This window comes from Nonomuraea sp. NPDC047529, assembly GCF_040642995.1.
Taxonomy (GTDB): domain Bacteria; phylum Actinomycetota; class Actinomycetes; order Streptosporangiales; family Streptosporangiaceae; genus Nonomuraea.
On sequence record NZ_JBEYTJ010000005.1, the window covers coordinates 107,233 to 164,903 of the forward strand.

Here is a 57,671-nt window from a genome sequence, read left to right on the forward strand (position 1 = left end):
GCCGCAGTGACAACGACAACTGGGCCCTTCCCGGCGGCGCCATCGACCTCGGCGAGTCCATCCCCTCCGCAGGCATACGCGAGACGATGGAAGAAACCGGGATCACCTGCCAGATCATCAGGATCGTCGGCATACAGCGATCCCAAACACGTCGTCTTCTACACCAGCAACGGGGAAGCGCGGCAAGAGTTCTCCATCGTGCTCACAGCACGCCCCACCGAGGGTGAACCGACCCCGAGCTCAGAGTCCCGCGAGGTCCGATGGGTAGGACAGGAGGACGTCGAGAGCTACCTGATGGACCGGTCAATGCGAATGCGCATCCACCACTACCTCCAAGGAGCCGGCCCGCACGTCGGTTGAGACCCGAGACGCCCTGACATGGAGCTAGACCCGAGCATGAACGACGCTCCGGCAAAGCCGCAGGCCAAAGCCGTGATCATCGACTGGATGAGGACTTTCTCCACGGTTTCAAGGGCAGCCCGCCTGCGGCGGCCTGCCGCGCCTGCGGCGGCCGCTGGCCGCGCTGCGGCTCTTCGGCCGGTCGCGACCAGCGCCGCCCACGCGCCTGCCGCACAGCCGGGACCCTGGGCTGGACCAGTAGAAGGTCATCACGGCCATCGATAGTGGCAGGAGCTTTACAGCCGCTGGCGCGAACCAGGAAGACGTCCGCCCCTCAAGCCCCGGCCGGAGCGATGAGCGCAGGGAGAGGGGCTGGCTTCACATGAACGCAGTGGTATGCATTGCGCCTGAAGGTCTTAGGCAATCGTGGATGGCTGAGGTGGGACGATCGCCGACTTCGGCACTCGCCGTACGTGGTCGGGGCGATCGGCTGCCGCAGCCCTCCTTTGTCGGGCCTTGCCACCGGATACCGGGGATGCTGTGGTCCGCAGCAAAGGTGGGAAGCACAGCAACACCGCTTAGTCATAGCCTGATCGTCCCGAGGCGAGCAAGAGAGAAAGACCAGGTAGGGGCCGTACTTCTCGGCGACACCAAGGCTGCTCTGCATCGGACAGCTCTGCGAGATGACAAGGAACCGTTAGAAATACCAATTATGGCGCGCCCATAAATCGCATCTTGAGAGCGGCATAATGGTGCAGGAGGCCCGGGACCATGGTATATTGCGGGCTTTCTGGCCGTCGGGAGCCGTGCGAGGGAGCCCTGAATGCAGGACAGTTCTTGGGGAATGTCCATTTTGGGTTTGCCTTACGGTTGGCCATTTACGCCGACCTTCTCACCCGATCCCAGAGGACCAGCGAGGGCGTCGCGGTTGGGTCGAGGGGGACGCGCGGCAGTGGGTGCCGATCAGGGGTTGAAGTGGATCCGGCAGCAGTGTGGACGGGTAAACGTCACCGCCGACACACTTTCAGATCGTCACAGGGCGTGACTGACCACAGCGGAGGGACGTCACTTGACGGATGAGGTTGTCCTGTGTCCCCTGTGCGGTTCCAGCATGGTCATGCGAGTCGCATCCCGAGGACGTAACGCAGGCAAATACTTTTGGGGTTGTTCACGCTTCCCGCAGTGCCGCGGATCACGCAGCGCCGATGATCACACGAGGGAGGTGACAACTACCCGTTTCGACGTGAAAAGTGGGAACGGTCCAGTGGCCCGTAGCCGTGGCTCCCGGAGCACGCCGTTGAACCGTGGTGACCTGCTCGTGTCTAGCGCCAACACACTGGGGCCTGGAAAGCTGGTGGGTCGAGACGGTGATGACTTGGTCCTTGAGTACTTCGACACGCCCGGACAGAATCCGGTCGAGCGTCATCGCGAAGCCGTCCCCAGAGCGAGCCTGAAGCGGTTCACTCTGGCTCCAGAACTCAGGGTTTTCTGGCTTGCTGACGATAGGTGGCGCTCGGGTCGGATCGTTGAAACCACGGTACAACGGGACATCTATGTGCGTGGACACGAATGGGAGGGCTATGTCGCCGAAAAGGATCTTTACGTCCGCGGAGACCGCCCACTGACCGACCCCGTCGGATTCGCAAGCGCAGGATTGCTGGAATCTCCCCTTCTGGCCGACATGCGTCGCCCCTTCCTGCAGAGCATTCTCACGCAGCGCTCGGCGGCGCATGGCATGCGGGGGGCCTTGTCAAGCTGCATCGAACTATACAAACATCAGATCGAAACGGCATGGCGGGTATTGCAGGACCCAGTGCAACGGTATCTGCTGGCAGATGAGGTGGGCCTCGGCAAGACAGTCGAGGCTGGTCTTGTTATCCGGCAATTACTCTTGGACGACCCACATCTTGTGGTGCAACTGGTTCTTCCGCCATTCCTCGTCGAACAATGGCGTCGGGAACTGATCAGTAAGTTTCGGGTTCACGACTTTCCGGATGCCCGAATACATCTTGCTCGTGACGACGAACCCGACACTTGGGATCGCGCCGATCTTATAGTGGTTGACGAGGCGCATAATCTTGCCCGCCTAGCGAATAGCAAGCAGAAGGAGTTGTCCGCTCGCTATGCTCGCCTCGCCGAGATCGCGACGGCGAGTCCACGTCTCCTGCTGCTCTCAGCAACGCCGGCACTGCATAACGAAGAGACATTCCTCTCGATGCTCAAGTGGCTCGATCCTGCTGTGTATCGTGACACTACGGTCGAGGGCCTGAGGGAGCGTCTAAAGGCGCGGGCTGGTCTCGGCCGACTGTTTCTCGGACTACAGCCGGGACTGCCCGGTGTCCTGCTAAGGAATCGTCTCGCCGAGATCGACACAGCGTTTCCCGAAGACGCGGAAGTGACCGCCTTGGTCGCTAGAGCGAAGACGACTATCGACGAACGAGACCGGGACGCGCTATCGATGGCGATCGACTCACTCCGCACGCACATCTCCGAGGTGTACCGGGTCCACCGCCGCATGCTACGCACTCGTCGCACTGCTGCCCTCAAAGAGTCATACCGAGTCACCGGGCGTCTCCGCCCAGAGCCGATCACGCTCGAATCGTCTATCGTCCTTGACGTAACTCGTCTTCTAGACAACTGGCGCCAGGAGGCCCTTGCCGCCCGCGAGTCCGATCAGGAAGCTCGCCGCGAGGCGGCGTCTGCCTTGGCGACCGCGGTCTCGCTGACTCTGGATTCAGATGGACTCCGCCGATGGGCGCGATCGCGAGTAGCAGCGACACAGGGTGAGCAGGATGCCCTCGACCGGATCGACAGCGACCTCCGTCTCGTTAGCCGTCAATACGGGATATCCCGCCCTTTGGTCGACGCTCTGACCTATCGATTCCGGGCGCGTGAACGAGCGGTCATCTTCTGCCCAACGACAGACATGGCCACAGAAGTGGCCGAAGAACTCGGCAAACTGCTCCCAAACAACGTCCTCCAGCACGTGGCGAGCGATCCGCCCACCGTGTCCGAAAAGGCTGTTCGAACCTTCGAACAGACCCGATCGGCGTCCATCCTCGTCGCTGACTCCTCCGCCGAAGAAGGACGCAACCTCCAGTTCGCCGACCTACTAGTCCACGTGGGCGTGCCACCAGGAGCGAATCGCCTTGAGCAGCGCATAGGCAGGTGTGATCGCTGGGATGTTCGTCGTGACGGTAGTGCCTGGCGTTCCTACTGGGTAGCGGAACCGGGGGAGACAGAGTCGTTCGCAGAGTCATGGATGAGGATCCTCACAGAAGGGTTCGGGGTTTTCGACAAATCCGTGGCCAGCCTGCAACGCGCGGTGGATCTCGCCACGGACACCGCATGGCAGATGTTGTTCGAGCAGGGCGTCGACGCAACCGATGAGGCAATCGATACGGTTCGCGCAATCCTTGATGATGAGGTTGAGCGCGTACGTGAACAGGACGCCCTGGACAGCATCGAGTCGCCCACCGACGAGCGATCTGTCTACGGTCAGATGATGGCTTTCGAGGATCAGGCATCCTCGTTCGCTGATCTCACCGATGCCCTGCTGTCCTCCCGGCGAGCCATCGGGAATCTCCGCTTCGAGCCTGTCGGTGATCCCGTGCACACGATCGGCGGCTACGAACCCATCGGAAGGCTCCCCGGCAGGCAGGCTCAGATCCCACTCGTTCCTACCTGGAGGCTGAAGCGCGATTTCGTACCGCTCAGCGGTCATCGTGGCACGTTCGTGCGCACGGTGGCGATCGAACATGAGGATGTCCGCCTTTATCGATATGGCGATCAGTTCATCGACGCAGTCTCTGATTTTCTTTGGAATGACGACCGTGGCCGTGCGTTCGGCATGTGGCGCTGGCTTCCGGATTGGCCTCGCGAGGAGTGCCCTGTCTATCGCTTTGACTACGCCGTTGAGGCGAACCCATTTGAGGCTGCCAGCGAGGCTGATGGATTCCATCTGCTGGCGGCAACACCGACTGACGGGCGCTTCGATCGGCCATCGCTGAGGCGCCGAGCCGACGGGGCATTTCCGCCTCTTATCGTTACGGTGTGGATGGGCGAGGATGGAAACCCGCTTTCCGACGAACGCCACCTTGACGCCCTACAAGCACAGTATGCGAAGCCGATTGCCGGTAGGGATGGGGGTGACTACGCCCTTAACCGGGAGCGGATCGAGCGCGCATACGAATTAGTGCCGGCTGAGAGATGGGGGCAACGCTGGCGAGCAGTCGAGAGCGCCGCTCAGCAACTGATTCGCAGCGACGACGCTGTGATCCAGGCCCAGATGCGTGCGTTGGCGATCGCGGAGGCTGACATGGCGACAAGACTTAACCAACTGAGGTTGCGCGCCGCACGTTCAGAGGGGAACGAGCGCGCCCTCCTCGAAGAGGAGATAAGAATCGAATCCATGGTCGGTCAGGCTCTGACAGCAGCCGTACGAATGCCTTCGCTCCGCCTAGACAGCACCGGTGTGGTCATTGTCTCGGGGCGCGGCTTCGAGCAGGACGGATACGCGTGACCGCTCAGTTTGACATCGTTCAGCGCATTCTTCTCGGGGCCTCTGAGCCGACAAAGTACCTCAGCGGACCGCACCGTCGACTCGTGGACGCGTGGCAGTCCAACCTGCCAGGGTCCGCGATCAGTGGTGACGTTGCGGCTTTGCTCGGTCAAGTGCTCCGCCACCAGGTAGGGGTCACCGGTCGACGCAACCACGCACTGGAGATCGACCTTCACACGCGCGGCGTCGAACTGGACGCGCTCAAGCGAGCGAGCCTGTACGCAGAACGGTTCGGAGCCACCCGGCACATCGTTCGACTCGGCAATGTTTGGGCGCCCGGTTGGCTCCACGGCGATCCCCGCTGGATCGATCTCGCCTGCGCAAGCCCTGGCCCATATGTATGGACCGACGAGACGAAGGTGCCAACCTACGCCCGCCCGGACACCCCGGTGCCGGTGGATCCGGCACTGCACTCGATCGCTCCCGACATCGACCACTACCGTTCACCCAGTCAGGCCAGCGCGATCCGAACCGCCACGCTGGCGGACCCAGCTTCCACCCTGCATGTGGTCCTGCCCACCGGCACCGGCAAGTCGATTGTCGGCCTGGCTCCCGGCCTCCTTCGTCCGCAAGGAACCACCGTCATAGTGGTGCCTACCACCGCCTTGGCCCTCGACCAAGAGCGCCAGCTACGGGGACGATTCCCAACGTCCGCGCTCCCCCGCGAGCTGGCCTATTACAGTGATCGCGCCGAAGAAGAACGCGAGGCCATCAAAGAACGCTTGCGCGAGGGGACGCAACGGATCCTCTTCACCTCACCTGAGGCACTTGTTTCCGGACTCGCCTCCTTGCTCCGGGCTCTAACGGCCTCCGGCCAACTCACGCACCTTGTTATCGATGAAGCACACCTGGTGCGCTTGTGGGGCCTTAGCTTCCGGCCCGAGTTCCAGATCGTCGCCTCCTTGGTAGGCGAACTCCGTGAAGTCGCAACTGGTGCCGGGCACGCCCCACCACGTGTCACGCTCCTGAGTGCAACCCTCTCAGCATCCAGCCTTCTGCTAAACGATCAACTGTTCGCAGGCACCACCGACTCACTGTTCGTCGGTTCGACCTTCTTGCGCACCGAGTTGCGGTATCTCCTGGGCACGATGTCGTCGCCAACTGTCCGCATCGAACGCGTGGTCGAGGCGCTGCATCATATCCCCCGGCCGGCGATCATCTACACCACCAAGAAGAAACCGGCCGAGGCCATCGCTCGGCGCCTACGGGAAGTCGGCTTCGCCCGAACCGCTGTCTTCCACGGAGACATCGGTTCCGCCGAGCGCCTCGACATCCTGCGTGGTTGGTCTGGCGACGGCGAGTCGACATCAATAGACGTCGTGGTCGGCACCAGCGCCTTTGGCCTCGGCGTCGACCAGAGCGACGTACGCACGGTGATACACGCGTGTGTCCCCGCCTCAGTCGACCGCTTCTACCAAGAGGTCGGCCGCGCCGGGCGGGACGGCCATGCCGCGCTCTCGGTATGGCTACCCGCCGACTCCGACACCAGCGAGGGACGGCAAATCGAGACCACAACCGTGATCGGAAACACGAAGGCGTGGAACCGATGGGATGCCATGCGGTCGCGCGGCACGCATTCAAATAGGGCGAGTGGAGGTCTGATCCTGGACACCGGCGTCGTACCTGAGCACAACGAATATCCCTCAGACTCCAACCAGCTATGGAACCGCAACACACTAGTTCTCATGGAGCGCGCAGGCCTCATCACTATCGAGAGGATGGACCCACCCACGATCGAACGCGCACCTGACGAGTCTGAGGAATCGTGGAAAGCGCGGGTCACCGCGAAGTGGGCCATCTTCATACGCCAAGTCCTGGTACGGCTTCGTCCTAATATCGCCAACCTAGACCGGCACACCATCGAAGCTGCCCTACAGGGGGTACGCACAGAGATCAAGGACTCCGAGGCAGCCTCAATGGCGCGAGTGGCACACCTACTGGCAAGAGACGATTGCTGGGGGCGAGTGCTCAGCGAGGAGTACTCCTACACAAATATCAGCACTATGCACGCGTCCCAGATGGTGGCACCGGCGTGCTCAGGATGCCCCGCAGACAAGCACATTCATGAATCTACTTTTCGGGCCGCGCGTCCGCTCATTGCGGAGGCATTTGTACCTGACCTCGGCAGGAGGACCAGTTCGGCGCTGGAGGCTCTGGCAATCGGCCATCGCAGCATTGTGGTCACATATGCCGATGGACGCCTTCGGAGCACACTGAGCAATCTCGTCCAGGCGTGCATTACCAACGGCATACGCGGCATCGCCGCCTCGGCGACGCTGCTAGCGCTCCCGGCACTCAGCACAGCATCACGGTTCGCCGACGAGGGCATGGTCGTCATGGACGCAATACGTACACGCGGAATACCTACTCGTCTGTCGGTGCCGAGCCTCATCTTGATCGACCACGGGGACGCGCCTCCCACATCTTGGCTCGCTCCAACAAGCGGATCGCTGCGAGTGGTGGTAGTACCCGAAAGTATGCACGACCCGGTATATCCGGACGAACTTGTCAAAAATATCCGGAGCCCGCACTGGAACATCGATGACTTCCTCAGGAGACTCTGATGGCTGTCCTGAACCCGCCGCGAAGCCTTCCTGGCCTCGGTCGTGCCGTCATCAACTTCCTCATCGAGTCCAGGCGTCTCTGGACCGAGGAAGAGTTGATCGAGGCGTTCAAGCCGCCAGGACTGAACGACAGCAGCACCGCGCCTGACGGCATCAAGAACACCCTGCTCGCCTTTCGGACAATCGGGATGCTCTCCCTCGACTCCGGCGTGATCACCTTGACCGACACCGCCACCAACAGCGGTACTACGCTGTCGCCAGCGAAGTTCCGTCGTGCACTACAGATTCATGCTCTAAATCTGGATCGAGACGGCGACCCCTGGCGTACCGTCCCAGGTGAGGGTCATACAAGCGGTGCACGCGACCTGGCTCGCGCACTCTCTTGGTTTCTCGCGCAGGACGCAATCGGACGTCCCCTGTCGTGGACAGACAACGTCCAGACGCTTCAGCAGGCCCAGTTCCCCGGCCAGAGCAACGAGACCTGGGCTATCACGAACGACACGCGATGGGGCGCATTCGGCCGTTGGGCACTGGCCCTTGGTATGGCCTCGCCGTCACCCGTACGAGCGAAACCGGGACTCGTGCCCCTACCGATCGTCGCAATCGACGACGTCCTGGATGAACTGCCGGCCGGACAGATCCCGGTCGGCGACTTCCTCAATCGCCTGGCGACCAAACTGCCCGTTCTTCACGGTGGTCTTGTCCGCACTTCTCTTGCCACCTCCTTGACCGGCGGAGACCCTGATCCAGGCATCACACAAGACTGTGTTGACAGTTCTGTGGGGCAGGCGCTGCGTGTCCTGGAGGACCGCGGCCGGCTTGTATTCGACACCCTGCCAGACGCTGATGGGGTCCGCCTCTCACGGTTCGACAGCAGTCGTCGGACACATGTCACCCTGATTGGAGAAGGAAAAGATGAGTTGGCGAGGTGACCTTACTGTCGCGTGCTGGAGGGCCGGCGAGGCGCTGACAATCATTCCCGTGGAGGCCGAGAGCACTTCAGACGGGGTATTCCTCGCCACGCATACTTCTATTCCGATCATTCGACGCGATCAAGTGGACAGCGCCATCGGTGGCACCGTCGTCGACGAGCAGTCCCTGTTGCGTGCCGTCCAGGAGTTGCCAGAGGACCAGCCCATCATTCCGATCCTTGGAAAATCTGGTACGGGGAAGTCGCACCTGGTTCGCTGGCTCCGGGCCAACTTGAAGACAACGGGCTCGACCAGGCTGATCTTTGTCCCCAAGCATCGGATGTCGCTCCGTGGGATCCTCGAGCTCATTCTTCAACATGCCACTAGTAAGCGGGCCGAGGAGTTGCGCGCCAGGGTGGCCACTGCCGTCGACGCCGCCTCGGACGAGACCGAGGCCCGACTCCGCCTGCGCAATGCTCTCGCCGTCCTCGTAGAGACTCGAGGGGCACGCAAGGACGGCACACCCGAAGAGAACGAACTCCGCGAATATCTTGCCTCGCCAACAGGCCTGCCGGCGCTACTCGGTGATCCTGTGTTCCGCAACCGTCTTCTTGCGGAGGATGGCCCCATCGCGCGTCTGGTGCGGGAGAAACTCTCCGGCAAGGGTACAGAGGACAAAGAGGACGCCTTCGGATTCAGCGCAACGGACCTGAACCTCTCAGTCGATGACGTCAGCAAGGCCGGCGCTGATGCTGCGAGTGTTGCAGGTGTGCTGACCAGCGACGTGAGCTTGCGCGATCTGGCAGCGAAGATGCTCAACGAGCAACTCGGACCTGCGGTGAGTGAGGTCTTCGGAATTGGGGGGGATGACCTCAAACAACTCCTCGTCGAACTACGCCTCGACCTACGTGAGCAGGGACTTGAACTACTCCTCCTTATCGAGGATTTTTCAATCTTCCAGGGAATCCAGGGCGGACTCATCGACGCAATCACCCTCATCCCGACCGCGGATGTCGCCCTATGCCCGATGCGTGTAGTCATGGCCGTCACAACTGGTTACTTCGTCAATCAGATGCCGGAGACGGTGTACACACGCACGTACAAGGTCTTCGATCTCGAACTCCCCGCGGACAGGAAAGCGACGTTCGACCCCACGGGATTCGCCGCCCGATACCTCAACGCGGTCCGCGTCGGCTCCGAGGTCATCGACAAAAACCACCATGGCCGGCTGCCGGTCCCGAACCACTGTAGCCAGTGCCCAGTTCAGGAGAAGTGCCACCGAGCGTTTGGCCAGGTCGACGATATTGGTCTCTTTCCGTTCAACAAAACTGCGCTCGACCTGGCTATCCGAAGTCAGTCCAGGGACGGTAGCTTCGTCGCTCGCGACGTTCTGACCCGCGTTCTGCGCCCGGTACTTCACCGTGACCAAATCGAACTGGACGAAGGTCGCTTTCCGAGCGCTGGATTCGAGAACGACTTTCGCGCCGGCGCGCTGGATATCCTCAACAACATCGAGGATCAGGTCCGGTTGGGCACGCCGGCCGACCCCGAACTCTCCCAACGTCGCGTCCGGATGGTCCGCTTCTGGGGTTCGGGCAACGGACCCCAGAACCTCGATCCGACGATCCATGACGCGTTCGGCGTCCCTCCCTTGGACGGACTCGGCACTGCGCCGGCACCCCTACGGCAGTCTCCGAGTGGACGGGAAGACCGCGGGCAGCACAACGCCGAACTGGCCGTCCCCATACCTTCCGCACAGTCGCCAGCGCCGACGCAGGAGCCGCCTCTGGTCCGGGCCGTCGACCGCTGGCATACCACTGGAGACCTTAGTCAGAGCGACCGCAACAGCCTCAGAAACATCGTGCATGCCGCTGTCACGGCTTATCTGGGATTCGAAGACGGATACGGTGGCGACGGATACTGGACCAGCGGAAAGAAGGAACTCTCGCCGTCCTTCGATGCGACGAACTCGATCGCGTTGGACGACAACAGACTGCACAAGGCACTCATCCCGATTGACCGCACCAACGACGAGGATGTCCGTGTGCTCCGAGCGCTCGCCTGGGTGGACGAGGCGGGATCCTGGGTTACCGTACCGAACGGGGAGGTACTCCAGCGCCTATGTGTGGAGAAGGTTCGGACGTGGGCAGCACGCGTCTCCGTTTCTCTCCTTCCGCAGGAGCAGCGTGATGAACACGAATTGGTCCGCCTCACGCATACCCTGCTGACCCTCAGCAAGGCCCTCGGCATTTCCGACGCTTACAAGCCTGACCCACTCAGCCGGCTTAAGGCGATCTTCGCCTCGCCCCCGAAGCTCGCAGACGCAACCATACGACCTCAACTGCGACGGTGGCAGGATCGCTTCATCGGCACCGAGCAGAAGCCAGAGCGAGAGCTGCTCCAACAGCGACTGCTCCGCATGGCGTCTTATAGTCAAGGCTCAGGCGGCAAGCCACTAGCCCTCGACCTCCCCCGTCTCCTCCGCGCCCTTCGCGCCAACATCAACACAACGTGGCCCGAGCAGGACACCAATTTCATCACCCCACTGGTGGACGGCATTCAGACCCGAATCGCAATGTTGGAGCCCTTACTCAAGGAAGCCTTGGATCTGATACCGAATGTGAGCGATCTCGGGGGGGAGATTGCTGAGGTCGCCAAAGCGCTCAACACCCTGGTCACCGAGCGGTCACACGTGGGCGATCTTCCAGCTTCAATCGACGGGCGGGCCCTCGCCAGTGCTGCCAAGGCGGTCAAACCCGGCGATCTCAAGAAGTTGGAGGGCATCAGCGAGAGACTGCGGACCTGGGACGCTCTCACTGCGGACGAGCGCCTTCACCTGCTGACATCGGATTGGGAAGGGTCAGCGGTGCGAATCCGAAACTGGCTCAACCCAGCTCTGGCTGGCGTGGCGGCGCTGGAGCAGAAGTTGAGGGCTGGATCTGCCTCTGAGGCACAGCGGGAGCACGTCGAGGCACTCAATCGTCTGATTGCCGGGCTGGAGACCTTGAGCCGTGAAATCACGAACGTGACCGGCTGCGAGGGGACAGCATGACTCTCATCGAGCAGGTCCAGCGACTACGTGCGGCAGCAGCAGCTGCGGACGACGAGAACTCAATCAAGCGCCGTACCGGCGAGTTGGTGACCCTAGCCGAGCAGGTCGAGGCATACATCGAAACAGTTCGACAGTTGGCCAACGGCGCGGCCGAACTCCGCGCCGCCAGTGTCAGCATCGACGCCGACTTGCCTCAAAGAGCAACGCAGGTGATCACCACGCTCCAGGCTCTCACCAGTGCACTGCCCGGTCAGACCGTTGACGCGCCGCTGGACGACGCGAGAACGCGACTGAAGGCCGTCCAGCCGTTCGTGAAGCTTCTTCGCCAGTCCGTCGAGGAAGCGTGGGCAACGTTGCGAAGCCGTGAAATACCGGCGATCAACGAGGATCTTGTCGCTACGCTAGCCAGGAGCGGCATTGAGGTCGAAGACATCCATATCGAGATCGAGAAGGCGCAGAGCGTGCTCGCTATCCTAAGCAACCGCGCTGTTCCCGAATTGGGGGACGTCGCAAAGTTGTCCAGCGCGTTGGAGACTCTCCGGTCCTGCGGTGAACGGATCAGCAGACTCGTCGACCCAACCCTCGCTAAAGTGATCTTGAACGCCCAGGGGACAACAGGGATCCCTTTGAGTTCCTTCACACCCGAGGTGCTAGCCGGCCTGATGAGGCTGGGGATCCTCGATCGCTTCTGGGTGCGACTCCGGTGACCCCCAAGAAGATCGAGCGCCTGATTCTCGATGCCCTAGAGGCACACGAGGATCCACTCCTGTCCTGGGGCGTCGTCGACGGCGGGTTCACAGACGATGAACTACACACACTGGTCGACCGCGTTCTGAACAAGTCCGGCGCACTCACCGCGGCCCAAGACGCGATCGACGCACTCGACCGCAAGGGTATGATCATTCGTGACGCCGCAGCCTCACCCCCACGGTGGCGTACACGAAACGGTGAGGCACTTCGCCTCCTGGCGCAACTACGCCAGATATTTCTCTCCGCCGACCCAGCGACGGCCTGGCGCCAAGGCACGCCACTCATCGCCGACTTCCGCTACGCACGACGGTCGCGTGCGTACCCCCGACGCGACCAGCCCAGAGAGGCAGTCCTCGAAGGAACAGGTGGTGTCCACAACATCTACCGTCAAGTCATCGATGCGATGACCCTCTTGGACGGCGAGCACCACGACCTTAGCGGGTTCCAGGTCCGCGCCAGCCGCCAAATAATGACTGCACTGCAGTCGAACATCACCACGGCCACGGTCGTGGGTGCCGGCACCGGAAGCGGCAAGACGCTCGCCTTCTACCTGCCGGCCTTTTCCTACCTGACAGGGCTCCAAGACCAGTCCGCGTGGACCCGCGCGCTGGCTGTATATCCTCGCAACGAACTTCTCAAGGACCAACTCAACACAGCATTTGCGCACGCCCGACGACTCGATTCAGTCTGGATTGAGACAAACGGACGGCCGATGACCATTGGAGTCCTCAATAAGGACACCCCGCACACCCTGAAAGCTCTATCCGCCTCCTACTCGACGTGGGCAAAGCATCCCCTGGGATTCAGGTGCCCCCAGTTCACGTGCCCCGGCGACGGATACGCCGTCTGCGGCGGCGCGCTTTTCTGGTTGCATCAGGACATCCAGTGGAAGACAGAGCGCCTCACCTGTGGAACCTGCGGCAGAGCATTCGACAACCGCCAACTCGTCCTGACCCGTCAACAGATGACCAAGCAGCCACCTGACGTGCTGTTCACCACGACGGAAATGCTCAACCGGGGGCTCTCCGACCTCTCGCTGCGACAACTGTTCGGCGTCGGCGTGCCCAACAAGCCACGCTTGATGCTGCTCGATGAAATCCACACATACAACGGGACAACCGGGGCTCAAGCAGCTCTGGTTCTGCGACGCTGGCACCACGCCCTGCACAGCCCAGTCACCTTCGTTGGGCTCTCCGCGACGCTCTCCAATGCTGTGCGCCATATGGGTGATCTGACCGGCGTCGATGACGAGTTAGTCATCAGCATCGAACCAGGCGCGGATGAGATGGACTACGAGGGCGCCGAGTACATGATCGCTGTGCGCAGCGACCCGACCAGCGGTGCATCAGTCCTGTCGACAACAATCCAGACGGCGATGCTCTTGCCGCGAGTCCTCGACGAACCCAGAAGCCGAGCATCGGATGGACTACTCGGGACCAAGGCGTTCGTTTTCACCGATGACCTCGATGTAGCCAATCGACTGTACTCCTATCTGCTTGACGCAGAGGGGCAAGATCTTCGTAATGACCGCCTCCGGCAGTCGAAAGCGCCGCTGGCATCCATGCGACGTACCGGACAGGGGGACCTCACCGGGCAGCGACGCGCCGGACAGGTCTGGGACCTTCCAATAAAGCTGGGGCACAAACTCGATGGCACAGGGCTCAAAGTAAGCCGGACCACCTCTCAAGATGCTGGGGTGGACGTCGAATCCCAACTGGTGGTTGCAACCGCCTCGCTAGAGGTAGGCTTCGACGATCCGAATGTCGGCGCCGTACTTCAGCACAAGGCTCCACGTGGGGTCGCTCCATTTCTCCAGCGTAAGGGGCGTGCCGGGCGAAGCCGAGCAATGCGCCCATATACCGTTGTGGTGCTTTCTGACTATGGACGGGATCGCGTCGCCTACGAAGCCTGGGACACGCTCTTCGATCCAGTGCTGCCCGAACTCGTACTCCCGATTCGCAACCGCGCCGTGCTCCGTATACAAGCAACCTTGGCGATGCTTGATTGGCTCGCGGAGCAACTCCAAACTGCCCACCCTCGCGCGAATCTCTGGCGTGATTTGAAGGGACTCACGGATCCGAAGTACCCAGACAATCGGAGGATTCAGGAAACCGCTGCCACCGTCCTGCGCAGCCTTCTCCGCAATCCCGACCGGCAGCGCAGTCTGCGCCTCTGGATCGAAGGCGCGCTCCAGGTCCCTGAAAACCTCGCCGCAGAGATCCTCTGGCACCCGCCTCGGCCCCTCATGCTCGCTGCCGTGCCAACGCTGATTCGACGACTCGAGACCGAGTGGTCGGTGGCCGGCCCTGACCAATACGTCAAGGGCCAGGACTCAATGGGAGATAATCCGCTTCCCGACTTCTTCCCCGTCAATTTGTTCAGCGAACTCGCACTCCCTGAGGGGTACGTGATTGTCCCTCCCCAGCAGCACTGGGAAAAGGAGGAGAGTCACGCGATGGGGATGGCCCAGATGCTTCGCGAATACGCTCCGGGGCGGGTGTCCCGGCGCTTCGCGACCCGCAACCTCGAGCACCGTCACTGGGTTCCGATTCCTAACGGTGCGCGCGAGACCATCATGGATCTCGGACCTGTCCTTCCCGTGTTCCACCGTCAGGACGTGGCGACCGTCGAATTTCGCGGGACCCCCACGAAGATCCCTATTATCCGGCCCGATCAGGTGCGGCTCACTATCACGCCAAAGGAAATAAAGGACACCTCTAACGCAAGCATAGTCTGGCGATCACAATTCCTCGAAAGCGGGCCGGGACTGGTTGCCCGGATCCCTCGCACAGATCCCCTCGGCGGACTCATTGATGAAGCGCGCTTCTTCCTGCATGCACAGAACGCTCACGTCGAGGTCCGTCGCGTGGCGATTGAGTCAGAGGCCAGTTTGGTCTTCGATCAGGGCCGTGAGGCAAGAGTTCGAGCACAGTTCTCACTTGAGGGTGAGCATGTAGGTCTCGGAGCGACGTACGACGTCGATGGACTCCGCCTGACGATCACTCTCCCAGAAGTGATCAGCCCTCCGACTGACGTCGAACCAGCACTGCGCAGCGCCTGGTTTAAATACCTACTGGTGAACGACCCGGAACTGCTGGAGCAGGTGAACAGGTTCCAGTTGGAATGGCTCCACCAGACAATTGAATGCATGCTGCTAATGTCAGCCGTCGCACAGAGCACGTCACTCCAGGACGCCTACCAGGCAGTGCGGGGGTCCTTCGCTGGCAGGTTGACAGACACTTTGAACGCTATGTTCCGCAGTTCCGGGGTCGAGGAGGCCGAAAGCGCCGCGGTCAACCGGATGGCTGAGCGTCTGAAAAGACTGCTCGCTGACCAGGACGTGGTCGCTCGCCTGGATCAGTTGACCGAGCAAGTCTGGAACCCTTCCCCAGGGCAGTTCCAGTCCTGGCTGCGCCAGCGTCTCCTGGCCACGCTCGGGCAGGCTGCCTTGTGGGCGGCCCGAGAGATCTGTCCTGAGCACGACCCGGAGGGAATCTTCGTCGACATCGAACCCGGCTACGAACTCGACGGCACCCTGCGTAATGGCCAGGTCTGGTTGACCGAAGCAACGATCGGCGGCGGCGGCTTCATCGAAGCGCTGGCAGCGCGGGTACGCCCGGATCCGCGGCGTTTCCTCCGGCTGATTATGAAAGCGATCCAGCCTTCTACCAACGAACTAGTCGACGCGCATATGCGGCGAATCGTGCGCTACGCCACCGAGCATAACGCCTGGCTTCCCCTCATCGCGAACTTCCGCGGATCGGTGACACAGGCGCAACGGGTGCAGAGTTTGGACCGGATCCGCACAGAGTTGCGGAACGCGGGAATCTACGGCGCCGAACAAGCCGTAATCTCGAGCTTGGCGAACCGCCTGCTCCGGCCAGGGTCAAGCGCATATACCGACCAGGCGCTACGCACCCTCGTTGACGAGTGGGAGACAGAGGAGCAGCGTCTAGGCGTGGAAATTCCTCCGCGCACCTGGGCATATCTGATGCACCATCGGCACGACTTGGATACGGGGCTAAACCTCTCGGCGAACTCAACGGAGCGGCAGCGCATCGACGCTATCCAAAGCGTGCTCTGGCCACGCGGTTGGGCCGTACGAGCCGATGCACTGCAGTCGTGGAACCCCTATGTCGAAACTCTGCCAACTGCGCCGGATCTGCTCCGGCGGCTCTTCACACCCACGGAGGAAGCGATCAGGGTAACTGCTGCCAACGCAGACGAGATGGTCCGTTCCCGTCTGGCTTCGCAGGGTTCGGCACAGTTGATCGCGACTCCCGAGGAAGCGCCCGTGCTGGCGAACGAGTTGGTCGACCTGTCGGATCGCGCCATTGAGACGGACTCTCTCCAGGTATACCCACGGATCGTGGAGATCGACCACCACCCGGACGGTAGCGTCGTGGTCTCGCTCGAACTTGCCGAGGTATCGGCATGAGAAGGATCACGACCGCTGGGGCAGGCGAAACCCGACTGCTCAAGGATCTGATCCAAAATCTGCTCGTAACCGAACTCTTGGCGCCGTCGAGCAAACTTTTGGTCCTTTCTCCCTGGGTTTCTGACATCGCCGTGATCGATAACGCGTCGGGGCAGTTCAAAACCGTGCTGCCCGGGTTGCCCGCCCGACCCATCCGGCTTACGGAGGTGCTCGTAGAGCTTGCTCGACGCGGCACTGATGTCCAAGTGGTCATACGCGACGACGCACGTAACACCATCACGAGACAGCGCCTCAGCGATCTCGCCCCGGTCGGACCACGACCCACCCTGAGGCTTCGCAACGCCTTGCACGACAAGGGCATCCTCAGCAGTCGCTTCCACATCCATGGTTCGATGAACTTCACATACTTTGGCCAGACAATGAACGAGGAAGGCGTCACCGTTGTGTCTGACCCCGATCAGATAGCCCGTGCATGGGTCGACTATCAGAACAGGTACCAACTGTCATGAGCGTCGATTTCAAGGCGTTCTTCAGCACGGGCAACAACATCAAGCCCACTGAGGTGGAGGCGGACGACCAGATAATTCTCGAGAACTTCATCGGTGCTATCGAACAACGCCAGACCGGGTTCTTGCCGCGGAGTTTTCGCGGCCGTCTATGGTGGTATGCGTTCGCGCCAACTCAGCGTCAACAGCGCGAGATATTGAATCTCCTCGACAGCTGGATAGGCCCGACCTTCAGCGACCTCGCTCGTGTTCGAGGTGCCCTCGATCCAGCCGATCCGTTTGACGCCGCACTGCTGAAGTTGCCTGTGCAACCGCTGCGCTTTGAGGTTCTACCGCGGTCGAAGCCGTATGCGAGGCGTTCACGCAAACAGGTGCGCGACACCCTGCTGATCATGAGCCGTCTCCTGAATGGCAGGCCACCGTCGGAGTTCGATGCTCCTAGAACCACCGTAGAGGTGCTCGACGACCTTGGCCACGCCATCGCTGCCCAAGACCGCGGCGTCGCCTTGGCATGTCTCCGGGAACTCGAGGCGACGGCCGACCTCGACCAAACGAACCTGGCATTTCTTCGAGTGCGCACATACGCCGGACTGCAGGACTGGAAGGCCGTCCTTGCGGACAGAGACCTCGACCAAGTACTGGCCATGCGTCGACCGCTGGGGATTACCCAGGCGATACAGCAAGCTGTCTATAACACATGGTTCGCCGCTCATGACGCAGAAGGTAAGGAGCAGGAACTACTCGACGCCGTCACCACGCTTCCCCCATTCTTCCGATCACTATTTTCGGGGGCGGCCCCTACAACTCGTGCCCAAGTCATCGTCGAGTTCCTTATTGCGATAGAGAGCAACGCCGAGGACAGACTGGACCGCCTTCTCAAAGAGGCTGGTGCGATCGAGTCTGGCCTACCCGATCATTTGCGTGCGGTACTACACCGGACACAAATGCCCGAGCAGTCGGTCGAAGTGACCAAACCAGTCACGTCGATGCAGCCCACCAATCCAACCGAATCACCGCTCGAACGGGCGACTGGGCTGATGCTTCGGGGCGAACTGCAAGCTGCGCTGGACCTTTCGTTTACGCTGAAGCCTGGGCTTGAGGCTGCCCACCTCCTCTTGACCTGCGCCCGCGATCTGCAAGCGCCGGAGAAGGCGACATTGGTGGCCGCGTACCTTTCCAGGCATGACCTGCGCAAACTGGTCGACAAGGCTGGGGCACGTCTACGTAGCGATCTTGCATGGCTGGATGAGTTCACCCAAGGCCGGCCACAGCTAGGATGGCGAGCTTGGTTTGAATCACTACACCATGACGATGACGCGACGGTCATGGTGATCGACCCAGAAACCACCGACGGGTGGGCCCCTCTCACTGCTGACGCACTAACTGAACTGCTGTTGAACGCTTCCGACCAGGTGCTCGGAAAGCTTGGTGAGTTTGGTGGTCAGTTCATGGCAGCGCACCGCGATGTCTTCGTTGCGGATGGGGCCGCAGGGCTCATCGAACGTGTCCTAGCTGGACTCGCTATGAGCGGAAAGAACTCGGCCGGCGTCCGGGTTCAGACCCTAGCACTGCTGGACTATCTGCTGGCTACCAACCCCGGCCCAAAGGTGTTCGCCGGGGCGCTGGAATGGATTGGTCTGATCGTCAAGAGCAACATCTCCGCCGTGACCACCACCTGGGCGATCGACGTGCTTCAGGCAGCGACGGTTACGCCGGCGGCGGCGACAAATGCCGCAGCAGCACCGTTCTTCTACGAGATCACGGAGAGGGTCGGGCCCTTCAAATCAGCGCTGGACCTGACCGATCTTGAGGCCATCAAGATAGTTGCCAGCGAATTGGCACTCGACGTGCCGAAGTACCTACTCGCTGGGCAAGCGGAGGACGCCGACCCCAGTGCACCGTATCGCTATCTGAAGGACTCTAAGGTGGTGCTTTACTCCCTAACCGAGACGGCCACTACTCGCGCGGCACAGGTACTCCGCACTCTAGTGCCTGGCATCGACATCGAGACGAGCGCCGAACACGACGGCAGCAGCAGGCTGGCTGCCCAGGCGGCCAATGCGGACGTATTCGTTGTGGTGACGGCATCAGCGAAGCACGCCGCTACGGACTTCATCAATGCCAAGCGAGGCGGGCGACCGGTAGTGCTTGTCAACTCTCGCGGTTCGTCCGCCATCTTGCGCGAGCTCGCTGAAGGTTGAGTCCCCGGAAGGGCCGCTACGCAAGTACTTTGAGGAGGGGCCGATACCAACCCTCCTCAAAGTGTCGTTGGGCAGAGAAATACCTCCGTGTTCGATCACCACCCCTCTCAGAAGAGAGCTTCTTGGTTGATCAGATACAACAAACCGTCCGTGAGCAGGCGGACGTCATTAGGCGTGTTCTGGAAGCTGTTCCACTTGCGGGCCTCGCTTGAGCCGAACTTCCAGGAACCGCCCGTCCAGGCAGCGCCAGCCTCAATTCGCTTGAGTGCGTTGCTAACCGCGCCAGGGACCTCCTGAGGAGGTAGATCCTCCGTTAGATGATCCATGATGAACCCCATTGCCTGAATCCCTACGCCATGGGTGAGCCTCGAGAGCCTCGGCGGCAGCGACCACGCCTCGGGGAACGTCTCCCGCACCAAACCCCAATAGGTATTGAGATGTGCAAGCATCCTATCGACGTCGCCAGCACCGTCCATGGGATCGCGATACTGATAGAGAGCACCTTGATACAGACTGTGCTCGATCATGCGGAGGATGCTGTTGTCCTTGATGTAGCCATCGGGAGATGTGGGCGTGGCGATGGCTCGATAGAACGGACCGTTGAACATCCCATTGAGGCGGGTCATCAGGGCTGCAGGAAGTTGGCGACGAGCGTAAGTCGGCGGCAGATGAGTGTTCGTATCCGGCAGGAGTTCGTGGATCAGGCCCTTAGGAAGGGGTTTGGTGTTGTTTACGAGGATGAACTGTGCGCGCTGCTCGGCATCGTTGTCCGCTATGAATCCGACCGCCGCGACGGGGAACTCTCCGATGTCGGCGTCTCGGATAGCAGCACTTCGCTGTTGGCCGTCGACTACCCATGCCGGCTTCTCGTCATCCTCTAGGGTTTCGTCTAGGGGGATGGCCAGTTCGCCGGGCACCGAGTAGCCGACTTCATGGCTCGTGACCGCAGGTTCGAAGCGAACGCGGCTGTCGAAGGCGAGCACTAGCGCGTTCGGCAGCATCGGATTCTCCGACTCGAGGTAGCGCTGGATAGCTCGGATGTGGCTAGCGACCTCAGGCCGTTGATACCCCTGGAGCTGGTCTTTCGCGTCACGACGTATGCGGGAAACCGCTGCGAACTCGTGCAGCCTCTTGCCGTCGACGGCGAAGCAATAAATGCGGCGCGATCCCTGCCGGACCTCCAACGCTGGAAGACGAAGGATCTGGCGGTCGGCCATTAGTTCTCCTGTCCAAGGGGGTGCTTGATGTGGTGCATCTTAGTGGCGAACACCGACAAGTTGTGGAACCCACGTCTCTTGTTCCGTTCAGATCCGCGGAAGATGGCTATCTCAACACCGTGCGCAGCGCAGATCGTGCACTTGCATGACTTCCAGGGTTTGGCTTCGAGAGTAACGCGATAGGCCGGAACTCTGCTCTGTTTCTTGTCCGACTCAACCAATCGTTCATAATCTTCGAGGATCTCAATCACTCTGTCCACGGTCTCAGAGCCTTCGTCATATGCACGCAGGCGCTTCATGCATTCCCGCTCTGCAGACCTAGCTTTCACCTGCGAGACCTCGCCTGCCAGGATCCGTCGTTTGAGGGCGGGATTTCCATCGACCTGTGGAACGCGAATAGCGGTGTAAGCCATGCCAGCCGTGTGGTAGTTGTTACGATCGTCCATAAACGACTGCCGAAACGGCGAGGTGCTATCGAAACTAGTGACGCCGTGGAGGGCAAACTCTTCCATCGATGCCACTCTTGTGATCCCCAAGAGATGCAACTCTGTGGTAGACGAGCGCACCTGATCTATTTCTTTCAGGCAAGCGAGAATGTCAGCAGTCTTTAGAGGTACCATGCCCCCGAGAGCGATACGCTTATAACCAATTTTTTGTAGGCGTTGCACGCTGTCCGCGTAACTGGCAGGGCTCCATCCTTGAGCAGCGCCCACAGGTTCGATCTTATTTCCTCTGCGTTCAACGGCCTCGTAGAAGTCGGCTGCATAGCGGAGCGAGATCTCGCGTCGCGTTTTCCACACCGGATTTGCTTCCTCGTCCGAGACTTTCGGATCATAGCCGAAGATTACGTGGTCGATGCTGATCCCAGCGTGGAAACCGCAACGCTCATAGAAGTCTAGGACCTCATCGATCGTATATGGAGGAAGCTCTTCATCGGCGTAATTGAAGGCACCACAATCCCCGATCGTCACAATGTTCTCAGGGAGCCTGAAATACCTGCGCACACCTAGCCGGTAGAGCCGCTCTCGCTGCGGCATTGAGTACTTTCCTGCCCCTTTTACAGATCCGTCAACAATCGCCTTGCTGACAAGGAGACCGTCGTAGGGCAATGGTTTAAGTATCTCGTGCGCGTACTTGTCATCGCGCTGCCGCACACGGTGCGGGGAGTGTTCCTCAGTGAAGAAGTTAAATGTAGGACTCACTTGGTCCTGACTGTCCGGAAAGTAGAACTTCACGCGAGCCCCCTACGTGCAATCTGATAGACGCGAATGAGATAGTTAGAGAGTTCGTGAACGTGCTTGCTTACATTCTCGATCTCATTCCATCGGTGCCCTATCTCTTCCCATACGCCCGACGTCCACCTGCAGTGCGGGGCGATAAGTTCCAAATGCTTTCTCACTGTTTCGGGCGCATCACTTCGCAAGGGGTCGACGACGCCCAGAATCCGATCCATAAGACGGCCCATTGCCCTGATTCCAGCACCATGCATGAGTCGGCTTTTCTCCGGTGGCTTGCCCCACGCATCCGGGAATGTCTCCCGAACCGCCGTCCAGTAGAGGAAGAGCGCCTGGATGATTCCGTCGAAGTCGGTCTCCCCCCGGCCGATGTCGCGATAAGGGTAGAGGGCTCCAGAATGGGATGTGAGGCTCTCCTGAATCATGTCCACGATTCCGGTGTCGGTAACTACTGCACCGGACTGCTTACTACCAGCAGAGGAGGCACGTTTGATGAGACCACAGAATGGTGAGTTTTTGTCCGAATTCAGGATGTCGCACAACTGCGATGGGGCCTTCCTAATGGCGAGTCGCGGCGGAAGCGGACTATCGACCTCGGGAAGGAGTTCTGTCACCAAGCCACGTGGCAGAGGTTTGGTGTTGTTGATCCGGACGAATTGATCTCGCTGCAAATTTACCGTGTCCGCGATGAAGGCGATGATCGGCGTCGGGAAGTCCTGGCGGCGCGCTTGAGAGAGTGCCAGTGCGCGCTGCTGTCCGTCGACGATCCAAGCTGGCTTGGGCTTTCCCTCCTCGGGAAGAGGGACCACGAGTCTGCCCGTATCCGAGACACCATCGTCTGGATACCTGTTTCCACCGCGGGTGCATCTGAAATGGACTCGTGAAGACAGCGCCATGATGATCGGGTTCGGAAAAATTGGTAGGTCACTGTCCAAGTATTGGACGATTTCTTGGATGTGCTTCTTCACCTGCGGACGCTGGTATCCGATCAGCTTCCCTGCTTCGTCCCTGCTCACTCTGGAGATATCAGCGAACTTCAGCACTTGATCCGCACGTAGCATGAACGCAAATAGCGGATAGTCCTTCACCTGAATGATCCGAAGAGCACGGACTTCGATCGAATCGGTCCACTGTGGCGTCGTCACTGCCAGTCACCCGCCGAAGCACGCTGCTCTTCGAAAAAAAGGTCCCTGAAACGAGCTTGCTCACAGGAGAGCCCTGAGCTCCGTAGTTCGCGTAGTAGAGGGGTCGCCGATGTAGGCCCGTATTCCAGTCGCTTTCGGATGAAGGCGCGGACTTCATCGTCTGTCATGCGGATCCCAGCCGGCTTTCGAGGAATCTCCGGTGCTGTTGCAAGGGCGTCGCTCATGAGCTTGACCAGCAGCGGGCGCTGTACGGCGTCTCCACGCAGACGTGATTCCTTGAGCACATGCATCGCCGCTCGGGCATTCAGCGAAAGGAGGCTCCCACCGACTACAGACCGGAGAGCTGCCGTGACGGGGACCACCAGGTCATCGATATCAGCACAGCGCCCGGCCGGCCCGATGACCGAGAGGCTATCGCTATCGGACAGCCTCAAAGAGGCTTCTCGCAGGTCGTCTGCACATGCGCGAAGATAGGGATCAGAGAGCACAGCAATGATCGTTGCGTCGGGATAGAGACTGGCCAGCGCGGTGAGGGAACGCGGCTGCCCAGCACGCGGCCCGACCCACTGGGCGAGGAGTTCCCACCACTGGCGGGTCCCCTCAGTGTCCGTGGACACCGAGTCCTCATGCCCAAAGGCAAACGTACCCGCATACGGGGCTACGGGCGCGTCTACAGGGATCAGTCCGTACCCTGCGGAACACACCCATAGAGTTGCCTCTTGGCCAACTACCTCTGCTAGGTCACGTGCGATGAGCCAGTGTTCGCCTGCGTACAGACTGCTCGCGGGCACTAGAGTCTCGGCGCCTGATAGGCGCTTGATCCATTCGTCGCAACGCTCATCCGCTCTCTTGGCCTTCAAGCTGCGAACACGGAGGTGCTCAGGGACGGGGAGTCGCTTGCGATTGGTGCATGTCACCACAACATGCACGGCTTGGCCGTTTCGACCAACACTGTCGGCCATGGCACTACGCGCCGTTCGGCGAGGTCCAAGAGACCTGCGCATATGCCGCATGATTGTGAATGCTCTCGTCGTTGACGGCGCGCACGCGATAAGCGGTGATGCGGTCAGAAGCCGACAGGACCTGGCAGACGTTACGAACCATATCTTCGACGAAGACTGGGTTGTCGTAGCCAGCCATGGTCACATGACGCTCATCCGGACGCTTGAGCAACGCATAGACCGGTGACGAAGCCGCGCCCTCGGCAATGTCGATCAACTCGTCAAACCACAGGTCGGTCGCGTGGTCCGACGGCTTAACTTCAATAGTGATGTGACCTCGCTGATTGTGCGCACCACGATCGCTGATGGCTTTGCTACAGGGGCACACGCTAGTGACCGGAACCTCGACACTCAACATCAACTGGGTATCGGCCACACTGCTGGTCACGGTAACAGCACAGGTGTACTCGACGAAGGCACGTGAGCGCGTAACGGGTGCTTCACGCTCAAGGAAGTAGGGGAAGACCAGGTGGACGCGCGCGCTGGCGCTCCCCATGTGCTCCCGCAACTCGTCCGCCAGACCAACCGCCGTAGACGAGGTCAGTTGCTCGCGAGAACCATGCAGCACTTCAATGAAGCGGCTCAGATGAGCGCCCTTGACCTCAGGTCCCAGCATTACCGACATCGCGGCCGTGGCCACGGTCTCACGCTTGGCACCCTGGCCATCGGCTACGAGGACTGGATACCGGAGGCCTTCGATCCCAACTTCGTCCAGTGCTACGCCACGACTGTCGGGTGCCGCCTGCACATCTACGAGCATCAACCCTCCCCTCGGTAGATGCATCCAGAAGTGCACGTCTCTCGGACATGGATCGCCCACAGCGGCAACGAGTCGACCAGTCGATCCCAGATCCACTTTGCGAGGACTTCGCTAGTGGGGTTCTCAAGCCCTGCGATCTCGTTCAAGTAGTAATGGTCGAGTTGGTTCAGCAGCGGATTGAATGCCTTCTTGATCTCACCGAAGTCAATCAACCACCCTGTGACAGGATCGACTTCACCGCGGATGTGTACTTCGACTCGATAGCTGTGTCCGTGAAGCCTGGCGCACTTATGGCCCTCAGGTACGTTCGGCAGCCTGTGGGCTGCTTCGAACGAAAATTCACGAAAGATCTCGATCAACGGATTCCCAAAATCTTGTGGGTCTGGACGCTCAACTGCCATTGAGGATGATCAAGGCAATACTCGATAGCCGCCTTGGTGTTGGCGATGAGATCCTCGCCGTCCATGGGCTGCAGCAGGAAACGATCAAAGTCAAGGTCTTCAAAGAGCTCCGGCTCGGCTCCGACCTGCGGGTAGACCAGCTTCAGATCGTGCCCCGATGTCAGGACCAACTCGGTGCCTGCCTTGGGACTCACGCAGATCCAGTCGATGCCAGCGGGAGCTGCCCGGGTACCATTGGATTCAATGGCCACTTCGAATCCTTCAACGTGCAGGGCGTCGACTGCTTCCTCATCGAGTTGAAGTAGTGGCTCTCCACCCGTGCAGACTACATAAGGTCGACTACGCGAATGAGATTTGCCCCGCCACGTCTTGGCAACGGCCGCAGCGAGATCGGCAGCCGTCTTGAAACGTCCGCCGCCTGGGCCATCCGTGCCGACGAAATCCGTATCGCAGAACTTGCAGATCGCTCGGTGTCGATCTTCTTCCCTACCCGTCCACAAATTACAGCTGGTGAACCGACAGAACACAGACGGTCGCCCTGCGTGACTTCCCTCGCCTTGAAGGGTGTAAAAGATCTCTTTGATGCGATACACGCGAATCAAGCCTTCGATGTGAAAGACGGGTCCACTAGACCCAACTCCGCGAAACCTCGCCCACGAAGGAGGCAAGAGTCGCAAGTCTCGCAAGCACGACCGTCGATCGGGTCGTAGCAACTGTGGGTCAGAGAGTAGTCGACGCCTAGATCAAGGCCCCGCTGGATCGTCTGCGCTTTGGTGAGGTTGATCAGAGGAGTGTGGATCTTCAGCTTCTGTGTGCCTTCAACGCCGGCCTTTGTCGCGAGGTTGGCCATGCGCTCGTATGCCTGGATGTACTCAGGTCGGCAGTCGGGGTAGCCGGAGTAGTCGAGAGCGTTGACTCCGATGAAGATGTCAGAGGAACCAAGCGTCTCGGCCCAGGCGAGCGCAAAGGAGAGGAACACCGTATTGCGAGCTGGAACATAAGTGATTGGGATGCCAGCGTCCAGATCTTCCACGCTCTCGTGGTGGGGCACGTCGAGCGCGTGATCGGTAAGCGCGGATCCGCCGAAGACTGCGAGGTTGATGTCGGCGATCACATGTTGGGTGGCACCGAACTCAACAGCTACCTTCTTGGCCGCCTCGAGCTCCTCGGTGTGACGCTGCCCGTAGCGGAAGCTGAGAGCATAGGTCTCGTACCCCTCCTCCCGCGCGATCGCAAGAACGGTCGTCGAGTCGAGCCCTCCGCTCAGGAGCACCACGGCCTTGCGCATATCTGTAGTCACTTGATCGCCCTCTGTTCGCTTGGAAGCCAACAGAAACTTACACCACACCGAACCCGGTAGACATCGTAGTTTCCAGAAGATGTCCCTGCCAACCTGGCCGCAGTCCCCCAGTTCGACGCACCGCCACTGGAGTGCCTCCGCAGGCTGCTTGCGCATCACAGGTGCCAGGCTAGAGGTCATCAAGCGGCAGAACCAGATGACGCCACGAATCGATCAGGCGAAAGTGCGCCCCCTACGCCGGCGGCAGGTGTAGCAGTTTCTTGCGATCCTGACAGCCGCAGCAAGGGAAGTCGTGTACTTGTGACAGCGGGGTTGCCCAGCAAGAAGGTGCCGCCCTTCGCGAGTCAAGATCATACGTTCTATCCGCCGGGCGCAGCATGTCCGATAACAGCGGGATTCACACAGTTGTCGGTGCTGTTGGCTGTACTGTCTGGAAGTTCGCCCTGCTGTCACCGGCCGGGCCAAGCAGCCACTTGAACAGAGAGTAGAACGTGAAGGCTTCCGTAACCGCTGGCAGCGTCGCGCTCATTGCGTACATCGCTACGATCCCTGCGGCCAACCTGGCAGTGACCCACCTTGGCGCGGTCCCTGTGGGCTTCGGCTACCTAGCGCCCGCCGGTGTCTACCTGGTGGGATTGGCGCTCGTCCTCCGAGACCTCAGCCGAGAAGCGGCCGGCCGCCTCGCAGTCTTGGGAGCCATAGCGGCTGGCATCGTCATCTCATACGTGCTGGCCGATCCCGACCTCGCTGTGGCATCAACTGTAGCCTTCGCCGTCGCCGAACTAGCGGACTTTGTTGTATACGAACCGCTTCGACAGCGAGGACTGCTGATCGCCATGGTTGCCTCGAATGCGATAGGCATCATCTGTGACAGTCTCTTGTTCCTACAACTGGCCTTCGGCTCGCTCGAGTATCTCTCCGGGCAGATTCTCGGCAAGGTCTGGATGACCCTTGCGGCTGTCGCAATCTTGGCGCTTCTGCGGCGGCGGAGGAGGAGGGTTGCGCTCTGAAAGTACTGTGCTAGCCTGCGCGCCTCTCGCGCGCACTTGACGATGCGACCGGCGTCGACCACGCGTGGTTACGGACAGGCGAGTGCTCCATGATGGAGAGGATGAGAAGGTCAAAGCGCGCCCTTGCCGCTCGTTCTCAGCGGAGGTCATAGCCGAAATCATGGATCTGTGCTGGTGCGGTGGCCGCTTGGTCAAACAGGTGGCCAAGGACTTGGCCTCACCGGGACGCAGTCCGCCACTGGGTTCGCCAGTCCGATGCTGGTGTCGGTGAGCGCAAGAAGCTGACCATCAGAGAGCGCCAGGAGTTGAGGCGCCGCGGCGGGAGAATCGGCGCCCTCGCGAGGACGTCGACATCCTCAAACGAGCCACCTTAGATTCAAAGAGTCAAGGCAACACATTGGGCCGGGGTTCGGTAGCCGAGGCACTTGCGTGGGCGGTTGTTCAGTCGGGCGGCCAGGGCGTCGAGGTCGGCTTGGCTGTACAGGCTCAGATCGATGCCTTTTGTAGGTATTGCCGGATCAGTTTGTTCGTGTTCTCGTTTGTGCCCCGCTGCCATGGGCTGCGCGGTGCCGCGAAGAAGACGTCGACGCCGGTCGCTTCGGTCAGCAGCCGGTGGCCGGCGAGTTCCATACCGCGGTCCCAGGTCAGAGTGCTGAGCAGGCGAGCATCCATCCGGGAGAACGCCTGCTGCAGGGCGGGGATGACCGTCGTGGTGTGACAGCTGGGTAGCGCGACCATGGTCAGGTAGCGGGACTTGCGGTCGACCAGCGTCGCGACCTGGCTGTTCTTGGCTCCGACGATGAGATCGCCTTCGAGGTGGCCAAGCTCGGTTCGGGCGTTGGCTGCGTCAGGCCGTTCCTCGATCGGCCGTGCCCCGGTAATCTGGGAACGCCACTGGCCCTTGACCGTGTTCTTCTTGTTTTTGCGGATGGGACGGCGCGTGCGCAGCTTGGTGCACAGCTCACGCGGGATCACTTTCCACCGGGTCGTGTAGATCGCGCGGTAGATGCTTTCGTGGCTGATCCGCATGAGCGGATTGCCGGCGTGCATCAGCCGCAGATGTCCCACGATCTGCTCCGGGGACCACTCGTTGTCGAGCAGTTCGATCACCAACCGGCGCAGCACCGGGTTGTCCTGCAGGGCGGACGGTTTTGGGCGACGTGCCTGCTCTTGAGCGCGTTGCTCGGCGGCGACCGCGCGGTACTTGCCTCGGCCACCGTTGCGGGCGACCTCCCGGCTCACCGTGGATGCCGGGCGGCCGATCGACACGGCGATCGAACGTAGTGAGGCTCCGGCCTCGAGGCCGCGAGAGATCGATTCCCGGTCCTCGGCGCTCAAACGGTCGACCCGGCGCACCCGCTCGGCCGACGCGATGCCGCCATGGTGCTTCAGCATCGTGAAAACCGACCCCGGGGGTTTGCCCAGTGCCCGGGAGATCACGCTGATGGAGTCACTGGCGCGCCAGCGCCGCCATAAGTCTTCTTTCATCGCGTCCGACACTCCCGGCCGACCCATCCGAGCCACGATCCACCCATCCACTAGCAGCGTTGCGTTGATCGTCTGAATCTAAGCCTCCGGCGTCCGTCCCGCGCGCACCAACTCCGCCATCTGCCGGCGAAACTCCGGCGGATAGTTGTTCGGCACAGCAGACTCCTTATTCCGGGAACCGGGGTTCCCCAGAGATCAGGTGCCCACCAAACCGGGCCAACTCCACCGGGCCCGCAGCAGAGCTCTTCCTGCCCGTGTTCGGTGCGGAACGACCAGACCGGTATGAGGTAGGCGCGCCATCAGCCAGGGTCGTGACGCCCTCGCAAAGGGCCGGCAGGCCGCAGTCCCGCCACACGTGCGCGTCGGCCTTGTTGCCTGGCGCCGGTCGGCCGGTCGCCATCACGAGCCGGGTGTCGGCATCGATGATGACCTGCACGTTCGCCGAGAACCGATAGTTCCGGCTGGAAGCGCCAACCTCGCGGTCACGCACCGGGATCAGGGTGCCGTCCACGGTCCACAGCCGCTCCGTGGCCTCGGCCGGCCGCCGCGCGGGTTCCAGAGCCAGCAGCGGGCCGAGGCGTTGCATGATCCGGCACATGGCCCCCGGGCAGATCCCTAACAACGGCGCCAGCTGCCGCATCGTGAGGTTGGTGCGGTTGTAGACGGCGACCAGTAGCACCCGCTCCGGCAGAGCAAGACACCAAGGACGCCCTCTGCCCCGCCCCTTGCCAGAACCCTCGCCACCGCGCTCGCGCACCACCCGCAGCAGGTACTGGAACCGGCCCATCCGCAGCCCGGTGAACGGCTCCACCCAGAAAGGGTCAGCCCGTAACACCCCACCCATAAACGGGAGATGCCCGCTCAACTACTTTCTGCAACACCCTTTAGGGTACCGACCTGAACTGACACAGCCCAAGCAATCTCGATGCCGTCACGCACAGCATGCGGGTCGGCTTGACGTGCGTCCCACACCCGACTGTGGGCGGTCTCCCCATCATCCTGTCGTAGCCAACCGTTCGCGATGAGCGATATGGTCGGCTTGAGCAGTTCACACAGTAAGTCTTAGATGAGGGAAGTCGATGGAGATCTATCCCGGGAGCTTCAACCCACTCTCCAAGGGTCCAACGGACGAAAACCTACGTCTGGCTTACGAGCAGAGCCAAGTCCGAAGTGTTATAGACAGCTACCACGGCCGCTTAGATGCATTTGCCGAAGGCGTCCAAAATGCCATTGACGCAATAGAAGCAAGATGGACGGGAAAGGAGATAGAGCAGACAGATGAGGTAGTCGATGCTATCCCTCGGCTTCGCGTAATTCTGAACTTTGATCAAAACGCCATAGAAATTATTGACAACGGAATCGGCATCGACCCTGCGCGACTTGAAGATCTCCTTGAGCCATTCGTAACGGATAAGCGCCTATCAAATGATCCAACCCGTGGCCACAAAGGCGTTGGGACTACATTCCTATCCTACGGCCACCCCCTTTTTGAAATCCATACGAAGACAGAAGACATGGCCGAGGCTGTGGGATATCGCCTAGTTGGAGGCAGGGAGTGGGCAACTGCAGCAATGCTTGCGCCTCCCCCAGACTACACTCGAGTCGACTCCACACATCCTAGCCTTGAAAATTACAAGAGTGGCACGTTTATCAAAGTTGGCTTGAATGATCAAACGAGCCTCAAAAGCATAAGCAAGGTGCTGCACAATTCTGGCCAGATGTGGGCCGAGGTCTTGAGATCTACAACTGCATTAGGCAATGTGGCCCTAGGCGAGAGGATCAAAGATCTGCCTGCATGGATGAGATCTATCAAAATATCGGTCGAACATCCTGATGGTCCATATAGCCCAGACTTCCACTTTCCTCTACCCCATTCGCTCGACTTCGAAAACTCAAAAGAGCTGCAATGGCTACAAAATAATCCCTCCCACAAGCGCGAACATACGATTGTGTATGTAGAGCGCTCACACCAAGCGCTGCGCGCGCTACTCTCAGGGGAACTGGAGGAGCTCGAGAATAGTGAGGATGAGGACGCCAAGGCAGTCCTGGATGCTTTCAACGGTTACCAAGTATCCGTATACGCTTCCCTTGCATACAAAAATACCTATTACGAAGAGCAGTTCCGCAACCTAATCGGCAAGCCTAGCGCGGAGCGTTTTAGTCTAGCCCCGGGTGTCGGCGGCGGCGTGATGATTGCTTCGGTTGGAATGCCTATGGCTAGCTTACAGCCGCATCTGTCCGAGACGATGCAGCCTCAGGAACGGCGTCGATATTTCCTGTTAATCCACTTTAACGACAAATATTCGCCAGATATCGGACGCAAGACCATCCCGCAGGCTGTCGAACCGCTGGTTGCATGGCTTGAAGGCCAACTGCTACGCCTCCTCCGCACGCAATCCCATCGCCTTCTGCGAGACCGGCAATCCAGTACTCGACCTTCAGGATTCAATTTCGCCACTGCCACCGAAGAACTCAATAAGTTAACAAGCCGCATTCAAGAGCTGGAATCACTAGACGACGAGACTAGTTTCGGTGATCTTATCTTCCAGCGGACGCCGCAATGGGAAGAAGAAGTCGTTGCAATCTTCATATCACTTCTGGCTCAGAACTATCTTCCCGGTTACAAGCTGCGCGCCTTGTCCGGAAATTCGGGTCGATACGACTGCTTCTTCGATTATCACCTCAGTATCGGAGATCAAGATCTGGTTCCAGAGACTCTCCAAGTAAATCCACACCAGTTCTCCGGTGACAGCATAACGCTCTCAAGCCGTTGGATGGAGTTCAAACGGGACATTAACTCGTTCGTTGAAGATCTCGAAGAAGAAGCGGGATCCCCTTCAAAAAAATACTTCAGCCATGTGTCGGTGCTGATCACCTGGTCTACCCTGAGCATCACGAGCGAACGATACACGCTCGAGCCAATAACCAAGGCTAATTCCAAGGATCGAACGTTCGTTGGAGCGACGCATTTCTTGATTTCAGAGAATAATGAACATCGAGTAGAGGTTATATCTCTACATAAGGTCGTGGCGACAATTTTCAATTCGTAGGCGCAATCAGGCGTCAGCGAAGGACCACCGCCAAAGACGGTTTCAACCATCCTAACGAGTCAGCCAGGAGGCGGATCTGTAGCGGGCATCTGCAAGTCAGACGGGGCTCCACAAAAGCTTAAGATCTCGAGATTTCAGGTGGTTGAGCAAGTCTTCCCGAGAGTCGACCGAGAAGCTGTAGGATTAGACCGAATCGCGGTGTCAGATTTGCTTGTGGCTGTGCAGCTGTAATCGGCCAGGCGTTGCGAGCCTCAACTTCCCGATCGTTTCTCCGAGATCAGGCCCTAGCAAGGCGGCCTGCTGGCCCTCGTGCGCGATCTGGTCGACGCCGGAGTGAGAGAGTCGAGATGCTTGTGGAGCATACGTTGCCGATGGCCGAAAGCGCGTTGACTGGTCTGGACAGGGGTCCATCCACGAACCCGCGAAGACCCTACGTCGTGGCTGAACTCAAGTAGTGAAGCGCCACCGAGTCCTCCGAGTCGGGCGAGCATCTGCTCATCATGGATGGCATGCCCTCGACGAAGCCGTCGCGTACAGGCGCCGCTCATGCACATCTGGTGGTAGCCGTCGGCCGACCTCGGCCCCGACGCGTCCTCTGCGAGCCGCCAGGCCTGTCCCTCTATTGGCACGCCCTGCTCGGAGATGTCCCACAAGGGCGGGCCATCGTCCAGTAAGCGCGTGGCCTGCTAACCGATCTTTCCGGACCTGATCTGGTGCCGCACTGGGCTTCCCCTCGTAACGTGGAGACCGAACCGGGAGAGGTTTGGTCGTGGCAGGAGTCACGAGACGTCGCTTTGATCCGGAGTTCCGGGCTGGGGCGGTGAGGATCGTCAGGGAGACCGGCAAGCCCGTCGCGCACGTCGCGCGGGATCTGGGCATCAACGAGTACACGCTGTACAACTGGGTGCAGATGGACCGGCTCGCGGCAGGGCAGGCCGGTGGCGACAGCGGAGGCGGGACGCTGAAGGAGTCGGCGGAGGAGGAACTGGCGCGGCTGCGGCGGGAGAAGGCCGAGCTGGTCAAGCAGCACGCCAAGGAGAAGGCGGCCTGGGAGAAGGAACGCACGGAGCTGGAGGACGAGCGTGATGTCCTCAAGCGTTCCGTGGTCTTGTGGGTGAAAGAGGCGATGGGCCGGTGAGCGTGGCGGCCTTCATCTGCTCCCAGAAGACCGACCACGGCATCGACCACGCGACCTCCTGCCGGGCGCTGGAGGTCTCCCAGTCGTGGTTTTACAAGTGGAAGAACCGCATCGGGGCGGACGCACCGACCGTCCGCCAGCAGCGGCGGGCCCGGTTGGATGCGGAGATCAAGCGCCTGTTTGCAGCCTCGGGCGGTACGTACGGTTCACCGCGGATCACCCAGGACCTGCGGGAGGCGGGCTGGCGGGTGTCGGAAAACACCGTGGCCAGGCGGATGGCCGAGCTCGGCTTGGCCGGGCGGGCGCCGAAGAAGCCGCGTTCACTGACCCGGCAGGGCAAGCGGCCGGCCGCGCCGGATCTGGTGCGCCGGAAGTTCACCGCGGTCGCCCCGGACGTGCTGTGGGTCGGCGACGTCACAATGATCCACACCGATGAGGGGCCGCTGTACTTGGCCTCGGTGGAGGATCTGTTCTCCCGTCGGCTGCTCGGCTACGCCATGTCCGAGCATCACGACGCGGCGCTGACGGTCGCTTCGCTGCAGATGGCGGTCGCCACCCGGGGCGGCGACGTGGGCGGGGTGATCTTCCATTCGGACCGCGGCTCGGAGTACACCGCTGCTCGCTACCAGGCCGAGTGCCGCAAGCATGGGGTGGTGCAGTCGATGGGCCGGGTCGGGTGCGCGCTCGACAACGGAGCCGCCGAGTCGCTCAACAGCACGCTGAAGGTCGAGTTTGTGCACCGGCACCACTTCCGTACCAGGGCAGAGGGCCGGCTGAAGATCGCGACCTGGATCGCGGACTTCTACAACGTCAAGCGGAGGCACAGCGCCAACGACGGGCTGCCGCCTGTCACATTCGAGCGTCAGATGATCGAGAAGAGGCAAGCATCATCGGTCCTGGTGAGGGCCGCTGTGGCATAGGACCGTCTCCACGGTTTGAGGGGATTGACACAGGTCATCGGTGGCGCAGCGACGGTGCTCGGCGTCGCTACCCAGATCGCTATGTTGTTCCTCACCAACCGCGTGCGCCCAGACGCTGATAACGCCGTCATACTTCCGCGGCGAGTCGTGACAATCTTTGGCATTGGACTGCCGCGCAGCGCCGCCGCCAGGCCGTACGGCTTCCGGTTCTCGGATACTCGTAGCCCGCGATCCGGGGCCGCCTGAAACCGAGTGACATGGTGGCCACCCTGGACGAGCGCAGGGACATGCGCGGGATGATCTTCTGCGCGGTTAAGGCCGGACGCAGCATCTGCGCAGGTCAGCGCACACAGTCCGGCCGTGCAGCTACCTCTCTCCTAAAGCGGGTGCCGCAGGTTCGAATCCTGCCGGGGGCACTCACCTAGATCGGCATTTATAGCCATCGACCTGCGGTTTCACAGCCGCAGGTCTTTTGTTTTATGGACCTTGATAAGCAGTCGACGGTGTCCGCGTGCAGCCGTAAGACCATGATCAGGGGATATGCTCCAGATGATCTTGAAGACGTTTCCCCAGTTCAGGCCCCAATTTGCCGCCATCTCGACCTCCAGTACCCGCTACAACCGCCCGGACACTGGACCAACGCCACGGATGATCGTGCCAAATACCTGCCTAACCCCTACTGGACGTGCAGCTCACTCGCCGAGCACGCGTCCCCACGCCGGGGACAACCGTGGCCACCAGAGCCCAGCTGGCTGCGATCAGCCCATATGAGAGCCACTGCGGCACTCCTACGGCGTGAACACCAACGCTCCTCGCTCGCCAGAGGGGACTCACCGCAATCTCGACGCTGCCCCGGCAGGTCTCCCTCTCCCTTAGTTCCGGCTCGGTCGAAGGGCGCGTCAACCGCTCGCGTCATCTGTGGATTCTGATGCCAAGCCGGGCCACGCTGGCCCACGGCTTGTCGGCAGATATCGACTGGCTGGTTCCGTGATGAACCTGAACAATCGCTATCGTGATGGGCATCTCCGGCTTCGAGCCAACCTTTCTCGTCGGGCTCGAAGCCATCTGCGAGGAACATGGACCTGGCCTGGCCGCGCTTGGTGGCCGGCGTCTGACGGGGTTCGCGCTCGTGCGCTTCGTCGAGGACGGGGACTGGTTCGCCGACTGCCCCGTCGTCCTGCACTTCGACGGCATCCAGGCGGAGATCTGCCACTGGAAGCTCGATGAGCTATCGATCGGCTGGAACACCATCGACACCACGGCCGCGATCAGCGGCTGGGAATACCTTGAGCAGACGCCAGCCTGGTCCGACACCGACGAGCGCCTCCAGCCCTTCGTCGGCCAGGAACTCCGCGAGGTTGCTCTGCTTGAGTGGCGGCCATCATCACGTCACGACCTGGCGGACGGCACCCTCGCCGTGGAGTTCATCTTCGACACCGGTCGTTTCCACATCGCCAACGCTCTTGATGAGAACAGCATCGATATCGGCGAAGCTCATGCGAATTTCGTGCGACATCGGCTGGGCCGGTGCACGCAACCCAACTAGAGATCGGCCTCCAGTTGATCTCCTTGATCGGTAACGGGGCACCTCAGCCGGGGCGCTGATCTGCCAGGACGGAAGCCAGCGACGGTGGGAACGTCGGCGAACCGGCCGAGCAGCCGTTCCACGGCTGCCTTGCCGTTGCAAACCGCGGGTCGGCCTCGCCCTGCCGCGCCGGCGCGACGCCGACCGAGCGCGCTGAAGAAGCGCTCACGGGATCTGTCCGGCAGGCGCAACCCGTACGCCTTCAACGGCCTCACCCCAGGACCACCGATCCAGCCAGAATCGTCGACCTGAAGGTACGTCGACGAGACCGGCTCGGCGGAGCCCTCCACGAATACTCACATGCCGCTTGAGCTGCGTAGATGACGTTTTCGGCAGGCGCAATGTGCCAAGAACTGCAGGTCACCGTATGAATCGAGCATTCGAGCCCTACACCGGATCGGGGCACCTTGACCAGGGCCGCGAGCGGCCGGCAAGGTGAGCGGCCAGTAAATGGATGGCGGACCATGACGGCCTGTCCATACACTCGGCCTCATGTCTGTGCCCCGAATTTCCTAGCCAGGACACCCGGTTCCACGCCACCCGTGTGTCCTCTAGCAAATCCGGAGTGCAGTCCCATGCTTACCCTACGTGGCGTCGATGTCCGTGCGGGCGCCCATCTCCTGCTGTCCGGCGTCACCGCCCACGTCGCCCCCGGCGACCGCGTCGGCCTGGTCGGCCGTAACGGCGCCGGCAAAACGACCCTCTTGAAGACCCTTGCCGGAGTGCTCCCGCCTGCGGCCGGCGAGATCGTCCGTACCGGCCCCGTCGGCTACCTGCCGCAGGACCCGGCCGCCGCCGACCCGGCCGTCACCGTCCTCGACCGTGTCCTGTCCGTCCGCGGCCTCGACCAGGCGGTCCGCGACCTGCGGGCCGCCGAGTCCGACCTGGCCGAGCGCGGCGACGAGCGGGCCATGGCCCGCTACGTCCGGGTTGAGGCCGAGTTCCAGGCCCGCGGCGGGTATGCGGCTGAGGGCGAGGCCGCCCGCGTCGCCGCCGGGCTCGGCCTGCCCGACCGGGTGCTGAACCGGCCGGTGGGCGACTTGTCAGGCGGGCAGCGCCGCCGCGTGGAACTTGCCCGGGTGCTGTTCGCCGAGCCCGGCGTCCTGCTGCTCGACGAGCCGACGAACCATCTCGACGGCGACTCCATAGCCTGGCTGCGCTCTTTCCTGGCCGGGCATTCCGGAGGCCTGGTCCTCATCACCCATGACACCGGACTGCTGGCCGACGTGGTCAACCGCGTCTGGCACGTTGAGCACGGCGCACTGGAGGCGCGCAACACCGGCTGGCACGCCTACCTCGCCGACCGTGAAGCCGACGACCGTCGCAGGACGCGCCTGCGGTTCACCGCCGAGCGCAAAGCCGCAGCGCTTCATGCCCAGGCCGGCCGCATGCGCTCCAACGTGGCCACTGCGACCCGGGCCAGGGACATGGCCCGGCGCGCGGACCGCATGCTCGCCGAGACTCCCCCGCCCCGCGTCGCCGAGAAGGTCGCCCGCATCCGGCTGCCCGAGCCCGCGCCCAGCGGCCGCACGCCACTCGGCGCGATCAGCCTGGCCAAGTCGTACGGCGGGCGGCCGGTGCTGGCGGGGGTGGACCTGGCCGTCGACCGGGGCAGCCGGCTCGTGGTCCTGGGGCTCAACGGCGCGGGCAAGACCACGCTGCTCAGGCTGCTGGCCGGGTACGAGCGGCCCGACTCGGGACGGGTCGTGCACGGGCACGGGCTGCGGCTGGGCTACTTCGCCCAGGAGCACGACACGCTCGACCCAGCGCACACGGTCGGACAGCACCTGGCCAGCGCCGCCCCGCACCTGAGCGACGGCGAGGCCCGGACGGTGCTGGGGTCGTTCTTGTTCAGCGGCGACGACGTGGACAAGCCCGTCCGGGTGCTGTCGGGCGGGGAGAAGACCCGGCTGGCGCTGGCCGGGCTGGTCAGCTCCCAGGCCAACGTACTGCTGCTGGACGAGCCGACCAACAACCTCGACCCGGCCTCCAAGGCCGAAGTGCTGGCGGCTGTGACCGCGTACCTGGGCGCCGTAGTGATGGTCACGCACGACCAGGGGGCCGTCGCAGCGCTTCGGCCGGACCGAGTGCTGCTGCTGCCCGACGGGGTCGAAGATCTGTGGAACGACGGCTACGCCGATTTGATCGCCCTGGCCTGATCACGCCGGCTCCTCGGTCACGGTTTCGATCGCCATCCTGGGCGCCTCGGTTGTGAAGGCGCCGTCCCGCCCGTACACGAACGGGCGGGGCGGCGGTTGCCTGTGGGTGCCGAATATTGTGCCTCCTCATGCGACCTGGGCGTACTCCATGCAGGAGGCCGCCGAGCTGGTCTCGACGGGTGACCTTGATGTCGGCGTCGACTGGATCGGGCAGCGCCCGCAGCCAGCCCGCAAGAGAGCCACTGCGTCGCTCCTCTTGGGTTGAACGCCAACTGCTGGCCCAGATCGACAATGGGAAGCAGCAGATCAAGGGCATAGATCACGGCGTTGAAGTGTGGTGGCGTCGGCCGGGCGCTGCTGGCGGCGTTCATCGCCGCCGAGGACGCCGGCGTCTGGACGATCCAGTCGGGTGTCTTCCCGGAGAACGCCGCAAGCCTGAGCCTGCACCAGGCGCTCGGCTTCCGCGTCGTGGGCACCCGCGAGCGCATCGGCTGTCACCACGGTCTCTGGCGGGACGTGCTGATGATCGAGCGCCGCAGCATCTTGACCAGGACCTGAGTCGCCGCTCGGGACGGCAGTCGGGAAACAGGGGCGGCCGTCTGGTGGTTACATCCGTCGTGGCCGGTGTGCCCAGTGTCCCCGGGCCTCACCTATTGCCCTCGCGGACTACCGTTCGGCTGGAGCCGCGCAGAGATCAGGTGTCCACCAACCGGGCCAACTCCACAGGCGGCGGCCTTGGAATTTCCAGGCGGACGGTCATGCGGCGTCTGGGTGGGCGGATCAAGCAGCGCCGAGGCCTGGCTGGGTCGGCCATGACGCGGTCATCGAGACGGTGCTGAGCGCACCGTAACCCCCCTGTTTCATCTGGTCGGGTCTCATTACGGATGAATCGTCACTACGTTCCAGCGTGCTGGCATGCCGTCGCCATGGCACTCCACCGCGGTCGCCGACCTGACGCAATGAGCATGCCGCCATAGGTGACGAGCTCTATGATCAGGTTCGTCCTGATCGTTGAGATTCGGAGAAAGTGTCAATCTCATGCGCCGCGCCATGGTCCTTCTTGGGGGCGTCGCCCTCGCCATCGGCGCGTTCGTCCTCTTCTACCGGGGCCCGGGACAACCGTTCATCCGCGGCTACGTGAGCGACGTCGTCGCCACCATGCTGGTCTACGCGTTCTTGGGGCTGTTGTGGCGCACCACCGCCGCACGCCGCACCCTGGCCACGGCCGCGATCGCCGCCGCCGTCGAGTTCTACCAAATAGTCGGCATGACCCCGCCGGGCATCGGCGGTGTCCTGGTCGGCGCGTTCCCCGACCCATGGGACCTGGTCGCCTATGCCATCGGTGTGGTCGCAGCCCTGGCCTGGGAACGCCGATTGGTTCGATCCGATGATCAGACCGGGTGACTCTCGAACACCACCCAACCGGGGCTGACGGCCGGACGCCCCCACAGCGGCGAGGCCATCGAATTCGTCCTGCGCGGCGGCCAGCCGTCACAAAGCAGGACTGCCGTAGCTCCGATAGAAACGGCAAGATCAAGAGATTACGCGGCCATCGACCAGTATTTCCGATGTCCGCCTATCGGTACCCTTCTGACCATCCGCCTGGATTCACGTGTCGACCTGGAGTTTTAGAAGGCCGCTTACACACCGGGCAGGCCGACCCGAACAACATGCTCGCGGCACGTAACAAGGGTGGCTCCCATGACCGGCCCAGTGAGCGGTCTCGCCGATGAGTGCGATCCCACGCACAACCCACCGTGACGGAGCTGGCGGTGACCACACGATCGATGGAGACCCGCTTGAGACATACAAACCGCCGAGAGTCTCTTGATCGTATATCGCCGGTCGCTGCCGCAGAGAGCCCGCGGGTGACTTCGCCATCAGGGTGTCAGTAGTACGGAGGGGCTGTTCGGAAGCTCCTACGATGGGCGAGTAGATATTTCCCGACTTCCGGTAGAGGCCCGGCAACGGCGCAGTGCCGAGATCCGCGAGTTCCTGAGGTCGCGCAGGGCCAGGTTGACTCCGTACGACGTCGGTATGCCCGCCGGCTCCGGTCGCCGTGCCAAGGGGCTGCGGCGCGAGGAGGTGGCGGTGCTCGCGGGGGTAGGGGTGTCCTGGTACACCTGGCTGGAGCAGGGGCGGGAGATCCACGTGTCGGCCGGGGTCCTGGACGCTGTCGCGCGGGTGCTCCGTTTCGACACGGCGGAGCGCGAACATCTGTACCTGCTCGCCGGGCTCAACCCGCCCCAGGCCGAGCCGTCGGACCGGCCGGTCTCCGCGGAGTTGCAGCGGTTGATCGACGGTTGGCTCCCGTCCCCGGCCTACATCCTCGACCGGCACTGGAACCTGGTCGCGGTCAATCGCGCCGCGCAGCTGGTGTTCGGCTATTCGGACCACGACCACAACTGCCTGGTGAGCTTCGTCACCAACGCCCGCTTCCGCTCCTCGCTGACCCACTGGGAGGATGCGGCCCGGGTGATCGTCGGCCAGTTCCGCGCCGACGCGGCCCGCTACCCGGACGACCTGGAATTCGGCAGGCTGGCCGCCGACATGTGCGCCGCGAGTCCGGCCTTCGCCGAGATCTGGGCCGAGCATCCGGTCGGCAATGCGACCGAGGGCGTCAAGGTCGTCCGCACATCGGAGATGGGTGAGCTGATCTTCGAGTACAGGTCACTGTCGTTGCCCGACCGGCCAGGACACCGGCTGATGCTGCACACTCCGCAGCCGGGCACTGCCACCGGGGCGCGCCTGTCGGAGCTGATGGCGAGCGCCTGAAGGTGGTGGTGCCAGACCTAGGCTCAGCCGGAACTGCTGGAAACGGACGATCCGCTTGAGGATTGCCGCATGAACCGATTCCTGAGCAAGACCGTTTTGATCACCGGCGGGGCCAGTGGCATGGGCTTCGCCACGGCGCAGAGGCTCCTGGGCGAAGGCGCGTACGTCGTCATCACCGGACGCGACCAGGTCCGTCTCGACACTGCGGCCGCCCGCTTGACGGACGCCCTGCCAGAGTCCGGCTCGGGCCGGGTGCTCGCGGTTCGGGCCGACGTCGCCTCCCCGGCGGACCTCGACCTTCTGATGCGGCGGATCGAAACCTGGCGCGGTGGCCTGGACGCGGTCTTCGCGAACGCCGGCGTGGGTGTGTTCAAGCCGAGCGCCGAGATCACCGAGGCGGAGTTCGACCACACCGTCGGCGTCAACTTCAAGGGCGTCTTCTTCACCATCCAGAAGGCGCTGCCGCTGATGGGGGACGGCAGCGCGATCGTCATCAACGCGTCCTGGACGCTGTATCGCGGGCTGTCCATCGCCTCCGTGTACTCCGCCAGCAAGGCAGCCGTCCACAATCTCGCCCGGACGCTGGGCGCCGACCTCGCGCCGCGCGGCATCCGGGTCAACTCGGTCAGCCCGGGTTACATCGACACCGAGATGTACCGCGACGCCAACCCCGACCCGGGCAGCGAGGCACGCAACTCGGCCGAGGTACCGCTCGGCGCCCTCGGTCACGCCGACAACGTCGCGGCGGCGGTGGCGTTCCTGGCCTCTGACGAGGCTGCCTACATCACCGGGCAGGACCTGGTCGTGGACGGCGGGCTCGTCGCCAGTGTTCCTGCCGCCTGAGCCGGCGGGCGCGGCTGGCGGGCGCGGCTGGCGGGCGCGGCTGGCGGGCGCGGCTGGCGGGCCAACCCCTTCAGTGCCTGGCTCCGCCAGCCGCAGAGTTTCACTGTCCATGGTTTATGAACGCCCCCCCTGTCGATCCGCTATATCGAAATATTCCAAGAAGGGCTTTCGCCCGCCCCTCGCCAGGGTCGTCTCGCCACGTGAGCTTCGCGAAGCAGGGGTCATCCCGCAGGGACTTTCGTGGAGTCCGTGATCACGAAAACCTTGTCTGGGCTTGCCGCAATCTGCATTGACACCTGGTCGGTGGGTCTCCAGGGCTTTCCCGGTGCGCCTCACGTGCGGCCACCAGTCGGACATGGCCTCTCAACGATTCACCGGCGTGACAGCGCCTGCCTTAAGTCCCCGACAGACCTTCAAGCAGCGGGCCAGCCATTCCAAGATGGCGACAGCCACCACATCAGCAGCCGCGATCTTTTCCGATATCTCTCCGCCGAAGGTCGCACGCTCTGCCCCATCTACAAAGATTCAGGCAGAGGGCATGATGTGGCCTTGTCGTCCGTCGGACTCTTAAGGCGAGTTCTGCCTGAGGGCACTCATCTGGAACGGCTTCAGGCTCCTGGCCTGCGGTTTCTCAGCCGCAGGTCCGGCCTTGCCCTCTGATCGGCTGGAGCAACATCGCCGCCGCCGTCGACCACTACCGCAGCCACCCCGCCGACAACATCGGCCTTTGAGTAGGTGCGGTTACCTGGAAATGCCGTTGTCGGCCGAGCCGGCCACTTGCGCGGACGTTCCCAGGTCTCGTGGAGGAGTCGCACCAGCGTGGCGGACGCGTATACGACGCCGTGACGGCTCACTACTATTCCGGCATGCTTTCCGATCTCGAGTTCTACGTCTTCGAGGCCCTGATCGTCGTCATCCTCGTGGGCCTTCCTCTGATGACCGCGGCGGGGGCCATTCCTACCGCGTTGTTTTCCGCCCCGGCCAACCGTCACGCGGTGATGAGTCGAAGAGCCGTCGTCTTAGGATTGTTCGCGTCGTTCGTGGGCTTCTGGATGATGGGGCTCGGCGCGTGGCTGGCGCGTGAAGATTCACGCTACGGCGCCATCGATTTCTTCGGGTTCCTGCTGATCACGCTCATCGGCGCGGGTCTGCTCGCCACCGGTCTCGGCCCGCTGCCTTCGTGGCTGCTGGAGAGCCTCGGTCCGTTCGCGGAACGGCTGCCGCTGCCTCTTCGCCTGGCGGTCCGCGATCTGGCCCACCGTCGATCCCGTGCGGTGCTCGCGATCACGCTGGCGATGACGGTGACGGCCTTCGGCCTCGCGTTGACGGTCATCGCGGTCGGCGAAACGGCGCAGAGCAGGGCCGAATACCTTCCCTCAGGGAGGCCCGGCAGCTTGTTGGTGCAGTCAAGCCCTGCGCACCTGGGGGGTTTCTCAGCCGCGGACGCGGCCACCGTACGAGCGGCGATGGAGCGGGAACTGCCCGGCGTGCCGATCGCCCGGAGCGAGACCGTTCCAGACCCATCCTGGTTCTTCCGCGCCACGGCGGAGCACGTCGAGACGCCAGAGGAGGCCGTCTACTGGGATCAGGCCATCGGTGACGAGAAGTTGCTGCGGTACCTCACGGGCGATCAGTCGACGCCTTACGACGAGAGCACGGCCGTGGTGATCACGTCGGCCGACGTGAAGGTCGACTCGGTGGACCTCGCCTACGAGATCGACAAGAACGATGAGACCACGGCGAGCAAGACCGTCCGAGCGATCGTCGCCAGGACCTCCGACCCCCACATGGAGACGATCTTCGTCCCTTCGAAAATCGTCCGGGATCTCGGCTATCAGCTCCAACCGAGCGAGCTGATCGTCGACCCCACCCTCCATCGAGTCACGGCCCAGGAGCAGCAGCGCCTCGACGATCGACTGGACGACGCAGTCGCGGACATCTACGTCGAACGGGGCTTCGAGGCTTCGATCGGGTGGCTGCCCATCACCGTGGCGGCGTTCCTCGCCGCCCTCGTGTGCGCTCTGACGTCCGGCTTCGGCAGGGCCGCGAACTCGCGCCAGGCCCGGGTCATGAGGCGGGCCGGTAGTGGATCGGCCGGGGCCTTCCGGTGGTTCTGCGCCTCCCGCGCCGGTATGAGCGCCCTGTGCGGAACAGTCCTCGGCGCCATCGTCGGGTGTCCCGCCGGGATGTTGCTGCTGTGGCCTCTGACGATGCGGACCACGTGGGAGGAGCCGGTACGGGTGCCGTTCGAGACCCCGTGGCCGGCCATCATGGGCGTCGTAGGCGGCCTTCCCCTTCTCGCCGCGGCTCTCGGCGCGCTCTTCGCTCGCGAGCGGCCGCACGTCTCCGCACCTCAGGGCCTAACTGAGGTAGAGCGCTGAGCTTGCGTCTCGCCTGACGTCGGGAGTACAGGTTTCGGTGCAGCTTAGAGCTGCGTGAGGAACGCTTCGTGGATGTCGTCGTGGACCCCAGCGCATGCGCAGGCGTCAGAACGCATGAAGCAGGGCGAAGGTCCGCTCGACCACATAACGGCGTTTCCCCAGGCAGGCGAACAGAGGGCGGATCTGCAGCTCGCGGACCAGGTGGCGGCACCCGTCGTGGTCATGGCCGCGGTCGGCGGGTACGGCGTCAGGGCGCCGATGAAGCCGATCCACGATCGACCAGGGAAGGGCAGGTATGCCCCCTTCAACGCCCTGATCTACGAAGAATCCACATACGGGAGAGGCCCAGGGCACCGTCGCTCGTAGCCGCTCCATCACGACAAGGTCCGATCCGAATCGGCCGATCGGGAACTCGCCCGCGTCCGCGGACAGTGCAGTTTGTGGATGTGAACATGCGCGCCCGCATACGAGATGGCGATCAACGCGCGTTCGAGGAGCTTTTCGACCGGTACGCCAAAGCCGTCTACAACCACGCCTACCGGATGACCGGCGACTGGTCGGTGGCCGACGACGTGGTGTCGCTGACCTTCCTGGAGGCGTGGCGGCTACGGCAGCGGCTCGCCCCGGACGGCGGTTCGTTGCGGCCGTGGTTGCTCGTGGTGGCCACCAACGTGGCTCGCAACCTGCGACGGGCCAGACGGCGTCACGAGGAGGTGATGGTCAGGGTGCCCCGGAACGATGTCGTCCCGGATTTCGCCGAGGAGTTGGTCGGGCAGATCGCGGACAAGGAGCGGTTGGCCGAGCTGCGTACGGCGATCGGACGACTACGCAGACATGAACAGGATGTGCTGCTGCTGTGCGTCGGGGCCGGGCTCGACTACGCCGAGGCGGCCGAGGCACTGGGCATTCCGATCGGGACGCTCAGATCACGATTGTCCCGGGCTCGGAAAAAGCTGGAACTCGCCGTGACCCGGCGACAGATAGATGGCGACCGCGACACCGCGGTCCGGTCCATGCAGGAGAGCACCCAATGAACATCTTCTCGGAGGAACGGGATCTTCCTGAGGGCCGTCACCAGCTGCTCAAGGAGTTCGTGATGACCGCTCTGCAGGAAGAGTCGAAGCCTGCCAGGCCCCGCCGCAAGCTGCTGCGCGCCGGCGTACTGGCGCCCGTGCTGGGGCTGGCCGCCGTGGCAGTGGCAGCCGCTCTGGTGATCGTCCCCGGCCAGGCGGGGAACTCCCCGTCGGCCGCTGGTGCGCGAGACGTCCTGCTGGTCGCGGCCACCTCTGCGGAACGCGCCCCCGAGGGGTCAGGGACGTACTGGCACATCACCATCACCCAGGAGGGCAGGCCGCAGCAGGAGTACTGGTACAAGAAGGACGGTCAGTTCTGGCTGAAGGGCGAAGGGCTCAAGGGTGAGGGCAAGCTGAAGCAGTTCACCGACAAGCCTCAGCCGTTCGCGATAGGCCCTCTGCGGATGACTTTCGAGGAGCTACGGCAGCTCCCCGGCGACGAGAACAGCCTGTACGAGAAGCTGAAGTCAGCCATCGCGGACGGCGATCTGCGCACCAGCGCCGGCAAGCTGAACGCCGAACAGCAGGAGTGGGCCGCCATGGAAACCCTCCTGTCACTGGTCAGCGAGGCCCCGGTCTCACCCGAGGTCCGCGCCGCCGCCTACCGGGCACTCGCCGCCCGGCCCGGCGTCCAGGACCTCGGCGATGCCGACGGCGGACGGCGGTTCCAGGTGCCGGTGCTCGACGGTCAGGAAACACTCACCATCGACCCGGAGACCGGACAGCTCCGCAGTACCTCCGTCTGGGCGCCGCTCAGCGGAGGCACCGCGCACTCCAGCGGGCCCGTCACGATCAGCACTGAATGGACCGACCGACTGCCCGGCTGACCCGCCGGCCCCGGCCCTGCCGTACGTGGTCGGAGACGGCGACGCCCGGCAGGGCCGCCGGTCTCCCCCTGGCGGGATTCCGTACAAGGCAGGATTTGCGTCACCATGATCGTGCCGTTCCGCGATGAAGGAGGCTGCTTGGTCGTTTTTGCCTGTGCGGGGTGCGGCGCCGTGATGACCGCGCGGGTGGCGCGGGTGGCGCTCCCTGACCACTCCGGCCAGATGTACGGCCATGACCTGCTCGCCAATCTGCTGCAGCCCGGAACGTACGCGGTGGACCCCGGAAACGGCCGGCCTTGGCAGCCGTCCGAACCCGAGCCGGAAGAACGTGGCGTCCGACTGCTCACGTACAGCATCACGGGCCCCTCGAACAGGATCGCCATCGCGCCCGGTGACGTCCCCCGGACCGTCTTCATCCCGGAGCGGTTGGGCGGATGTTGCCGCGGCTGGGACGGCCAATACGGTCCCAACCTGGCCTGCGCGCAGTGCGGCTGTCCGGTGGCGACCCGCGTCGACGACTGCGGGTTCTGGCAGGTGGTGTGGCTGCAGCCGGACGCCGTGCGTCCTGTCGCCGTCGACGGCCCTGTTCAGCGGGTGATGAACTGGGACGAGTTGCCGGGCACTTCGTCCATTGATCCTCATGATCGCTGGGGCCCGCCGTGGGAGGCCGCTGTCGCGGTGGCGCTGGCGCACCTGCTGGTGATCTCGGCCGGCAGGCGAGTGACCGTCCCTGAGGGGCCTGTCGCTGCGGCGTTTCGCCGGGCGATCGACAGCCTGCTCCCCACGGAGCCACCGGCACGACAGCTCGTCCTGGCCGGGCCAGGCCTGTCCCCCACGATCATGGACATCGCCCTGGTGCCGAAGCACCCGCAGACCGGCGAGGTTTGGCCGGGTGCCGCGGGAACGGTGGTGCCGCTGGCCGCGGACGTGTGGACGTACATGGCCTTCAACGACGATCGGCGGCTCATGCCCGCGGCGCGCGGGATGCCTGCCGGCGTTCGCCGCGACGATCCACCTCCGCTGTTGCCGCACACTCTTTTCCGTCCTGACGGGCGAGTGTTCCTCAGCACGCTGGAGCGGCTGGCGCCGGATCCGCAGCCGTGGCTGCGTCGTATCTTCGACCTGGTCAGAGACCGGCCGTACATGGACCCGTTCTCGTAGGCGTCAGGTCTCGAATGCGGGGGCATGCGGGGGCGCGGCAGCCGGGACGGCGTTCTCGGTACAGTGTCGGGATGGCAGGTGAGCAGCTGAGTGTGCGAGTGGACAGCTGGATCTGGTCGGTACGGCTCACCAAGACTCGTTCGATCGCCTCCGACGCCTGCCGGGGCGGTCACGTACGGGTCAACGGGGTCCGGGTCAAGCCCGCGCACGCCCTGCGAGTCGGGGACGAGGTCCGGCTGCGGCACGATGGCCGCGAACGCATCGTGGTCGTCTCCCGGGCCATCACCAAGCGCGTCGGCGCCGCCGTGGCCGCCGAGTGCTACGTCGACAAGAGCCCTCCGCCCCCTCCGCGCGAGGAGACCGTGGCGGTGGCCGTCCGGGCTCGGGGCGCGGGGCGTCCTACCAAACGCGAACGCCGCAGCATCGACAAACTGCTCGCACGCCCCACGCCGGAAGACCGGCAGGGCAACCGCGCACGCCCGGAGTGATCGAACAGATGACCGGACGCGGAGGCGACCGGCGTGTGCGGCGCCACAACACCGCGCCAGGGTCGGTACGGCCCTTGGTCTTGGCGTCCGCGTGGTGCCATCCCCGCATGGAGAGGTGGTCGCTGTCGAAGGCGCCGTCGCGGAGAGGCTACGCACCGGCGGCGCAGCGTTCCGGCAACCGCTCGATCCCCTCAGTCGGTGTCGGTCGCCGCCAGGACGGCGAGGCTTCGGCCGTCAGGTGACAGGGCCGCGACGGCGATGTCCCAGGCGACCTGCTCGAACCACTTCGTCGTTGCGGAGAACGTGAACCACCGGTGGTCATGGATGTGACGCTCAACGTCGGCGAAGGTAGCCGTCTGCGGTGCTCCGGAGAGTCCCGCCATCGATTTCCACGCCTCCAGGCGCCCATATGCACCGTGGAGACCGTTGTTGTAGGCGCCTCCGGTGGAAGCTGCGGCGAAGAGCACCTGCCAGACCTGCGAGGGAGCGCAGGCGAAGGCCGATGGCGCCGACCGCTGCCCCTCCGGGGCAAGGCAGTCCAAGTCCAGCACGGAGAGAAGTTTCGCGATCGACCCGCCGGCAGCGCTGAGCGCGAACGTGCGTGCCTCGATCCGGCCGTTGGATTCCTCGGCCCAGTTCGCGACGGCTCTCGCCATCTCTGCCGCCGCCGACGGCGTGGTGGTCTCCACCGCCGAAGCGGTTTCGCCGTCCCCCGCGGGAGCGGGACCGGCTCCGGTGTCAAAGGGCCCGAACGGTAGGGAATGGCTGGAACCGTGGACGCTGTAGCTGGGGAGATCGGGACTCTGCTCGATCGAGGAGCGGTGCAGCGGCAACCAGCTCAGGGGGTGGTGCCCCCGGTGCCGAGATGTCGCCCATTGCGCGATCCCCTGCAGGTCACCGACGGCTTCTCCGCGCAGCACCAGCTCGTGTACGAGACAGGCACGGAGCTCTTCCAGCCCTCCGGCGTGCACCTGGCCTCCAGCGAAGGCGCGCGTCAGATCGCTCGCCGGCCGGCTTGAGGCCAGGAGCGACGCGGCATAGCGCGCCATCTTGCGGTCACCGGAAGCGACGGTCCCGATGAGACGCAGGGCATGTCCGAGATGCTCTGCGTCGGCGGCGACGGTCAGCAGGCGAAACACTGAGTCGAAGACACTCCCGTACTGCCAGATCGGCCGCTTCGCCGCCCCGTACGTCCTGAACAACGCGACCCCGAGATCCGCGACGAACGCGGCATCACCTTCCGCCAGACGCTGCTCGGCCATGTCGCGCACGCCGTTCACATCGGTCAGATCCGATAAGAGCGCGACGATCTCCTCAACCTTCTCGACCATGATCAGAGCCTACGGGACCACTTGATCAGGATCTGCGCGCCATGGAGGCCCTCGGCGAAAGCCTATTCGGCGTCATTCAAGGCGGCCGTGAGGTTTCCCGTGCGTAGCTCTTGCTGTTCGACCCACCTCTTCCCCTCGGCGGCGATTCCTTCCAGGACGTGGAGCGTGTGGGGAAGGCCGGCGGCGTCCAACGACACCTTGGACACCGCTCCGGGAACCTCTCCCTGTTGCAGCTCTTCCATCCCCGAGCTCACCTCGACGCTGATCTCCTCACCGTTGACCAGTGAGAGCTGGAAGACGCGTTCGTCGTTGTCCGACTGGCTGACCCGTACGGCGGCGACCGTTTCGAAGCGGTAGTTGAGCCGCTGCCGGTCGTGGAAGGTGCCGTTCATGAAGTCGAGCTTGACGGTGACCTGGCGGACGCCTTCCTGGGTGATGAGGAAGACCAGGAGCTGGTACTTCTTGTAGCGCCATGGGCCGCCTTGTAGGCGGGCGTGTGCGCTCGACCGAGCGGGAGCCTCGATGAAGGCGTGCGCGATGACGTGGCTCATGGTCAGCCTGTAGTGCCGCAACGCCTCGTCGAGGAGCGCCTTACGGTCGCAGTCCAGCCAGCCGGCCATCTCCTCGTCGCGGGGTTTGTCCGCCATCCTCGCGCGCCACCGGTCCAGTGCAGCCAGGTCGTCCTTGTAGGTCTCGTCGCTTTCGAGCTCGTCGGCGGCGTGGCGGCGGCGCTCAAGGATGATGTGGAGCCACGCACGGGAACCGATCCACCCGGAGACCAGCAAAAGCAAGATCGTGCCGATTGCCGGCAGGGGCTCGACCGGTACGGCGTTGACCGCGGCCCAGCCGCCTCCACCTGCGAGGGTGAGGAGTCCGAGTATCGCCAGAGCCTTCGTTCGTCCGGGGGTGGCGAGTTCCTCCCGGTAGCTCCGCAGCGTGCCTCTTCTATGGCGGGCGTTGGCCTGCGTCGCCCGGTGCCGGATCAGCCAGGCGAGGCGCTCAACCCCGATCCCCCTTCCTCCGTAGACCGCCGCGATCTCATCGCGCAGGCCACGGCGGATTCCTGCCGTGTGGGCCATCCAGTTGTCACGGTCGACGCCCGGGGGTAGGTATCTGGCGAAGTAGTGGTCGATGCGGTTCTCGGCCTTCTTCGCGAAGCTGCCGGGGTTGACTTCGCTCTTGGGCCCCAGGTACTCCCAGTCTTTGGCGCGACGGCGTACGACACGGAAGCGCCAGTCGGCGACGTTCGGCGCACTGACGTAGGCGCCTCCGATGACCAGCACGTAGGCGAGCATCAGAAGGACGCGACCGCTCTGCAGGATCAGATAGCCGAGGTACGCGGCCGCCATGACGTGCAGAACTGTCGCGGTCAGGGCCTGAGCGCGAGTAGCGACCGGTGTGTCGGGGGGCTTCGGGACCCAGGGCTCGGGCTTCTTCGGCGCCGGATGGAAGAACTTCCAGATCCGATCCTTTCGGTCATGGGCCATCTGCTCGTTCTTGGCCTTCGTCAGCGCGAGGTGCCACAGATGGTCTTCGATCGGGCCGTCGAGGTACAGCTCCAAGTGGTCGAGGATCAGGCTGCGTTGGGGTTCGCGGAGCGCGTCGAGGTCTTTGACGACGATCCGGATGTCCTCCTCGGCCTTTCCCGCCGACTCCAGGAGCCGGTCGATGATGCGGACACCGTCCCGCCATGGGTCGTCGCCCGCCAGTCGCATGATGGTGCGCCGGTCACGTAGCTGGGCGGCTTCCTCCTTGGTCAGCTCGTGCCGCGTCCGGCCGCTCACCATGGCGAGCAACCAGTAGAAGAAGACCTCGTTGGTGGCGTAGTCGACCCTGGCCTCGTTGATGAGTCGTCGAGCGGGGCCCGGCATGCGGCCTTTCAGAAAGGAGACGCCGTCCCGGAACTTCTTCTCGGGCGGGTCTTGTGGGCTCGTCATGTAGATGACGTCGCCGTGCACTGTCCCCGCCTGCACTCCGACGTGGGAGTCCGTGGCCGCGTTCTCGACGCGGTGCCCTGGATCTGTCATGACAGGGACTGGGCCAAGGCGATGATGACGGTCAGCTCGGCGGCCAGCTCAGCCACGTCGCCGACGAGCCCGCGCAGCTTCTTCAGCGCCAGGGTCAGCGTGTTCCTGCGCTCTGGCGTCTTCGTCTCCAGGGCCTGGTCGGCCGTGACCAGTTCCGTCTCGGCGGCCTTGTACGTCGCCTCGTCCAGGCGCCCGTCCGCCCACGCCTGCCAGAGACGGGTACGGAAGCCGGCCAGCGCCTCGGGCAGGTCCGCCGGCTGCGGCGTCGCAGGGGTGATCCGGATGCCGCCGTGCACGATGCCTGCCTGCACGCCCACGTGCGCGTTTCCCTTGGCGATGTTCCTGACCGTCTCGGGCATGGGGGAGCTCCTTGTCGTGGGTTCGTCGGTGAACAACTCCTCGGCCAGAGCCGCGGCGAACGAGGCCGCGTTGGCGGCGGCTCTCGGCTGCCACTGCTCGCGGTCGGTGGTTTCCTTGGTGCCGTCGGCCCGGTCGCTGATTCCGCGGATCACGACGACGGGAAGCGCCCGGTTCAGGTGCCCGGCCTGTGCCACGCCGGCGCCTTCCATCTCGATCGCCCGTGCGTCGTTGTAGTGGTCGCGAATCCAGCGGGCGTGCTCGGAAAGCCGGGAGTTCAGGACTATCTCACCGGCGGCGATCGCCCCGAAGTGCACGTTCGGGCGCGGGTCGAGCCCCTTGGCCCATGAGTTGCCGCGGTGCAGGTGCTGGGCGATCTGCTCGGCGGCATGCGACGTCGGCCAGACGCGAGGACGGCTCCTGAAGCCTTCGTCCTCGCTGGTGCCGCCGTGGAAGGCGTAGACATGCGTGGCCACCACGATGTCTCCGAGAGCGATGTGCGGCTGCAGCGCGCCGGCCACGCCCACGAAGAGGAGAGCCGCCGGACGGAACTCGGCGATGGCCCGTTCGGCCAGCACCGCAGCGGAGTGGTTGCCCTTGCCGACCTGCGCCAGCGCCACCTCGCATCGTCCATCCGCCAGGCGGCCCACCTCGAAGAGGGTGCCCTGCGGGTGCCGACGCAGGCGCAGGCCGGCCAGTTTCTCTCTGATCGCCTGGTATTCCAGGTCTAGGGCGGTGAGGATCACGACGGGGCTCACAGCACCTGCTCCTTTCCGTTCGGCGAGTCGACGGGACGGATCATCGGGGGATGGAGGACCTCTTGAGGGCCGGCCCTGAACAGGCGGGCCGGTCGTCCGGTCGTGGCTTTGCGCGCCGAGTCGGCCGGGATGATGAAACCGTCGGTTTTCTTGATCTTTCGGTAGAAGTTCCGCGGGTCGAGCGGCATGCCCCACACCGCCTCGTACACGTCCTGAAGATCGGTGATCGTGAACGTCGGCCCGCAGAAAGCCGTGGCGAGCGCGGAGTGCTCAAGCTTGGATCGGGCGCGCTCGACGCCGTCCGTGACAATGCGGCGATGATCGAAGGCGAGCCGTAGGTCACCGGAGAGCACGAGGTCGGTGGGTCGCCAGCCCGCGTCGGCGGCGTCGGTGCCGGCGGTCGGTTCGGGCAGCCTCGGGGCGATGGCCAGGAAGGCGACGCTCACCACGCGGCCTCGCGGATCACGGCCTGGGTCGTCGTAGACGCCCAGCTGCTCCAGCCGGAGCGTCTCGACGTCCAGGTCGGCCTCCTCCGCCAGCTCCCGATGAGCGGCGGCGAACAGGCTCTCCTGCGAGTGCTGCAGAAAGCCGCCCGGCAGCGCCTGAGTGCCCTTGTACGGCTCGATGCCGCGCTCGACGAGCAGCACGTGCAGCCGCGAATCACGCAAGGTGAGGATGACGAGGTCAACGGCGAGCAAGATGGCCGGCGGCTCCCATGGATCGTCGCTCATGGCCCGACCGTATGTTTTTGTCAGTCTGACAAAAAGTAGCGCCGTGGTTAGCTTTGGCCATCTCCGGTGATGCGCGAGGCTGCTGGATCTTCCCAATGCCGCAGGAGCCGGGGGCTTCACGCCGCGGATGCCGCGCCCAAGGGCTGCCATGCCGGTGACACTACGCCGCCGCACCGACACTTTCGGTGTCGGTGCTCCTGGAGCAGATGGTGGACGGCCGGGGCCGAAGTCGCGGGCGGGCCGTACTCCTGGGGAGGTTTCCTGAGCTCGGCGTAAACCATTTCGCGGTGGGCGGCCGCGCCCTATAGTCGCCGAGATGAGCGATCTTCAGCCTGGTGTCTACCAGCATCTGGTCACTCGCGACGTGGACGCCCGGCTGCGTGCGGTGTCCGATCACGAGCTGATCGATCGCCGGTCGTTGGATCTCGCCGACTCTCACGAGACGCTGGCCCGCCACCTGGCCGCGCTCACTCGCCGGGCGCTGCGCTCTGTGCGCGGTGAGAGCGACACGGTACGGCTGGCCCGGCAGGTGGAGATCGTCAACCGGGTCGCCGACCTGCTCGGTGAGCTGGTGCCCGAGGCCGCCGCGCCCGAGGAACTCGTCGAGGCCGCGGATGAGTTGCTGGGCATCGCCAGGGGCAGGGACGCGGGCGGGGGCGTGAGCTTTCCCGCGCGGCCGGTGATTCCCCTCACCGGAAGCGCGTTGCTGGTCAACGGCCGCGGACAGCCGGAGATCGGTCATGAGCTCAAGCGCGAGCTGGCCTCCGCCGGCCACGTCGATCTGCTGTGCGCGTTCGTGAAGTGGAACGGCGTGCGGGTCCTGTCGGAGGCGATCGAGGAGTTCCTCCGGCGCGGTGGCCGGCTGAGGGTCGTGACCACCACCTACATCGGTGCCACCGACCGCCTGGCGCTGGACCGGTTGGCGGCCATGGGCGCCGAGATCCGCGTCTCCTATGACACCCGGATGACCAGGTTGCACGCCAAGGCGTGGCTGTTCCATCGGGGCAACGGCCTGTCCACCGCCTACGTGGGCTCCTCCAACCTGTCGCGCACCGCCCTCAGCCACGGCCTGGAGTGGAACGTCCGCCTCGCCCAGGCCGAACAGCCGCACCTGATCGACACGTTCTCCGCCACGTTCGACGACTATTGGGGCGATCCGTCGTTCGAGCCCTACGACCCGGCGCACGATGCCGAGCGGCTCGACCGTGCCCTGTCCGCCGAGCGGGCCGGTGGCCGGCCGGTCATGCTCGACTTCGCACACGTGGACGTCCGCCCGTACTCCTACCAGCGCGAGATCCTCGACGAGCTCGACGCCGAACGGCAGATCCACGACCGGTGGCACAACCTCGTCGTCATGGCCACCGGCACCGGCAAGACCGTCGTCGCCGCGCTCGACTACCGGCGCCTGCGTGCGGCCGGACAGGCGGAGTCGGTGCTGTTCGTCGCCCACCGCAAGGAGATCCTGCGGCAGAGCCTGCTCACCTTCCGGCAGGTGCTGCGGGACGAGACGTTCGGCGAGCTTTACGTGGACGGCGCCCGCCCCGAGCATTGGCGGCACGTGTTCGCCTCGATCCAGACCCTGGACGCCAACCCGCTCCCCGGGCCGGACCGCTACGACATGGTGATCGTGGACGAGTTCCACCACGCCGAGGCCGCCACCTACCGGAAACTGCTCAACGGAGTGCGCCCCAAGGTGCTCCTGGGCCTGACCGCCACGCCGGAACGGGCCGACGGCCAGGACATCAAGGGCTGGTTCGACGGCCGCATAGCCGCCGAACTGCGCCTGTGGGAGGCGCTGGAGCGCGGGCTGCTGGCCCCGTTCCAGTATTTCGGCGTCCACGACGGCACCGACCTGCGCCAGATCGGCTGGCGTCGGGGGCAGGGCTATGACGTCGGCCAGCTCTCCAACGTCTACACCGGCAACGACCGCCGCGCCGCCGTGGTCCTGGAGACCGTGCAACGCAAGATCGGCGACGCCGGGCGGATGCGGGCCCTCGGCTTCTGCGTGAGCATCGACCACGCCCGCTTCATGGCGGACCGCTTCACCCGGGCCGGGCTCCCCTCTGTCGCCGTCACCGCGCACAGCCTGCGTGACGAGCGCGACCAGGCGCTGCGCGACCTGAGAGACCGGAAGATCAACGCCGTGTTCACCGTCGATCTCTTCAACGAGGGCGTCGACGTCCCGGAGATCGACACCGTGCTGTTCCTGCGGCCCACCGACAGCGCCACCGTCTTCCTGCAGCAGCTCGGGCGCGGGTTGCGGCTCGCCGACGACAAACCATGCCTGACCGTGCTCGACTTCGTCGGCCACCAGCACAAGCAGTTCCGCTTCGACCGGCGCTACCGGGCGCTCACCGGCGCAAGCCGTACCGGCATCGCGCGGGAGATCGAGCAGGGCTTCCCGACGCTGCCCGCCGGCTGCGTGATCGACCTGGACCGCGACGTACGCCGGCTGGTTCTCGACAACGTCCGGCAGGCGCTCAACCTGAACTGGCGGGACCTGACACGCGAACTCCGCGACCTCGGCGACGTCAACCTGCCCACCTTCCTCCAGGAGACCGGACTGGACGTCGAGGACCTCTACCGTCGCAGCCGCCCGGGCTGGGCGTCGCTGCGGCACGCCGCCGGCTTCGGCGCCACATCGGGTGACGCGGCGCTCGGACGCGCCTTCGGCCGGATGTTGCACATCGACGACCTTGAGCGGCTCGCCTTCCTCACCGAGGTGCTGGCCGGAAGGGCTCCGCGATCGCCGCGTGAGCTACGCCTGATGGCCATGCTCGACGTGATGTTGTGGGGCGGCACCGAGCCGACCTCCGGGATGGAGGCCCGGTTCGCCCGCCTCACGGGTGCCCGCGCGGCGGAACTGTCAGAGCTCGCGGACGTGCTGCGCTCCGGCCTGCGTCACGTGGTCCCGCCTCTCGACCCGGTCGTGCCCCTGCACGTGCACGCCCGTTACAGCAAGAACGAGGTCCTGGCCGCCTTCGGCATCGACCGGCCCGCGCACATGCGGGAAGGGGTCAAATACGTGCAGGCGCACCAGGCGGATCTGTTCTTCGTCACCGTGGACAAGTCGGAGGATCATTACTCCCCCACCACGCTCTACCACGACCGGGCGATCAGCGAGGACCTGTTCCAGTGGGAGTCGCAGAGCACCCTGCGCTCGTCGGCCGCCACCGCCCGCCGCTACATGACGGGCGCGTCCACGGTCCATCTGCTCGTCAGGCAGTCCAAGCGCGACGAAGGGCTGGGGGCTCCGCCTTACACGTACGCGGGGCCCATGCGGTACGTGAGTCATGAGGGTGAGCGGCCCGTCCGCTTCGTCTGGCGTCTGGATCATCGGCTTCCTCCCGAGGTGTTCCACTACGCCAAGGCGACCGCCGGTTGAGAGGCGAGAAGGTCAGTCGGTGGGGTGGGCCGCGTCCAGGAGGTGGCGCAGGCGCAGGCTGTCGGGGGCCAGGGCGGTGATCAGGGCGGCGGGGCCGGCCAGCGGGGTCAGCGCGGCCTGACCGGTTGCCGGGCCGTCGCCGAACAGCCGGGCCTGGAGCGGGTGACGTTCCAGCTCGGGGTCGACGATGAGGATCTGGCCGGCGGCGCGGTGACCGGCCAGGACGGCCGGACCGTCCCAGCCGGGGGCGTCCGGGCCGTAGGCGGTCTGCTGGTCGAGCAGGAGGTGTCCGTCGCGGTGGACGACGAGGCGGACGGCCAGCCGGCCCGGAGGCTCGCCGAAGCGCCCGAGGACCTGCTCCTCGCGGAGGACGAGGCGCGCGGTGGCGGCCAGGTCGACGGTGCAGGTCTGGCGCAGGTTGCTGCCGGCGGCGGAGATCAGCGGCTGGGGCAGCCAGTGCAGACCGGCGTGCTCGCCCACGGTCAGGTGCACGTCGTAGGTGGCGGGCTCGGGGGTGGGGCCGCGCAGGGCGATCGCGGCCGAGGCGGTGGTGATGTGGAGGTGGGCGCCGGGTTCGACGGTGGCCTCGACGCGCAGCCGGTCGCCGCCGAGAGGGGCGTTCATGGCGCCGAGGACGCACACCCGTGCCTGGTCACCGTGCGAGTGGAGGCGCCGCAGGTGGAACGGGCCGTCGCCGGCCAGGGCGGACAGTACGGTGCCCTCCCCCGCGCGGGTCGCCGTGATGCGAGCGGTGCCGCACACACCCGGCTCGGCATGGGGTGCGAGGGTCATGCGGAACCCGGGGCTCGGGCCGCCAGGCGATGCAGGACCCAGTCCACCACGGGCCTGACGCCGTCCTCGGTCTTCAGGGCGGTGAAGGCGACGGGCAGCTCGCCGCGCTGGGCCTCGGCGTCGCGGGCCATGGCCGCAAGGTCGGCGCCGACGTACGGCGCGAGGTCGGTCTTGTTGATGACGAGCAGGTCGGAGGTGGTCAGGCCGGGCCCTCCCTTGCGGGGGATGTCGTCGCCGCCGGCGACGTCGATGACGAAGATCTGCGCGTCGACCAGACCCTTGGAGAAGGTCGCGGTGAGGTTGTCGCCGCCCGACTCGATGAGGATCAGGTCGAGCGGTCCGAGCAGTTCCTCCAGGTCCTCGACGGCTTGGAGGTTGGCGGAGATGTCGTCACGGATCGCGGTGTGCGGGCAGGCGCCGGTCTGGACCGCCCTGATGCGCTCGGCGGGCAGTACGGCCTCGCGCAGCAGGAACTCGGCGTCCTCGCGGGTGTAGATGTCGTTGGTGACGACGGCGATGGACAGGTCCTGGCGCAGCGCGCGGCACAGGGCTGCGACGGTGGCGGTCTTGCCGGAGCCGACCGGGCCGCCCAGGCCGATGCGCAGCGCGCCGTGGCGGCCGCCGGGGTGATGGGCTGGGCCTGCGGAGACGTCGTGGTCGTGGTGGAGGTGCATGGCGCTCCCGTGGTCGGACGACAGGCGTACAGGTGTCAGGAGGCGAACAGGCGGGCCGGGCGGGCCACGTGCTGTTCGGCGGTGATGTCGAGCAGCGGCGCCGAGGCGGACGGCAGCGCCGCGACGCCGTCGGCGTGGACGCGCCCCGCCGCCTCGGCGGCCCGCCGCGCGACGTGGTCGAGGTCGGCGGCCAGCCGGGCCAGGACGGCGGTGGCGTCGAAGGGGTCCAGGCTCAGCAGGCGGACGGTCGCGGCGGCCGGGCCGCTGACGCTCTCATAGGCCGCCACGCAGGCGGCGTCGTACGGGCTCAGCCCGGCGGCGCGGGCGGCCACCCCGA

At 63.8% G+C, this 57,671-nt stretch carries 40 protein-coding genes and 1 pseudogene (2 of these 41 only partly in view); 25 read left to right on the forward strand and 16 right to left on the reverse strand.

Annotated features, from left to right (window positions below; all coding sequences use genetic code 11):
• From ABZ815_RS10730 to dpdD, 9 genes and pseudogenes are all read left to right on the forward strand, one after another.
• Positions 1–360, forward strand: a pseudogene (locus tag ABZ815_RS10730) (NUDIX domain-containing protein); it begins 112 nt to the left of the window's first position.
• Positions 361–1,456: 1,096 nt separating this feature from the next.
• Entirely contained in the window at positions 1,457–4,861 is a 3,405-nt protein-coding gene (gene dpdE / locus ABZ815_RS10735; RefSeq protein WP_357696664.1) for a protein DpdE, read from the forward strand.
• The gene (dpdF, locus tag ABZ815_RS10740; RefSeq protein WP_357696296.1) at positions 4,858–7,464 is read left to right on the forward strand and encodes a protein DpdF; all 2,607 of its coding nucleotides are present in this window, start codon (positions 4,858–4,860) and stop codon (positions 7,462–7,464) included. The genes dpdE and dpdF overlap by 4 nt, the downstream gene beginning before the upstream one ends.
• Positions 7,464–8,396, forward strand: a complete 933-nt coding sequence (dpdG, locus tag ABZ815_RS10745) for a protein DpdG (RefSeq protein ID WP_357696298.1) — start codon at positions 7,464–7,466, stop codon at positions 8,394–8,396. Before dpdF ends, dpdG begins: the two co-directional genes overlap by 1 nt.
• On the forward strand, positions 8,380–11,427 hold the full coding sequence (dpdH, locus tag ABZ815_RS10750; RefSeq protein WP_357696666.1) for a protein DpdH: 3,048 nt from the start codon (positions 8,380–8,382) through the stop codon (positions 11,425–11,427). Before dpdG ends, dpdH begins: the two co-directional genes overlap by 17 nt.
• Entirely contained in the window at positions 11,424–12,134 is a 711-nt protein-coding gene (locus tag ABZ815_RS10755; RefSeq protein WP_357696300.1) for a hypothetical protein, read from the forward strand. Before dpdH ends, ABZ815_RS10755 begins: the two co-directional genes overlap by 4 nt.
• The gene (gene dpdJ, locus ABZ815_RS10760) at positions 12,131–16,615 is read left to right on the forward strand and encodes a protein DpdJ (protein ID WP_357696302.1); all 4,485 of its coding nucleotides are present in this window, start codon (positions 12,131–12,133) and stop codon (positions 16,613–16,615) included. Before ABZ815_RS10755 ends, dpdJ begins: the two co-directional genes overlap by 4 nt.
• Positions 16,612–17,124 carry a phospholipase D-like domain-containing protein DpdK gene (gene dpdK, locus ABZ815_RS10765; RefSeq protein WP_357696304.1) on the forward strand — a complete coding sequence of 171 codons (513 nt, stop codon included), beginning with the start codon at positions 16,612–16,614 and terminating at the stop codon, positions 17,122–17,124. The genes dpdJ and dpdK overlap by 4 nt, the downstream gene beginning before the upstream one ends.
• A complete protein-coding gene (gene dpdD, locus ABZ815_RS10770; RefSeq protein ID WP_357696306.1) occupies positions 17,121–19,322 on the forward strand; it encodes a protein DpdD in 2,202 nt (733 codons plus the stop codon). The genes dpdK and dpdD overlap by 4 nt, the downstream gene beginning before the upstream one ends.
• Positions 19,323–19,429: 107 nt before the next feature.
• On the opposite strand, the gene dbpB (ABZ815_RS10775) is transcribed toward dpdD, so the two are convergent.
• The 7 genes from dbpB (ABZ815_RS10775) to queC all read right to left on the reverse strand — a co-directional run bounded on the left by dbpB (ABZ815_RS10775) (position 19,430) and on the right by queC (position 26,369).
• Positions 19,430–20,539, reverse strand: coding sequence for a DGQHR domain-containing protein DpdB (gene dbpB, locus ABZ815_RS10775; RefSeq protein WP_357696308.1), 1,110 nt, complete (start codon positions 20,537–20,539; stop codon positions 19,430–19,432).
• Complete coding sequence (gene dpdA, locus ABZ815_RS10780; RefSeq protein ID WP_357696310.1) at positions 20,539–21,774, reverse strand: tRNA-guanine transglycosylase DpdA; 1,236 nt, start codon at positions 21,772–21,774, stop codon at positions 20,539–20,541. The genes dbpB (ABZ815_RS10775) and dpdA overlap by 1 nt, the downstream gene beginning before the upstream one ends.
• Positions 21,771–22,919, reverse strand: coding sequence for a DGQHR domain-containing protein DpdB (gene dbpB, locus ABZ815_RS10785; RefSeq protein ID WP_357696312.1), 1,149 nt, complete (start codon positions 22,917–22,919; stop codon positions 21,771–21,773). Before dbpB (ABZ815_RS10785) ends, dpdA begins: the two co-directional genes overlap by 4 nt.
• A gap of 966 nt (positions 22,920–23,885) precedes the next feature.
• Positions 23,886–24,680: a GTP cyclohydrolase FolE2 gene (gene folE2, locus ABZ815_RS10790; protein ID WP_357696314.1), complete on the reverse strand. Its 795-nt coding sequence runs from the start codon at positions 24,678–24,680 to the stop codon at positions 23,886–23,888.
• Positions 24,680–25,081 carry a 6-carboxytetrahydropterin synthase QueD gene (gene queD, locus ABZ815_RS10795; protein WP_357696316.1) on the reverse strand — a complete coding sequence of 134 codons (402 nt, stop codon included), beginning with the start codon at positions 25,079–25,081 and terminating at the stop codon, positions 24,680–24,682. Before queD ends, folE2 begins: the two co-directional genes overlap by 1 nt.
• A complete protein-coding gene (gene queE, locus ABZ815_RS10800) occupies positions 25,036–25,674 on the reverse strand; it encodes a 7-carboxy-7-deazaguanine synthase (RefSeq protein WP_357696318.1) in 639 nt (212 codons plus the stop codon). Before queE ends, queD begins: the two co-directional genes overlap by 46 nt.
• Positions 25,675–25,679: 5 nt before the next feature.
• Complete coding sequence (gene queC, locus ABZ815_RS10805; RefSeq protein ID WP_357696668.1) at positions 25,680–26,369, reverse strand: 7-cyano-7-deazaguanine synthase QueC; 690 nt, start codon at positions 26,367–26,369, stop codon at positions 25,680–25,682.
• Positions 26,370–26,872: 503 nt separating this feature from the next.
• Between queC and ABZ815_RS10810 the strand changes: the two genes are divergently transcribed.
• The gene (locus ABZ815_RS10810) at positions 26,873–27,391 is read left to right on the forward strand and encodes a VUT family protein (protein WP_357696320.1); all 519 of its coding nucleotides are present in this window, start codon (positions 26,873–26,875) and stop codon (positions 27,389–27,391) included.
• A 486-nt stretch (positions 27,392–27,877) separates the two neighbouring features.
• Here ABZ815_RS10810 and ABZ815_RS10815 read toward each other — a convergent pair whose 3' ends face one another.
• Both ABZ815_RS10815 and ABZ815_RS10820 read right to left on the reverse strand, forming a co-directional pair.
• Positions 27,878–28,879 carry an IS30 family transposase gene (locus tag ABZ815_RS10815; protein WP_357696322.1) on the reverse strand — a complete coding sequence of 334 codons (1,002 nt, stop codon included), beginning with the start codon at positions 28,877–28,879 and terminating at the stop codon, positions 27,878–27,880.
• Positions 28,880–29,045: 166 nt separating this feature from the next.
• Complete coding sequence (locus tag ABZ815_RS10820; protein WP_357696324.1) at positions 29,046–29,690, reverse strand: transposase family protein; 645 nt, start codon at positions 29,688–29,690, stop codon at positions 29,046–29,048.
• Positions 29,691–29,958: 268 nt separating this feature from the next.
• Here ABZ815_RS10820 and ABZ815_RS10825 point away from each other — a divergent pair, with 268 nt between their 5' ends.
• From ABZ815_RS10825 to ABZ815_RS10890, 14 genes are all read left to right on the forward strand, one after another.
• Positions 29,959–31,929: an ATP-binding protein gene (locus ABZ815_RS10825; protein WP_357696326.1), complete on the forward strand. Its 1,971-nt coding sequence runs from the start codon at positions 29,959–29,961 to the stop codon at positions 31,927–31,929.
• A gap of 769 nt (positions 31,930–32,698) precedes the next feature.
• Complete coding sequence (locus ABZ815_RS10830; protein ID WP_357696327.1) at positions 32,699–33,067, forward strand: transposase; 369 nt, start codon at positions 32,699–32,701, stop codon at positions 33,065–33,067.
• Positions 33,064–33,987, forward strand: a complete 924-nt coding sequence (locus ABZ815_RS10835; protein ID WP_357696329.1) for an IS3 family transposase — start codon at positions 33,064–33,066, stop codon at positions 33,985–33,987. The genes ABZ815_RS10830 and ABZ815_RS10835 overlap by 4 nt, the downstream gene beginning before the upstream one ends.
• Before the next feature lie 1,012 nt (positions 33,988–34,999).
• A complete protein-coding gene (locus ABZ815_RS10840) occupies positions 35,000–35,533 on the forward strand; it encodes a hypothetical protein (protein WP_357696331.1) in 534 nt (177 codons plus the stop codon).
• A gap of 614 nt (positions 35,534–36,147) precedes the next feature.
• Positions 36,148–37,731: an ABC-F family ATP-binding cassette domain-containing protein gene (locus ABZ815_RS10845; RefSeq protein WP_357696333.1), complete on the forward strand. Its 1,584-nt coding sequence runs from the start codon at positions 36,148–36,150 to the stop codon at positions 37,729–37,731.
• A gap of 327 nt (positions 37,732–38,058) precedes the next feature.
• Complete coding sequence (locus tag ABZ815_RS10850) at positions 38,059–38,289, forward strand: hypothetical protein (RefSeq protein ID WP_357696335.1); 231 nt, start codon at positions 38,059–38,061, stop codon at positions 38,287–38,289.
• A gap of 492 nt (positions 38,290–38,781) precedes the next feature.
• The gene (locus ABZ815_RS10855) at positions 38,782–39,135 is read left to right on the forward strand and encodes a DUF2809 domain-containing protein (protein WP_357696337.1); all 354 of its coding nucleotides are present in this window, start codon (positions 38,782–38,784) and stop codon (positions 39,133–39,135) included.
• 591 nt (positions 39,136–39,726) lie between these two features.
• A complete protein-coding gene (locus ABZ815_RS10860) occupies positions 39,727–40,506 on the forward strand; it encodes a helix-turn-helix transcriptional regulator (protein WP_357696670.1) in 780 nt (259 codons plus the stop codon).
• Between the two features lie 69 nt (positions 40,507–40,575).
• Positions 40,576–41,349, forward strand: a complete 774-nt coding sequence (locus tag ABZ815_RS10865; RefSeq protein WP_357696339.1) for an SDR family oxidoreductase — start codon at positions 40,576–40,578, stop codon at positions 41,347–41,349.
• Between the two features lie 866 nt (positions 41,350–42,215).
• Entirely contained in the window at positions 42,216–43,730 is a 1,515-nt protein-coding gene (locus ABZ815_RS10870) for a hypothetical protein (protein WP_357696341.1), read from the forward strand.
• A 440-nt stretch (positions 43,731–44,170) separates the two neighbouring features.
• Positions 44,171–44,764, forward strand: a complete 594-nt coding sequence (locus ABZ815_RS10875; protein ID WP_357696343.1) for an RNA polymerase sigma factor — start codon at positions 44,171–44,173, stop codon at positions 44,762–44,764.
• Entirely contained in the window at positions 44,761–45,630 is an 870-nt protein-coding gene (locus ABZ815_RS10880) for a CU044_5270 family protein (protein WP_357696344.1), read from the forward strand. The genes ABZ815_RS10875 and ABZ815_RS10880 overlap by 4 nt, the downstream gene beginning before the upstream one ends.
• A gap of 105 nt (positions 45,631–45,735) precedes the next feature.
• On the forward strand, positions 45,736–46,791 hold the full coding sequence (locus ABZ815_RS10885) for a hypothetical protein (RefSeq protein ID WP_357696346.1): 1,056 nt from the start codon (positions 45,736–45,738) through the stop codon (positions 46,789–46,791).
• Between the two features lie 71 nt (positions 46,792–46,862).
• Positions 46,863–47,279, forward strand: a complete 417-nt coding sequence (locus ABZ815_RS10890) for an RNA-binding S4 domain-containing protein (RefSeq protein WP_357696348.1) — start codon at positions 46,863–46,865, stop codon at positions 47,277–47,279.
• A gap of 191 nt (positions 47,280–47,470) precedes the next feature.
• On the opposite strand, the gene ABZ815_RS10895 is transcribed toward ABZ815_RS10890, so the two are convergent.
• The 4 genes from ABZ815_RS10895 to ABZ815_RS10910 all read right to left on the reverse strand — a co-directional run bounded on the left by ABZ815_RS10895 (position 47,471) and on the right by ABZ815_RS10910 (position 52,633).
• Complete coding sequence (locus tag ABZ815_RS10895) at positions 47,471–48,610, reverse strand: DUF6183 family protein (protein ID WP_357696350.1); 1,140 nt, start codon at positions 48,608–48,610, stop codon at positions 47,471–47,473.
• Between the two features lie 62 nt (positions 48,611–48,672).
• Complete coding sequence (locus tag ABZ815_RS10900) at positions 48,673–50,637, reverse strand: hypothetical protein (protein WP_357696352.1); 1,965 nt, start codon at positions 50,635–50,637, stop codon at positions 48,673–48,675.
• A complete protein-coding gene (locus tag ABZ815_RS10905; RefSeq protein ID WP_357696354.1) occupies positions 50,634–51,752 on the reverse strand; it encodes a 5'-methylthioadenosine/S-adenosylhomocysteine nucleosidase in 1,119 nt (372 codons plus the stop codon). Before ABZ815_RS10905 ends, ABZ815_RS10900 begins: the two co-directional genes overlap by 4 nt.
• Positions 51,749–52,633, reverse strand: a complete 885-nt coding sequence (locus ABZ815_RS10910; protein ID WP_357696356.1) for an NUDIX domain-containing protein — start codon at positions 52,631–52,633, stop codon at positions 51,749–51,751. The genes ABZ815_RS10905 and ABZ815_RS10910 overlap by 4 nt, the downstream gene beginning before the upstream one ends.
• A 166-nt stretch (positions 52,634–52,799) precedes the next feature.
• Between ABZ815_RS10910 and ABZ815_RS10915 the strand changes: the two genes are divergently transcribed.
• Complete coding sequence (locus ABZ815_RS10915; RefSeq protein ID WP_357696358.1) at positions 52,800–55,868, forward strand: DUF3427 domain-containing protein; 3,069 nt, start codon at positions 52,800–52,802, stop codon at positions 55,866–55,868.
• Between the two features lie 12 nt (positions 55,869–55,880).
• Here the strand turns inward: ABZ815_RS10915 and ABZ815_RS10920 are convergent, their stop codons facing one another.
• The 3 genes in view from ABZ815_RS10920 to ABZ815_RS10930 are tightly spaced (at most 35 nt apart) and all read right to left on the reverse strand, a layout consistent with a single transcriptional unit that may run on beyond the window.
• Positions 55,881–56,660 carry an urease accessory protein UreD gene (locus ABZ815_RS10920; RefSeq protein ID WP_357696360.1) on the reverse strand — a complete coding sequence of 260 codons (780 nt, stop codon included), beginning with the start codon at positions 56,658–56,660 and terminating at the stop codon, positions 55,881–55,883.
• Positions 56,657–57,334 (reverse strand): urease accessory protein UreG, encoded by a 678-nt coding sequence (gene ureG, locus ABZ815_RS10925; protein ID WP_357696362.1) that lies wholly within the window; start codon positions 57,332–57,334, stop codon positions 56,657–56,659. Before ureG ends, ABZ815_RS10920 begins: the two co-directional genes overlap by 4 nt.
• 35 nt (positions 57,335–57,369) lie before the next feature.
• Positions 57,370–57,671, reverse strand: partial view of an urease accessory UreF family protein gene (locus ABZ815_RS10930; protein WP_357696364.1) — the final stretch only. The gene runs 373 nt beyond the window's last position; the window shows 302 of its 675 coding nt (coding positions 374–675); the start codon falls outside the window, past its right edge; its stop codon occupies positions 57,370–57,372.

Excerpts from the sequence above, each read along its gene's own strand:
- dpdE (WP_357696664.1), top strand. The coding sequence starts at position 1,457 with ATGCGAGTCGCATCCCGAGGACGTAACGCAGGCAAATACTTTTGGGGT.
- dpdG (WP_357696298.1), top strand. The coding sequence starts at position 7,464 with ATGGCTGTCCTGAACCCGCCGCGAAGCCTTCCTGGCCTCGGTCGTGCC.
- dpdH (WP_357696666.1), top strand. The coding sequence starts at position 8,380 with ATGAGTTGGCGAGGTGACCTTACTGTCGCGTGCTGGAGGGCCGGCGAG.
- ABZ815_RS10755 (WP_357696300.1), top strand. The coding sequence starts at position 11,424 with ATGACTCTCATCGAGCAGGTCCAGCGACTACGTGCGGCAGCAGCAGCT.
- dpdK (WP_357696304.1), top strand. The coding sequence starts at position 16,612 with ATGAGAAGGATCACGACCGCTGGGGCAGGCGAAACCCGACTGCTCAAG.
- dpdD (WP_357696306.1), top strand. The coding sequence starts at position 17,121 with ATGAGCGTCGATTTCAAGGCGTTCTTCAGCACGGGCAACAACATCAAG.
- dbpB (WP_357696308.1), bottom strand. The coding sequence starts at position 20,539 with ATGGCCGACCGCCAGATCCTTCGTCTTCCAGCGTTGGAGGTCCGGCAG.
- folE2 (WP_357696314.1), bottom strand. The coding sequence starts at position 24,680 with ATGCTCGTAGATGTGCAGGCGGCACCCGACAGTCGTGGCGTAGCACTG.
- queD (WP_357696316.1), bottom strand. The coding sequence starts at position 25,081 with ATGGCAGTTGAGCGTCCAGACCCACAAGATTTTGGGAATCCGTTGATC.
- queC (WP_357696668.1), bottom strand. The coding sequence starts at position 26,369 with ATGCGCAAGGCCGTGGTGCTCCTGAGCGGAGGGCTCGACTCGACGACC.
- ABZ815_RS10815 (WP_357696322.1), bottom strand. The coding sequence starts at position 28,879 with ATGAAAGAAGACTTATGGCGGCGCTGGCGCGCCAGTGACTCCATCAGC.
- ABZ815_RS10825 (WP_357696326.1), top strand. The coding sequence starts at position 29,959 with ATGGAGATCTATCCCGGGAGCTTCAACCCACTCTCCAAGGGTCCAACG.
- ABZ815_RS10845 (WP_357696333.1), top strand. The coding sequence starts at position 36,148 with ATGCTTACCCTACGTGGCGTCGATGTCCGTGCGGGCGCCCATCTCCTG.
- ABZ815_RS10855 (WP_357696337.1), top strand. The coding sequence starts at position 38,782 with ATGGTCCTTCTTGGGGGCGTCGCCCTCGCCATCGGCGCGTTCGTCCTC.
- ABZ815_RS10865 (WP_357696339.1), top strand. The coding sequence starts at position 40,576 with ATGAACCGATTCCTGAGCAAGACCGTTTTGATCACCGGCGGGGCCAGT.
- ABZ815_RS10870 (WP_357696341.1), top strand. The coding sequence starts at position 42,216 with ATGCTTTCCGATCTCGAGTTCTACGTCTTCGAGGCCCTGATCGTCGTC.
- ABZ815_RS10880 (WP_357696344.1), top strand. The coding sequence starts at position 44,761 with ATGAACATCTTCTCGGAGGAACGGGATCTTCCTGAGGGCCGTCACCAG.
- ABZ815_RS10885 (WP_357696346.1), top strand. The coding sequence starts at position 45,736 with ATGATCGTGCCGTTCCGCGATGAAGGAGGCTGCTTGGTCGTTTTTGCC.
- ABZ815_RS10890 (WP_357696348.1), top strand. The coding sequence starts at position 46,863 with ATGGCAGGTGAGCAGCTGAGTGTGCGAGTGGACAGCTGGATCTGGTCG.
- ABZ815_RS10895 (WP_357696350.1), bottom strand. The coding sequence starts at position 48,610 with ATGGTCGAGAAGGTTGAGGAGATCGTCGCGCTCTTATCGGATCTGACC.
- ABZ815_RS10900 (WP_357696352.1), bottom strand. The coding sequence starts at position 50,637 with ATGACAGATCCAGGGCACCGCGTCGAGAACGCGGCCACGGACTCCCAC.
- ABZ815_RS10910 (WP_357696356.1), bottom strand. The coding sequence starts at position 52,633 with ATGGCAGCCCTTGGGCGCGGCATCCGCGGCGTGAAGCCCCCGGCTCCT.
- ABZ815_RS10915 (WP_357696358.1), top strand. The coding sequence starts at position 52,800 with ATGAGCGATCTTCAGCCTGGTGTCTACCAGCATCTGGTCACTCGCGAC.
- ABZ815_RS10920 (WP_357696360.1), bottom strand. The coding sequence starts at position 56,660 with ATGACCCTCGCACCCCATGCCGAGCCGGGTGTGTGCGGCACCGCTCGC.
- ureG (WP_357696362.1), bottom strand. The coding sequence starts at position 57,334 with ATGCACCTCCACCACGACCACGACGTCTCCGCAGGCCCAGCCCATCAC.